The sequence below is a fragment of the Leptospira tipperaryensis genome (genome assembly GCF_001729245.1).
In the GTDB taxonomy this organism is placed as follows: domain Bacteria; phylum Spirochaetota; class Leptospiria; order Leptospirales; family Leptospiraceae; genus Leptospira; species Leptospira tipperaryensis.
In genome coordinates, this window is sequence record NZ_CP015217.1 from 367,501 (window position 1) to 425,171 (window position 57,671).

Genomic DNA, 57,671 nt, shown 5'->3' on the forward strand with positions numbered 1-57,671 from the left:
TCTTCCGCATCATTCCCTTTATACACGTCCTTTTATAAGAGAAATTTTAGAATCCATGGGTGAAAGTTCTTTGTATGAACATTTTACGGGAGGCGAATATGAGAAACGTGCTTAAGGTTTTTTCTCCTGAGAAAAAGGGAAAAGAAAAAATTTCCGTAGTTACCTGTTACGATTATAGTTTCGCAAAGATTCTCAATGAAACCGAAGTGGATTCGATCCTCGTCGGAGATTCTTTGGGAATGGTTTTTCAGGGAAATACGAGCACTCTTCCCGTAACCCTGGAAGAAATGATCTATCATACCAAAGCGGTTCGAAGGGGCGCTCCTGAAAAATTCATCGTCGCTGATCTTCCGTTCTTGAGTTATCAGACTTCGATTGAAGACGGGATTCGCTCCGCCGGAAAAATGATGAAAGAAACCGACTGCGACGCAGTCAAAATAGAAGGTGGATCCGATTTTATTTGCGAGTTAGTCGCCATCCTGAAACAAATCGGGATTCCCGTGATGGGCCATCTGGGTTTGACTCCGCAGAGCGTTCACGTTTTCGGAGGTCATAAGATTCAGGGAAAGGGAGAAGAATCGAGTACGAAACTTCTGAAGGAAGCCGAAGCGCTTTCTTCATCCGGTGCCTTTTCTATGGTCTTGGAAATGATTCCGGCGGAATTGGGAAAAAAAGTCAGTGAATCCATCGTAGCTCCGACCATCGGGATCGGTGCAGGCCCTGATTGCGACGGACAAGTACTTGTCTTGAACGATTTGCTCGGAACGGATGCAAGTTTTCAGCCCAAGTTTTTAAAGAAGTTTTCCAATCTACATTCGATCGTAAAGGACGCAGTGGGAAATTATCATAGAGAAGTAAAATCCGGAGAGTTTCCGGGGAAAGATCACAGTTTCTGATGAATTCTTGACGATAATCGGAACAATAGAAGCTTGTATAACAAAGGGAGAAGATCCCGTTCGGAGTGAAGTGTGGACATAGTTGAGTTAGAAAAAGGTCATCCAGAAACAGAGGCCATCATCAAAGAACTGGCAAAAGAATGCGGGAATCAAACCGAGATCATTCGTGGCGCGGCGGTATCGGACACGATTCATTTCATAGGAGACACACGCAAAGTTTCCGAAAAAGAAGGCTATGTCAAAGAACTCCCCGGGGTCGCAAAAATCTGGAACGTGTCCATTCCATATAAAAACATCGCAAAGACCGCGGCCGGCAAAAACGGAGAAGTGGTTCACAGAGAAACAAGAATCGTAGAAGTCAAAGGTCCGGATGGACTAGTTCGTAAGTTCGGAACCGGAAAACATATCTTTATCGTAGGACCGGATTCTCCACAAACCTATGAACAGACTCTGACGATCGCCAAACAAGCCGTAGAGCTTGGTAAAAAATACAACATCTTAGATAGAATCATCTTTAGAGGCGGAGCTTTTAAACCTCGTACTCGTCCGACCGACTGGAGAGGACTTGGTTGGGAAGGAATCGCGATGATGGATAAGGTGAAGGCTGAAACAGGTCTTCCTTATGTAACCGAAGTGATGGATCATACGATGGCCGAAGAAGTTGCAAAACACGCGGACATGATTCAGATCGGAACTAGAAACGCGCAGGACTTTGAACTTTTGGAAGCGGTGGGAAGAACTGGAAAACCTGTGATTCTCAAACGCGGCTTTGGAAACGAAGCTGTGGAATGGTTCTCGGCTGCGGAATACATCGCTAATCAAGGAAATTTGAATATAGTTCTTTGTGAAAGAGGAGTCAAAACTCTTTTTATCAAGGAAGGATATTGCAGAAATACTCCGGACTTGAACGTGATCACCCACGTAAAAAATCAGACGATTCTTCCGGTCATCTACGATCCTTCTCATGTTGCGGGAGACGATAAGATCGTGATTTCCAATCTTCTGGCTTCTCTTCCGTTCAATCCGGACGGATCCATTACGGAAACCCTTCACGTGGAAGAATTTAGAAAGGAACAGATGTGCGACGCGGCGCAGGCGCTTCTCATGAGCATCTATGAGAAAGCCGTACAATCGATTTTAAAATACGAAGAAACGATTCGTCCGATTACGGATGACGTGGATTCATATTTTATAAAAAGAAAATCCGGAAAGTAAGTAAAAAACGATCTTACAAAGACCGCAAAATTTTTACTTATTAGAAAGGCGATCTTGGAATCTTCCAGGTCGCCTTTTTTATTGAGACTTCGCAGATCGAATTCTCAGGGCATTCTTCTTTGGGCGTGCCTCTTCGCTTTCGCTCGAGTCGCGTGTCTACAGGCTCGCGGATTCCCGCTCGTCCTCTTCGAGGACGCTTACGCGCCTTTCGACCCGCTCACGCATTCGAATATTAGAATATTTTTATTTAATCGGAGCGACCGGTTTTGTGTCTTTGAGTCTTTTGATATACCAGTGCATCATATTTTGATCGTTGTCGGTCCAATGGAATTCGCTATAATGTGAAAACGCTCTTTCGGCCGTACAAAAGGTCAGCTGGGAAAAACGAGAGGGATTGTTCGTGACAGCTTCCGCGATGTTTCTATCCATTTTTGTCGTAGATTTACAGATTTTGTGAAGATACGTATCGTGAACGGTTGTATCGGTTTTTACCGAGTTAAAGTCGAAATCTTTCGCATCGGCGGCAACAAGTAATTTTAGAATTTTTTCGGATTCATTCGGTTTCGACTTTTGAATAAGATTTATCGCATTCAAATGAAGATTTTTTCCTTCTTTTGTGAATAAGTTTACGTTTGCGCCGTGGGCTATTAGATATTCTACGATATCCGGAAGCCCTTTGATAATAGCTTTGTATAATGGGGAATTCCCATCTATATCTAAAATATTCGGGTCGGCTCCGGCTTCCATTAGAGCTTTTGTGCTTTCTAAGTTTTTTGAATAAGCAAGAGCTGTGTCTCTTCCAATCGGAAACTTGCCGATATGAGGTAATCTTCTAACACATTCGTAATTTCGCACATTCGGATTGGAGCCGCTGGAAAGAAGAAGTTCTATGAGCTCCATATTATCATCAAAAACCGCGATACTTAAAGCGTTGTAACATTCGCCGACGGCGTTGACGTTTTCGCCTTTTGCAATCAAGGATTTTACTTTTTCTACGTTCTTCTCTTTCGTTGCCTGAATGATTTTTGTATCGAGACTACAATTGTAAAAAGCGATCAGAACAAAACTTAACAAAATTATGTTTTTCATAAATTTTTCACGTACTCAAATGGAATGCATCTTTGATAAAAGATTCTTATGGAAAAGTAATCGTAATCATTATAGAATCAAATTCTTAAATGATTGAGAATCTATCAGTGAAGTGTGTTTTAGGTGATTCCAAACTTCTTCTTTAATTCTTCTTTTGTTGATTCCCAAGTCGCCGGAGTTTTGAGACTTAAGTCAAAAGAAGAGCCGGAATCTCCGGATTTTAATTTTTGTTCGGCATCCGTTACAAGGGCTCTCAGGTCTTCCAATCCAAAGTTAGCGGAAACACCTTTGGTTTGATGTAGTTCGGCCTGAAGATCGGATTCTTTTTTTTCTTCCGTAAAACGAACGATGTTCTTAATACGAATTTCCATGTTGGAAAGTAAGGATTCCACCATTTCTTTGAGCCAAGCGGCTTCTTCTTCGTCGTCTCCCTGTTTCAGAGAATCCAGTCTGTTCCAGTCTACAAGCATGGTTACAACCTCGTTCCAAATATCCGATTTTTTTAAGATTCGGCAAGCTACTTTTCAACAAAAGATTCATCAGTTCAAGGCATCTTTTAAAAGCTTGAATAAAAAAGCCGAGTCGATTTTTGTATTTTAGAACCGAAGTGAGGTCTAAATGAAAATTCATCCGACTGCGATTATCGACTCGAGAGCGGAATTACACGAATCCGTAGAGGTCGGTCCTTATTCCATCATAGAAGGACATGTTTCCATCCAAGAAGGAACCGTGATTGAAAATCACGTTAAAATTTGTGCCGGTAGTGAAATCGGAAAATTCAACCGTTTTCATCAAGGAGCGGTCATCGGAGTGATGCCGCAGGATCTGGGTTTCAATCAACAGCTCCTGACAAAAACAATCATAGGCGATCACAACATATTTAGAGAATATGCAAACATTCACAAAGGAACTAAGGAAGATTCTCCAACCGTAATCGGTAACAAAAATTATTTTATGGGGAATTCTCACGTCGGTCATGATTGTATTTTAGGCGATAGTAATATTCTTACCCATGGCTGCGTGTTGGCCGGGCACGTTACTCTTGGAAGTTTTGCTTTTATCTCCGGTTTAGCGGCCGTGCATCAGTTTTGTTTCGTAGGCGATTATGCGATGGTCGCGGGTCTGGCAAAAGTGGTTCAGGACGTTCCTCCGTATTCTACAGTGGATGGAAATCCGAGCACGGTCGTCGGATTGAATAGTGTAGGAATGAAACGCGCCGGTTTTTCTCCGGAAGTTAGAAATGCGATCAAACACGCCTACAAAGTGATTTATCATTCGAAGCTCACGACCAAGAAGGCTCTGGAGGAGTTGGAAGCTTCCGGAAATCTTATCGAACCAGTTAAGTATATTATAAAGTTCTTTAAAGATAGCGATCGGGGAGTTACGGATCACAGGTGAGAATTTTAGTCACGGGCGGTGCCGGATATATCGGAAGTCACGTAGTAGCGCTTCTTCTCGAAAAGAAGCATGATCTTTTGATCGTAGACAATTTAGAAAAGGGAAACAAGGCAAACTTGTTTCCCGGCGTTGAACTGATTCAAGGAAATGTTCAAGACGAGAATGTTTTGGAAAAGGCATTTTCCAAACCGGTCGACGCGGTTTTTCACTTTGCGGCCTGGAAGGCGGCAGGGGAATCCATGACCGATCCTTCCAAATACGCTCTGAACAATATAAACGGAACGATAAAACTTCTTACGTTTATGGAAAAGGCGGGGACAAAGAAATTTATTTTTTCTTCCTCGGCGGCAGTTTACGGAGCTCCGAAATATCTTCCTATCGATGAAAAACATCCTCTTCATCCGGAAAATTACTACGGTTATACGAAATTAGCGATCGAAGAAAATCTGAAGTGGTTTGATTCTTTAAAAGGATTTAAGTTTGCAGCATTACGTTATTTTAATGCAGCCGGTTACGATCCAAAGGGAAGAGTGCGGGGATTGGAAAGAACTCCTGCAAATCTTCTTCCGATCATTATGGAAGCCGCTTCCGGAATGAGAAAAGATTTCGAGGTTTTCGGAACCGATTATGAAACACCGGATGGAAGTTGTATACGAGATTATATTCACGTGAGTGATCTTGCGAAAGCTCACGTTTTGAGTCTTGAATATTTGGATTCTGAAAAGAAATCTCTTACGGTCAATTTAGGATCTGAAAACGGATATTCCGTTTTAGAAATGATTCGTCTCGCGGAAGAAGTGGTCGGAAGACCGATCGCTCATAGAATTTCAGGAAGAAGAGCGGGGGATCCGGCGGAGTTGTTGGCTTCTTCCGGCGTCGCAAAACAATTATTAAAGTGGATTCCTGAATACAGCGACGCGAAAACTCTTCTCAAAACGATGTGGGACGTTTATCAAAATCCGGCTTGATTACCGGATCGATCTACATTCTGAATTGACGGATGTTACGTATTCCAAGGGGAGAGTTTCTAAAAATTCTCCTCCTGAAAATTTTCCTTTAAACTGAATTTTCCCTTCTTTGAAGAGACGAACCCATTCTTCTTGGAGTTTGTTTGAAATCGGTGCGTAAGACCAATGCCATTTTTCTTCGTTATAACCTTTGTTTCCACGAGAATTTTTGGATGAATAAGGTTGGCAAAATCCGAAACGTTTTGCGTTCTTTTGCATCCAGATATAAAACTTTTCTCCCTTTCCACCTTTTTCAAAATAAGAATTTTCTAATGCGTTCAGATCTATGTCGGTCCCCCAGTGATGTCTGGAAGTTCCGGGGGCGCTGGAGAATTCTAAGATTAGAGAAATGATTTCTTTCGGAGTTTTCCCTTGAATCGACGCCCTCATTTTTCTCTTGCCTGTATATTTTTCTTCCCAGATTCCTTTTTGATCTTTGAAAGAACGAAAGGCGGATACAAGAAATGGTTTTTGCTTTTCTTCCGGATTTTCCCTTTGATACGATTGAAAGAGTTCTAAGAGTTTTTCTAAGGCTTCTTTTCTCAGATAATGAATTCGAGATTCTCCCGGATTGGAATAGGCGACCAGGGCGGATTCCGGTTTAAAGTCTCCAAGGACATAGGATTCGTTGGAAACACCCGGAAGATTTCCCGTTTGAGAAAACAAAGGACTCTGTAAAACCAAGATTGCAAAGATGGAAATCAGAATTTTCATAGCTGGTGTCAGAATGAAAAATTTGGACTTCTCTGCAATGGGTTTTTAAAGGGAAAGGAAGGCAAAATCCGGCCTTGAAGTTACGGATTTGTCGTGGATCTTCGGCGGAGTTCCGTCCAGATTTTGCAAGTCTGACTCTCGTTCTTTGGAATCCGAACTTTTTATGTAGGAACTCCTATGGATTGAGCTTCTCTTGAGTTCTGTTTGGAACCTCCTTGATTTTCATTTTTAAAAACTGAAGCTCGTTTCGCCGGGGTTCCGACCAAAAACTTTGTCAGTTTCCCCATTGTCCTTTCGATTTGTCGGTTGTTCATTCTGGAAAACGCTATGCTTATAAGTTAGGACATGGTTTTTAGGAAAAAAAATTCAGGGAGAATCTTTCCAATGAAAAAGTGGTTCATCACTTCCTTGATTCCGTTTCTGCTGCTTACGAATTGTTACCTTTTTGATACGATCGGCTTTACCATTCCGGATACGATTTCCGGAAGCGAAGCAAAGAATCAAATTCTTACGAGTGCGTTGATTGGCGCGGTTGCGGTTCCGGATTCTACTGCAGTCATCGCGATTATCGCTCCTCAGTTGGCAAAAGTGGACGAGGATCGTTACTACAAAAAGGTGGACGTAGATAATTGTGCAAGCTCTGCACTTTTGATAAACGTTCTGACCATCAATGTCGGTGGATTCAATTGTAACTTAGAACCGAGAGAGTATGTTCTCTGGTATGTTTACTAAAAGTAAATTTTTTTATGACAGGCGATCTCAGATCGTCTGTCATACATTAGTTTGAAAATAACAATCTTCCTTCGCTGAACCTACCACGAATTTCTTCCTTTTCCAAGTCTCCGGGATTTCCAAATAAAGTAGCGTCTTCTCTTGTGAGTTCTATAAGTTTAGAATCTTCTCTGAGATCTGCGATTCTAAAATCGGGAAGACCGCTTTGACGAACTCCCAGTAATTCTCCGGGGCCGCGCAGTTGAAGGTCGATTTCGGATAACGCGAATCCGTCCGATAAGTTTACCATCGCGTCGAGTCTCACTCTCGCATCGTCAGTAACTTTAGAATCCGTCATCAGAATACAAAAACTTTCCTGATCACCGCGTCCGACGCGGCCTCTGAGCTGATGAAGTTGCGAGATCCCGAATCGATCGGCGTGTTCGATCATCATTACGGTAGAATTCGGAACGTCGATTCCAACTTCGATAACGGTTGTGGATACGAGGATCTGGATTCTATTTTTAGAGAATTCTTTCATCACTCGATCTTTTTCCTCCGTATCCATCTTACCGTGAACGAGTCCTACTTGAAAATCGGGAAAAATTTCGTGTTTGAGTTGTTCGTAGGCTTCGATACAGGACTTGAGATCTACTTTTTCCGATTCTTCCACGAGCGGATAAACGATATAACACTGTCTTCCGGAGGAAACGTATTTGCGAATGGATTTGTAAACGCCGTCTCTTCTATCTTCTTGAAACCATTTTGTCTGAATCGGCATTCTTCCCTTCGGTTTGGATTTGATCGTAAGTAAATCTAAATCGCCGTAAAGAGTGAGGCAAAGAGTTCGAGGAATCGGAGTCGCTGTCATCGCGAGAATGTCCGGATTCTTTCCTTTGGAGCGAAGCGCTTCTCTTTGGTCCACGCCGAATTTGTGTTGTTCGTCTATGATTACAAGACCGAGATCTAAGAATTCTACGTCTTCCGAAAAAACGCTGTGGGTTCCAATGACAAATAACGTGTCCCCCTTTTTGATTCGATAAAGTTTTTCATAACGATTTTTCTTGGGTTCCTTTCCGACAAGAAGTTCGATTCCGAGAAAAGGCATGTTTCCTAAAAATCCGAGAATGGTCTGATAGTGTTGTCTCGCGAGAATTTCAGTAGGCGCGACCATACAAACTTGAATCTGATTGTCCAGATAACGAAGAGCGGTCAAAAGAGCGACTAACGTTTTCCCGGAACCGACGTCTCCTTGTAACAAGACCGCCGCCGGCTGTTCCTTTACTGTTAATTCAAGAATTTTTTGAATTGCAGTTTCTTGATCTTCGGTCAGCTGAAACGGAAGATTTTTACGAACGGTTAATGCCGTTTTTGAATTCGGCAGAGGCCAGAGAACTCGTTTGATCTTCTCTCGTTCCTTTTTTTTGTGTTCGATAAGAAGATTGAAATAAAACAATTCTTCGTATTTGAGTCTGTATCTAGCTTTCTCTAAAGCGCTTTCGTCGGTTGGAAAATGAATTTCCCGATAAGCTTCTTCCCTTGGGACAAGATCTCTTTTTTGAACGATTTGTTTGGGAAGAATTTCCGGAATTCTATCTTTCAATTTTTCTAATGCAAGATATAGAATTTTTCGGAATCCTCTCGAATCCAATCCTTCCGATTTTAAGGCTTCTCCGGAAGGATACAAAGGAATAATACGACCCGCGTGAATCATTTCGGGAAGTTCTTCCGGTTCTTCTTCCGCTTCCTTTGGGACCTCTTTCTTTTTGGAAGATGAAGAGCTTACCGTATAAGTCGGTTTGATCGCGCTTGTTAGAATTTCGTAATCCGGATGAATGAGTTGAAAACCTCGGAAGAATTCCAACTTTCCCGTCGCTACGAGTGTAGTTCCCGGTTGAAAAATTCTTTGAAAGAAATTGACTCCGCGGAAAAAAACCAAAGAGATCCTTTCGTTGTTTCTGGTCTTAGCGCCGACGACAAGTCTGGATTTTTTTCCGTGCGCGAGATAGGCATCTACAACTTCCAAAATGAGAGTAACACTTTCTCCCGCTTTTAAAAGTACGTTGTCCGTAAGATTTCTATCCAGATATCTTCTCGGAAAAAAATTCAATAAATCTTGAAGAGTAAAAATGCCTATGGACGCGAGGGCGCCCGCCTTCGAAGGTCCGATTCCTTTGATCACGGTTACCGGGGAAAGAAGCGCCGATGTTCCGTTTGTATTTTCCGATTTAGAGACCGAGTTCTTCATCCTTTATTTGTGTCGGAGTCCACTCCGGGTCTTGAATTTGAGAATCCGTGTTCTGTTTTTCTTCAGGCGTTTCTTCGCTTAAGCCGAGATAACAATATCTGCAACCGTAGATTCGAGCGTGTCTTTTGATTCCGGGAGAAGGAGGTTCGGAAATGATGGCGTATAAATATTCAGTTTTTTGCAAGTATTTACCACAGACAGGACAAATTCTCGGTTTGGGAAGATTCGGATCCCAATTTTTTCCGTAGACTTTTTTCGGATCTCCGTATTCTCTTGAAACTCCGTTTTCCTGATCCCGCTTTTTCTCCGCTTTGTCGATTCGTTTTGTATCCACGGAATAGAGAAGATGAAAAAAAATCGCGGCGACTCCCAAACAGAGCATAACGGTCAAAAAGCCTGTCATTGTTTTAAGTAATCCTTAATTTTCGCCGCCATTCCCGGAGGAAGGCCGATTCCTTTATCCTGCAATCGATGCGAATATTTATGAAACGAATATGTGTGTTGAGAGGTTTGGACTATTCCGTTAAAACAGTTTTCGATCGACTCGGCAAGGGATTCGCTGAGAGGAATATTTTCTCCGATTTCTTTTTCATACGCTCTTAAAAGTTTTCGATTTACGCCCCTGCAAATAGAACGATAAAAACAAAATCGTATTACCAATTCAGAATCCGATTTTCCGGCTCGAATGTCGGCTTCCAGTTGATTGAGATTGATACAATCCACGATTTCCAATTTATAAGCGTTCGTATTGTGTTCGTACGTCACAAGATTCATAAATAAATGTTTGAACAACGCGATCTTATAACAGTCCTCCATTCCACACTCGCCCATCTTTGCATTTTCGCATCGAGTGTACATCACAATATCAGTATCCGATTCCGCGGTAGCCTGACCGAAGTTAAGCGAACCTAAGATATCAAAGGCGACGATGTCTCCTCCATAATTGATTAACTTGGAGAATTTTTTAAAGTCTTCGATTCTTTCTCTGGAGATATGTGTTTCGTGAGAACGGAAATACCGTTTGAGGCCGGTAAATTTTTGAATGGTGGGATAATTTTTAAAAGCTGGGATTGTCATGTTTAGATTCTCACAAAATCTTCCGCCGACACCTCCGAATCCTGACTTACAAACTTAACCGCGGGAGAATTCCCTCTACAATCTACTTCCATTAACAGGCGAATTTTGTGGTCCACCAGTCTATTCAATTTAACGGTTTCTACAAGCCCATTTTCTAAAAATATTTCCGAGTAAAATCCCCCCGGTTGAAAACCGAAGACCGAATCAACGGCTCCAAAATTGGAAGGATTTAAGAATACGGTTTTTCCTTTTTTTACGATGCCTTGGTCTTCGTGAACGTGACCGGAAACAACCAGAGCAGGAGAATAGTCGTCGAGATATCTTCTTATTCCTTGAGAACCAACATTACCGTAATTCGGAATCTTATCCAAAAAGCCGTAAGGAGGGTTGTGGATCACAACGACGTCCGGTTGTTCTTCTTTGAAAAAATCTTCGGGTTCGCTGTAGCTTTTTCCGTTTCGATTGTATTCGTGAAATTTTACGGCTAATTTTTCAGGAATTCCCGAAGTAAGAATCGGGGCTCCACCGTAACCTGCAAATTTATAACCGTCTTGTTCGAACGTCTTTCTATGAATGTCTCTTTCATAAAGCGCGCTGTACTGGAGATCGATATCGTAATTACCGGGAAGGACTCTGACCGGAGCCGTGGAATATTTTTGAATGATGATTTCGATGAGTTCGTATTTTTCTTTCATCGTCTTTGCGGCTTGATGAAAGAGAGTTCTGTATTCTTTGGATTTTTCTACGATGGCCGCCGGATATTTTTCGGGAAAACGGATCGCTCGTGTAGCATAATCGTAAGCATTGATCTCTTCTTTTTGATCCTTAGAGATACGATACATCTCTTCTTGAATCGTACAGAATTCTATGATTCTATCCGTACTAAAAAAAGCTTTGTAGATGATGTCTCCGGAGAAGAGATATAGATCGGCGGTTGTTTGCTGAAGAATTTCCTTCAAGCCGCGAAGACCGTCGTGGATATCTGTCAGGTAAATGATTTTCATTTCTATCGATCCAGAGATTGTACCGTCTCTTTTTCGCTACAGTCTCTTAACAAAAAGAGAACCCGGTACACTCAGTTTAGGAACAGGTTGTGAAATGTCCAACCTTTCTAATGATTAGTCTCTCCACAGGAGAAGAAGGGAATCCTCATTTTCGGAAATAGGTTCGATTCGTATGTATTCGGGACCAAAAAAATCCAAAAGCGGTTTAAGAATCGTTCCTGACTTAACAAACAAGAAGACGTTACCCTTTTCGGGTATGACCTTTTGGATCGTAATTTTTCCCGCGAGGTCCGGAATTTCGGAAAGGAAGGTATCCATGTTGACCGTGATTATGTTACGAACGCCTGTGACTCTAAGAATCTCCGGAATTTCTTCTACGATCGTTTCTAAAATCAGTCTTCTATGAAACTGAAAAATTTTCGAAAAGATCCGAATCGGATCGAGCTTTCGAGGAGTATGGCTAAAGAGGCGAAAGGATTGAATCTGAAGACGGACTTGATTCTGAACGACACGAACGGGAGTGAGAGTAACGTTGTAGTCGACGGAATCCGTTTTTAAGAATTTCGACCAGAACAATCCTTTGATCGAAAAGTGTCCGGTTAAAATGAGAACTCCGTTTCCGGAATCGAATTCAAGGGATTCCAGTTGATCTTGGGATTCTAAGATTTTCTTTTTTAAAATTTTATTCAGAGAATGGAGTTTGAGCGTAATTTTATAATTGCTCTTTTGGCTTTCTTTTTCCAAAGAAAATCCGGTAAAAAGATCGAGAGGGTTGAAGCCTATGAGTTTCCTCAAATTGAGCATGGGAGATCAAAAATAGTTTGCGGGTAAAGAAGAGTAAACTAAATTATTGATTCCAAGTCGGGAATGATTCTTTAGAACCAATCGGAGAAAGAATTTTTTTCTACTTGATATTCTCATTGAGGAGCTTTCATGAAAATCGGAGTCATCGGATCGGGAAGTTTTGGTACTGCCTTAGGAAGTTTACTGGCTGATAAAGGTTACGATGTCACACTCTGGTGTAGAAGCGATTCTCAGGTTGAAAGTATCAACCGCGATCATATCAATAACAAACACCTTCCGACGTTTGTTCTTCCCGAAAAATTAGTAGCGAGTAAGGATCTTAAAGCGGTCGTTCAAGGAAAAGATATGATCGTATCTTCTCCGCCTTCGCACGCTCTTACGGAAATTTTACGCGAAATTAAAGAATATCTTCCGGAAAAAGTTCCTATCGTTTCCGCGAGTAAGGGAATCGAAAACGGAACCTTGCGTCTTGTTTCGGAGATTTTCGAATCGGAACTGCCAGGTAAATATCACGCCTATCTTTCTTATCTTTCAGGGCCTTCTTTCGCGAAAGAAATCATACAAAAAGTTCCAACGATCGTGAGCATCGCTTCCAAGAACGAAGCGACCGCGCGAAAAGTTCAGGAAATATTTAGCTTCTTATATTTTAGAACCTATTGGACTCCGGACGTCGTCGGTGTTGAGGTCGGAGGTTCTTTGAAAAACGTAATCGCTTTGGCCGCGGGAGTGAGCGACGGTCTTGGCTTTGGACAAAACACTCGAGCCGCGTTGATCACGAGAGGTTTGAACGAGATCACAAAGATCGGCTTGAAACTGGGAGCGGATCCGATGACTTTTCTCGGACCTTCGGGAATGGGAGATTTGATTCTCACTTGTTGCGGAGAACAATCTCGAAATCGGACGGTTGGTTTTCGTTTAGGAAAAGGAGAAACGTTGGAACAAATTCTTTCCAGCATGAACGAAGTCGCTGAAGGAGTAAAGACCACTCAGAGCGCCTATGAACTTTCTCAGAAGTTAGGCATAGAAATGGCGATCACGAACGAAGTCTATAAAATGCTTTACGAAGGTAAGAATCCGAAAGAAGTTGTGAAAGACCTTATGAAGCGCGATTTAAAAAGAGAAGGCGTTTCAGTCTGATTTACATTGAAGCTTCTTTTTTCTAAATTCTGTATTTGTTTTGTTTTAAGTTTTGGCGCCTTTCATTCGATAGCGGCTCAAGCAAAACAGGAATTCGGATGGGCAAAAAGTTCTGAGGGCTTTTCTTTTAATCTCAACGGACGAACTGTCTTTCAGTCCAACTCTGAAATTACTTCCTTCCCTGATAGTCTAAGTCTATTAGAAAAAACTGATTTTCTTTTTTACGCTGGAGAATACTATATTCTCAACAAAGACGTTAGACGCTATGAGTCGATCCTGAAACTATCCGCAAATGCGGAACCCGAATTGGTTCTCGGCGGAATTCTATTAAGAATCTTAAAAGAATTAAACTTCAATTCGAAAGAATCTTCTCGAAATATTCTTACACAATTTGCAAAGAACGAAAAAAATTCTTACCTCAAAGAATTGGCGGAAGGATTTGATTCTTCCATTTTTGAAAAAAAATCTCCGGAAAATCTAAAGTGTTCTCGTAAGAATGTATTCTATTCTCTTTGCAAAACTCTGCGTTTGAAAAAATATCTCGAGGATTTTAAGGCGGACGCAAAGTCTCACGAAAGAGAATATCTGAATCTAAACAGAACTCTGGCTCCGTTTTTGGAAGATCCGGAGTTGAAATACATTCCTTTTTTAAGCAATTTTATCTTTAATATCGCGGATCAACTGGCGGAACTCGGGCTTTCCAGAGAAGCGGTTCACTTTCAAAAAATTCTTATCATCTCCGAAAACTTGAGCGGAAGAATTATCGGATATTCCTATGAGAAGCTCGCTTATTACTATTTGATCGGAGGAGATTTTGTTTCGGCGGAAAAGGTTTTGGATTACATTCTAAAATATCATCCCGATTTAAGAACTCCTTATAAAAATCATCTCTACTTAAAGTTAGGCACCATTGCTTATCTCAATCAAGATTATAAGAAGTCTTTGGATTATTATCTCAATTTGGATTTTTTAGAATGGTCTTCTACGATTCTCAATCCGTTTTTGGGAGAACCGATTTCCATCAATAGCGCAAGAGATTTGATTTCGATGGCGATCTGGAGAACTAAGAGCTCTTTCAAAGCGGTGGACGCGCTCAAATCCGTTTCTACTCCTAAAAATTTAACCGAGGACGATTTGTTTACTCGTCTGAGAATCATCCAGATTCTTATGAACGATGAGCCGGAAGTCGCGGGAAAGATGGCGACGGAGATTACGTTTCTTGCTCAGAGCAAAGGATGGAAGAGGGTAGAATATTCCTCCACGCTCTTAAACGGTTTTATTCATTATAAGAAGAACGATCTTAGAAAGGCGATCATAGAGTTTACAAAGGCCTATGGGATTCTAAAATCCGCAGATCCAGTTTACACAGAAGAATGGATCCGTTTGACCGGATTATTTTATTCTCATAAAGAATCCAGATCTTTAAAAACGGTCAAAGGCGCGTTGGATCAAGCCATCGCGATTACGATTCAGAGAAGACCGGACGATATGCTCCTGCAATTGAAAAATTATCTTCCCGCCGTTTACGGAGTGAGAGAATTTACGGACGCGGCCATCAATTACTACATCACTCACGGTCATACAACCGAACTCTTGGGATTCTTATCCAGATTGGAACAAAAGGAAGTGATGGCGAATACGGCGTATCCGAACACGTTAGTCTCCATCATTGATACGAGCAGAAGAATTTCCTCCTTTAGGGGTTTTTATCCCGGACCCAAAGAACACCTAACGTCGAGTCGTTCCGAAATTCGAAAAGTGGAACTGGCTCGCTTATTGGAAGAATTCGATCCTTTTCGAAATCAAGAGATCAAAAGATCGCAGATCCCGGTCTTGAGCGTTTTTGTAAGGGACAAAAGGACATACATATTTTGGAAACCCGCCGATTCGCAAGAATTGGAACTCAAAGAAATTCCTTCCGAGTCGGCTTCTTCTTTCACCGTACAAACGATGTTGAAGACCTTGGTTGAATCCTCTTCCAAGAACGATAGTATGCAAATCTATCTCAACGTCGCGGGAATGGAATCGTTCGATTATCTCAAAAAAGAATTTCCGGACATCGACTTTCGATTGTTTACTAAATTCAGTAAAAAAGAAGACAGTTCTAAAATTGAAAGGGTTTATATCGGGGATTGTAAGATCGGAGATTCTTCCGTTAAACCGAACTTCGAAAAGATCGGCTCCGCACATTTCGAAGGGAATAAACTTTTAACCGGAAGTCATTCGATGATGGTCTGGAATTTGAAAGTCGAAAACAATTCTCCTGGAAGCTTAAACGAATACGCGTGGAATTGTGGAGAAGATCAGATTCGTTTTTCGAGATTACATAGACGTTACGATTTTCGAAATACTCCGGAGAGATTGCTCTTTACGAGAGATTCTTTAAGCGGAAACGGTTGGAAAGGAAGATCGGAAGACTTTTTGGATTGGGTTTCTTTTTGGATCAATTCCGGAGTACACCGAATGTATTATATCAAATCCTTAGATTTGAATTCAGAATCGGACATAAACCTTTTGGAAAAACTTTCGCAAGAAACGAACGAGCCGGAAGCTTCTTTTCGAGGAATTCGGATTCGAAAACACATAGAATAAATTCAGTGAACTTGTTTTATCGCTTTTTATAAACGTTGATTATAAAAAAAATCTACGGTTTTTTTTCTTTTAAACGATCGACATTTTTCGCCAATCTAAGGACTCTATCCAGTAAACTCACATGGACCCCGAAGGTAGTCAGTTCTACATTCCAACATTTTCAACTTTCCGTTCTTTTTCCCTCAAAACACGGCTCATTCTAAAATCAAATAACCTTAGACTTGCTCTAATTTCTATTCTCCAAATATGGAACTAATCGGCTTTTTCATCATCGTTTTCTTAATATTTGCAAACGGATTTTTTGTATCCGCAGAGTTTGCTTTGGTTTCAATTCGCCCTTCTCGTCTGGAAGAATTGATCAAGGAAAACCGTCCTCTCGCGCTCATTACGAAAAGAGCCGCTCAAAAGCTAAACGATATGTTGTCCGTCTGTCAGGTCGGAATTACGGTCGCCAGTCTTCTGTTAGGTTGGGTCGGAGAAGGTTACGTTTCGAGATGGCTCACGATCGTTTTGGATATGTTTGGATATTCCACGAGCGAAGCGACTATTCACGGTTTGGCGATCACCGTTTCGTTTACGATCATCACTTTTCTTCATATTCTTTTGGGAGAACTTCTTCCTAAGACGATTGCGATTCAGAATACGGAAAAGATCGCACTTTTTATCAGTATTCCGTTATTCTTTTTTTATTACGCATTTTATCCGATTACGTTTTTCTTAAACGCTCTTACTTCTCTTCTTTTGAAATGGATGGGAATTCAAGAGAATAAAAGTAGAATGATGCATTCTCCCGAAGAGTTGATGATCATCATCGAAGAACAGAACAAACAGGGAAAGATCGATCAGGAAGAATTTCAGATCATTCAAAACACGTTTCAGTTCTCGGAACATCAGGCGAAGGACGTAATGACTCATCGTCTGAGCATCATCGGAATTCCTCACGAAACGACGATGGATTCTTTGATCTCGATCATAGCGGAACATCACTTTTCAAGATATCCTATCTACGAAGGAAACACGGATAAGATCATCGGAATCATTCACGTTCAGACTTATCTTACTTGGCTTTCCAATTCCAAAAAGGGAAGAAAAGAAAAAGTCACCGCGATTATGCAGCCTCCGATCTTTGTTCCGGAAGGACTTTCGATCGAAAAGGTGATGCAGAAACTTAGAGAAAACAAACAGCACATGGCGATCGTCATCGACGAATACGGCGGCGTTTCCGGTTTGTTGACTTTGGAAGATATCATTGAAGAAATTTTCGGACAGATCAGAGACGAGACCGACGATCACGAGACCGATCCGTTTCCGGCTCAACATTCCGATAGCTTTACGATCGACGGGGAAGCCGAGTTGGATGATCTTAAAGAGATTCTCGTCGGAGTTCAGGACGAGGAAATCAGCGATATCCGAACGATTGCGGGTTTTATTCTCGGAAGATTGGAGGATATGCCTCAAGAAGGATCCACAATTTCTCTTCAATCCGGAACTCTTACCGTAGAAAAAATGGAAGGGAATAAAATTCTATTGGTACGTTTTACGAGAGGCAGTTTGAGCAATAAGGCTCAGTCTAAGAAATAATAACGGGACCATTCTATGCCTAATCCTGGAAAAGAAATACTCATTGCAGTTTCCGGAAGTATCGCCGCTTACAAAACGTGTGAGCTTGTTAGGAACCTAACTAAAGAAGGTTTTCCTGTGACGGTCATTATGACTTCTCATGCTACCGAATTTATAGGCCCGATCACCTTTGAAGCCTTAACGGGTAAAAAGGTTAGGATCGATGAGTATGAAGAAGGAATGGCTCATATCGACGCTAAGAATTCCGCTTCCGTGATGGCTATTGTTCCCGCTACCGCTAACATCATAGGGAAGATTGCGAATGGAATTGCAGACGATCTTGTAACCTCGACCTATCTCGCTGCGAATTGTCCGGTGATCGTCGCTCCTGCGATGAATCCTTTTATGTATGCTCATCCTTCCGTTCAGAGAAATTTAAAACGTCTTTCGGAAGACGGAGTTATTTTGGCCGATCCAACACACGGTGTCGTCGTATGCGGTGACGAAGGGTATGGAAAGTTAGCCGAAATCTCGATCATTCAGAAGATGATCATTGATGAGTATAGAAAAAATTCTTAGATAAAGAAAGAGAAATCAAAGAGTGGGATTTTCGAAAGCCATCATTACTTCGGGCCCGACCAGAGAATGGATCGATCCAGTCCGTTATATTTCAAACGCATCTTCAGGAAAGATGGGATTTCATATTGCCGAAGAGATTGGCAGGTGGATTCCGGAAGTCATCTATATACATGGACAGGTTCTTGAAGATTACAGATGTCCCTCGGGTTCGAAAAGAATTTCCGTTGAAACTACTTCTGAAATGAAGGACGCGGTTCTTTCTGAGATGATGGGAGATACGATTTTGATCATGGCTGCCGCTCCGGCGGACTTCCGACCAGCGGAGAGTAAGGAATCGAAAATCAAGAAAGAGGACGGAAGCGAAATTCTTCTTTTGGAGTTAGTGAAGAATCCGGATATTCTCAAGGCGGTAAGTTCTGAAATTTCGGAGAGGGAGATTTCCGGTTGTTGCTTGGTTGGTTTTGCGGCCGAAACGGATTTTTTGGAAGAACACGCATTGGGTAAGTTAAAGAGCAAGAATCTGGACTATATCGTGGGAAACTACGTAGGGAAAAATGAAAAAGGCTTTGGAGAAGTGGAGACGAGCATTGTCATCTATTCTTCTCGGGGAAAAGTGGCCGAGATTGGCCCACTTTCTAAAGAGGCCATTTCAAAGAAAATCGTTGAATTCTTAAAAACAGATACATCGAACGCTTTTGTTCGGTCCTAGATCTTGCCTGAAGGTCGGAAGACCGGTGAAAACGCGACTTCGAAAAGATTCAATTTCCTTCTAGACTAAGCCAGCCAATTTTTCCTGATCCTGGGCGAGGAGAATTACTGATTCGCAATAGGTTTCCCAGTCGGTTCTTCCAGAAGCAAAATCTAAATAAATGGATTCAAGTAAGAGAAAAAACATAAGCCACCTCTCCTTATTAGGATCGAATCAAACCTATAAATTCCTTGAGTTCTTTTTCTTGCAGAAGATAGTAGGGAAAGATCTTTTGAGTATTAAAGTATGTCCGTAGCCTTTTCCGAATCCCGGATCCGGAATCTAAAAGAGTTTTTAGAATCCTCGAAAATACCATTTAGGTCGGAAGTCCGGCTCTCCATCTTATCCTCTTTTAAAATCGGGGGAATATGTCCGGTCGTAGTAGAACCCGAAAACTCGGAACAAGTCTTAGAAGTCCTTTCTATCTTTAAAAAATTAGAACTCCCCTGGAAAATTCTCGGAGGGGGTTCGAACCTCTTAATTTCAGATCATCCGGATAACTTTGTTACACTCCGCCTTTCCGGAAAATTTAAGGAATTTGATTCTTTTGGGGAAGGAAAATTCAGAATCGGAGCCGCTACAAATACTACACCGACCTTCCGACAAATTTCTCAGACTGGTTTTACGGGTGCGGAATTTTTGAGTACAATTCCTGGTTGGACCGGAGGCGCCGTGATTCAAAACGCGGGCTGTTATGGAGGAGAACTCTTTGATCTAATTCAAACTGTAGAATTCTTAAAGAATGACGAAGTTCTCATCAGAAAGCCGAGTGAGATCGAGCATGGCTATCGATTCACGGAATTCTTAAATCGAAAAGATTCCATCATTCTGGGAATCGAAATTCTTCTAAAGGAAGGGAATGTAGAGGAAATTGAAGAATCTTTAAGAGATAAGAGAGAGAGGAGGAATTCTTCTCAACCGGAAAATAAAAGGAGCGCTGGCTCGGTCTTTAAGAATCCTAAAATTTACGGAGAAGATGGAAAGGAAATTAAAGCCTGGGAGCTAATTGATCGAGCGGGTTTGAGAGGAGTCGTGAAGGGCGGTGCCCAGATCTCCCCTGAACACTGTAATTTTATCGTGAATGTCGGAACTGCAACCGCTTCCGATGTGAACTATCTGGTTGATCTTGTCTTGGATAAAGTTTTTCAGCAAAGTGGGATTCTCTTAAAGAGGGAGATTGAGTATTTCGGCGATATTCCGTGACGAATGTTCTCCGGAATTCCGACCAAAAAACCTCCCACAACAAAACTTCAGTCCTTCGAAGCATACATAGAAAGATCAGCCTCGTGGATAAGATCTTCTAATTTTTGAAGTGAACCAACTGACATTCCCCAAGTAAAATGAAAAGGAGGATTGTTTTCCTTACATTTTTTTAAGAGAATCGTCATTGCTTCACGAAATCTCTCTTGAGTCTGAAGAATTTTTTCGCGGTTTTCGTGTTGAACGAGAACTAAGAATTCATCGCCTCCGATTCTAAAAATCTTATCCGTTCCTCGAATGACATAACGGAGAATATTTGCAAAACGACAAAGAACCTGATCTCCTGTTTTATGCCCGTAAGTGTCATTGATGATTTTAAAATCGTTGAGATCGAGTAATGCAACGAGAGCGAGCTGGTCTTCCATTCTTCTTCCTGACCATTCTTCTTTTAGATGATTGAGCTTGTTTCTATTGAAAACGCCAGTAAGAGCGTCTCTAAACGCGAGAGTTTTTGTTTCTTCATATTGATTCGAATGGACCAATGAAATTGCCGTAAAATCCGCAATTGTTTGAAGAATCATTAAATCTTCTTGCGTAAAGGAAGAACCATCGAACCGATTTACAAGCTCTATCACTCCATGAACTTGACCTCTAAAAATCATAGGAACTGCTATGATCGTCTTTGTTTCAAATCCGGTTCTATCATCAACTTTTGAGGAGAATCTTGGATCGTTCCTTGCGTTTTCTACAAAGACCGGGCTTTTGGTTTCTACTACGGATCCTGCGATTCCCTCACCAAATTTTAAACGGATGTTCTTAATTCTATCCAGCTCAAGACCTTCGGCGATAAGAAAAAATAATTCTTCCGAGCTCTCGTCGTATCTCATAAGACTCCAGTTTTCAGGACTGAAGAATAATCGAACTTCTTCCATCACGGCGTCTAAAATTTCCTGTTGCTCTAGAGAAGAAGTAATGATTTTCCCTATAGAAGAATATAACTTTATGAGTTCAGGCTTTGGGTCTTTTAAAGGCATAATCAATTTTTTCTCTTTCAACGAAATGAGGAATTTTCTGTCTTTTGAATGTGAGTTTCTATTTTACGTGATGAAACCCGTTTTTATCAAGATATTTCCTTTCACTCATAGATTTTTATTCTTTTACCAATCGACAATCAATTCAAAGGTTATTTGATCTCTTTTAGGGGAGAATTTTTGAATTAGACTCTGAATTCTATATTTAACTTTTTCTCTCTTTTTCGGGGAATTTTCCGTTTCATCGTTTCTCTCTAATTCCAAAAGGAGAACGAAGGTTTTACACATTGATATCCCTAAATATCTAGCTATTGATCGGAGTTCCGCCCAGTCTTTTTCTTTCGGGCGAAAGGAGACCCTTTTCAGATCCTGCGCTTTTCTCTGGTAAGACGTCCTTTCTAAAGAATGCGGTTTTTGTTCCTGAAACAGTTGCGCTTTATATTCATTTAGAAGAATTTCCAGGTATCTACTTAGACTCTTATTCTTCTTAATCTTTGATAGAGTGTAAGAATAGAGTTGATATGGAACATAAAGATCGGCAGTAAACGCACCAGATCGTCTTATTTCCCTTAGCTTTCTTTCATGTGAGAATTTACTTATTTTTATATTTTTCCCGCTCATGCCCGAAACGGTTCCGAGAAGTTTTCGGAGAGAGCTGAAAAGTGAATTTTTTTGTGAAATTGATTCGGAGTTCCGACTCAATTTCACAAAAAATATCCCCTCTGGAGAAAACGGGTTTTGCCGGTAGGACTTTTCCCCCGTAGTTCCGACCCCTAAATTCCCAGAATCAACTCAATCCGATCCTCAAGACCGCGAACTCGATCCAAATACAAAGCCTCCACGGAACAGGCCAAAACTAAACTATGTAAAAGATCAACGCAGAGGGAAAGTTTCTCTTCTTTTCTCTGAATCAATTCGTTTCTCTCAAAAGCGACTTCAAGCAATCTTCTATACTGACTTCCGTATCTTTCCGTATATTCATTTTGTAAATTAACCGGAGCGGAGTAGATCAAGCTAAAAGGGAGTCTTGCTTTATCAGGATATTCTTTTGCAGTCAAGGCAATCGCTCTAAAAATGGAAATTACTTCCGTGTGAAGGCCTTGATCTCTAACAACTCTTCTTCGAATCTCATTGAGAATAAGTAGATGAGTTGCAATGAGAGCCTTTCTAAAAAGATTTTCTTTTGAATGAAAATGATGATAGATACTGGGTTGTTCCAAACCGCATTCTTTACTGATTTCACGTAAAGAGGTTCCATGAAATCCTTTTTTAGAAAACGCAATCGCCGCACCTTCTAAAATTCTTTCTCGAGAATTTTTATAGTCCCTATTTAACGGATAAAGGGGACTTCCGTCTTTTCTTAACACTTGCTTCGTATCTCCGGTTTTAGAGATCTTTCTTTATATATTGATCCTAAAACGTTTTTTCAAATATCTTAATATTCGCGCACTCAAACGTCAAAATTCTTTTTTAAAAACCTCGAAATAATTCCTAGTATCGTTAGGCAAAATTGAAGGAGAAGGTCCGAATCCTGGATTGTTTTGATTCGGGTTATACTGACCTTTGTTTTCCTTCTTGTTTCCGTTTCCTTGATAGCTGATAAGCGTGCTAAACAGAAGTTCAAAATTAGCCACATTCAAAGTAGAATCTTCTAAAGTGATTTCCACTAAGAAATGGTTTCCGGAACTCGTGTAGTCAAACTCGTAAAAAAAGACAGGGTCGGCGTAAGCGGAAAATATCGGAGCAATCTTCTTATCTTTTTTATCACTTCTATAAATTTGAACAAGGAAAGAATGCGCAGCATCGTCGTGCGCCAAACCGATTCCTAATTTGTATTTTTGTGTTCCTTCTTCTTGAATAGAAGGAAGATGAATCTTATAAATAACCGAGTTCCCTTTAAAAACGGCCCCATTGAATTGGTGTTTTTTTTCGACGCTGTATCCGGAATCTCGTAAGTTTCTTCTGACCTCTTCTAAAAACGCTCTGAGCTCTCTTTTTTCTTCACTCGATTTTCCGGTGACAGAAGTGCCCGCAGGAGTCTTATCTTGAGAATGGAGGAAGTAGGGTATGTAAAAAGCGACTAAAAGTGATATTAGGGGGATAATTTCGCGTATTTTAGAAATAGGTCCGTTCATTTTATTCTCTTCTTATGTAGTTTAGTCGAGGATGTACACGATGAAAAGATTTTTTTATTCATTCATATGCCCCTTTTGTTTTTTTCGATCCGGCCGACATTGATAGAAGGTATTATTGGGATGGAATTCTATGCAATTTAAGACTCTTCTTACGCTCATTTTTTTTGTTTCTTTTGGGAACTGTGTCTCGAACTCAAAATACGATTCTCTTTTAAAGGCTTACGAGGATTCTAAGCTCGAAAATCAGAGGATTGTAAGTGAAAAAGAAGGTCTCTTTAATTCCTTAGAAGAGTTAAAACGAATTCAGGAAGAATCTGATAAGAGAATTCGCGAATACAAGGGGCTCATGGCGACCTTTCAATCCATGATCGATTCCGGTAAACTTAAGATTAAGATCATAGACGGAAGAATGGTGGTTGTTCTTTCATCCGATATACTTTTCCCGGTAGGGTCCGCGTTTCTTTCTCCGTCCGGAACCGCCGCGATTCGAGAAGTTACAACTCTTCTTGCTTCCCTGGAAGGAAAACGTTTTCAAATCGAAGGTCATACGGACGATACTCCGACCGGAATCAAAGGTTATACGAATTGGGAATTGGCTTCTTCACGAGCGTTGAACGTTTTGCATACGATGGTAAAAGCGGGAATGCCCGAGATACGAATCAGTGCGGCGTCCATGGGAGCTTCCAGACCGGCTCTCCCGAATACTTCTCCTGAAAATCGATCAGCAAATCGAAGAATCGAAATCGTAATCGTGCCGGATCTTTCCAATCTTCCGGGTATGGAAGAATTGAAGAAATATTCGAATTAGTACATTATAAAAAATTAATTTTATACGAAAGTGTAAGCCCAGTAGATCAAAACGAGTTGTAAGGGAAGCCTCAGGAGAAGGGTCCACTTCGGAGGATCCGTTTTCCTCCTGGATTGATAGTGATATAAATTTGCGGGAAAGACGGCTATCAAAAGCAGAATTACTCCCCAAGCTCCGATCGATCTTGTATCCGGAAACAAAAGTAGTAAACCGAGTCCGATTTCGATAAGGCCGCTGATCCAGACCACAAACTTCGGATACGGAATGTAGGGAGGCATGATTCTCAAATAAAATTTCGGCAATACAAAATGAAGTATTCCCGCAATGATATAGAGAACGGCCATCGTATAAAGGCTTAAAACGATTGTATCAGGCATAATTCTTTCCTTTCAAAGAGTAAAAGATTATACCAGAAGCAGCCGGGATTGGATTTTAAAAAAATCAAATCGTTCTTTTTTCTCGGCCTCGATACTGGTTTCTTTGTTTCCGAACTTTCATTTGAAAAACTCCGACTCGAAGAGAGCTGATCTGCTTTTGACGAAATTCTTCCTTACGATATAAGTCTTTCTTTTGGAGGAACCGATTCGAATTTAAATTCATAGGCAAAACGCTCCTTGCCTTGGAATTACTCGGTCATCATAGGAAAATTCGATAAAGTACAAGAAAAAAAATATACTTTAAGATTTTTTTTTCCGTTTTGTTACTCAGGTTAGACGGTACACTTGAAATCTTCTTTTACCGTATTTTCGTCTAATCAATTCATTAGCTATGGATTTAAACAAACCTCTTAAGCAGGTCATGACAACGAGAATTATAACCGTGAACCTGGACGATACTGTTTCCAGAATCGGTAAAATTTTCGACAATTTGGAATTTCATCATCTACTCGTAATCGACGATCAGAAAAAACTCATCGGTGTGATATCGGATCGGGATTATTTAAAAGCGATCAGTCCTTTCGTCGGTACGAGATTGGAAAGGGTTCAAGACGATCTTACAAAGAAAAAAACGGCGTCTCAACTGATGAGCTCATTTCTAATCACCGCTTCGATGGATCAGACCATTCGATACGCGATCGAACTCATGATGCGCTATAAAATCTCTTGTCTTCCTGTGATGGACGATCGTGGAGAAATTGCGGGGATAGTAACTTCCAGAGACATTCTTAAAGAATCCCTGGTTCTTCCTCAAGGTTCAAATTCTTGATTCTGCGATTTTCAAAGAAGCAAGGCTCGTTTGCGCCGTCCTCCTTTTGTGAATTAGAGAAATTGAATATTCGGAATAGATACTTTCCAAAGATTCTGCAACTTTGTTCCAACTACAATCAAGCGCCTTTTTTCGAGCCTTGACGGCCATTTTTTTTCTAAGAACCGTTTGATTGGAAAGGAAGCAGGACATATCGATGAATTCCTGTTCTTTCCCGAAGGCCGGTAAAAATGCGGAAGAACCGTGTTCTAAATAAGAACCGGCGGCTGCGTATTGATAAGCGACCAAGGCGATTCCGCTCGCCATCGCTTCGAGAACGACGTTGCCGAATGTTTCAGTCATACTCGGAAAAAGGAAAAGATCTCCGGAAGCAAAGTATTTCGCCAATTCTTCTCCCTTCTTTAAACCAGCAAAAATCAAATCCGGATTCTTTTTTTGCAATGATTCTTTGAGAGGTCCTTCTCCGACTAAAACCATCTTAGCATTTGAATTGTTTTCTTGGATCTTTCGAAACGCTTGGATACTCAGTTCGATATTTTTTTCGGCTGCGATTCGGCCCACGTACAAAACTACGAGTTGGTCTTTGGAAACATCCCATTCTTTGCGAAGAATTGGATCTCTTTTGGAAGGATGAAAAAGTTCGGCGTCGATTCCTCTGGAAACAACTTGAACGTTATCATAACCTTGTTTTATAAGTTTTTCAACGACGTCTTGTGAAGGTGTGAGAGTGATTTTTGTTTTGTTGTGTAAGTTGCGGAGATATTTTTCCACAATCTTTCCTGCAAAACCTACCTTATAGTATTGAGCGTAAGAGTGAAAGTTGGTTCTGAAATCGCTTACAACAGGAATTCCTAATTCTTTTGCGGCTCTGACAGCGGACCAACCGAGAGGCCCTTCGGTTACGACGTGGACTACGTCCGGTTTTTCTTTTTTGAAATGTCGCTTTAAAATTCTTTTTGCCGGAAATCCAAAGCGCATATCGGAATACATCGGAATTCTACATCCCGCCATAAGAACTTCACGATATCTTTCTCTCGTGTTATTTTGATCTCTAAGTCCTTGCCTCGGACGAAAAAGAAGAACGTCATTCCCTCTGTCTACGAGGTCGTTTACCATTCTATAGAGAGTTTTTGCAACTCCGTTGATTTCCGGATGATAAGTTTCGGTGACAAAGGCGATTCGGAAATTTCTTTTGGGAGCGATTGGAGAAGAAGAAACTTCGATCGATTTAAAATTAGATCTCATACCCAGTATGGTACTGGGATGAGGTTGTGATTCCATTAAGGAATGATTAAATTTCGGTTACAGAACGGATTCTTTAATATGAAAGCAACTTCGGGATCCGTAAGAAGTCTTTAAATCCAACCCCAGTTATAATTATTTTTTCTTATTCTTCGGAGCCTTTGCGGGCTCGTTCTTCTTTTTGGAAATTTCTTCCCATTTTCCTTTGAGCCATACCGCGGATTCTATCGTTTTACCGTCCGCGAATTTTACTAAATAAGGTTTTCCGGTAACGCTGGATTTAGAGCCGATATATTCGATAAAGCTCGGGATCGTTTGAATTTTACCGTCCGTTGCTTTCAGCTTTCGCTCCATGTGTTCTCTTGCTTCTTTGGGATCGTGTTCGGCTCCGTTCCGGATGAATTTACATTCACAAGATTCTAGAGAGTTCATCAATAGATTCAAATCGTTTTGAAAATTGGAAGCGTCTTCGGCTCCGATGGAAAACGATAAGAGGGAAACAAATAACCAAATTAATTTTTTTTTCATCTTCACTGTTCCTGAATGTTATTCTTTGCGATATATTTCTATACTTCGATTTAGAAAAGAATAGAATACGATTTAGATCTTTCTTTTTTCTATCGGGTTCGTTTTTTTAAACCGAATTCTAAACTTTAGAATTCGATCGGCGTAAAGAGCGCCAAGTGAAACGTTCTGAATTCATAAGTATAACCGTTGTCTTTGAACAAAGGACCTCCAAACGCCAATCTAAATTTAAAATAACCGATCTTTGGCGTTTCAAAATAGAACATAAATGAGAAAACCTGTTGTTTGCTAAAATTCACCTGCGATCTTGAAAGGCTGCCTAACGTAAGGGCTTCCAAAGGGGAATAGGTTCCGGGGTGTGCAAAGTAAGCATACAGCGCCAACGGATCGGGGCGAAGCAACCCCTTGGATGCATAATAGTATCCGAGCATTTCTAAATTCTTACCCGTAGAAAGATTACCCAAAAGATAACTTACCAGAGGATCTCCACTTGCCGGATTGATGTTTCCCGTTAAAAACTGAAGCGCTGAAAGATTATTTAAGAATGTAGTTCGGTTGGTCGTATCTAATAAAAGATAACCTAAGCTCAATGCAGGATCTTGAAAGTCTACGGAGCCTGTCATTTTTACGTTCGCTGGTCCGGCTCCAAAGCCAAAACGAAAAGAATCTGAACCCTCCTTTCCGGCGTAAAGAATCGGAATCGCCATAGAATAAATTCCTTCCACTCGGGTATTCACGTCTTGTTTCGTGCGGTCACTGGAAGAAGCCGAAGAAGAAGATCCACTGCCGGAAGAGGAACCTGAAGAAGAACTCGAAGGAGTATCGATCGGTTTCGGCATAAATTGATTGTCTAAGAAAAAACTAGAGTTATGAAGAAGAAGGTGAACTCCAATATATTCAGAAATTTGAAAGTCTCTTGATTTTACGTCCAACATCCAAGTCGCTTTTCCCGGACCTTCTTGTGTCATCGTTGCGTCGTTCCCTTTTCCTCGGATGTCCACTGTGACACTTTCCAAAGTAACACCGGGATTGATCGAAAACCATTTCGGTCCTTTTTTATCGGTATTTGGTTTTGCTTTGTCGTCGATCGGTTGTACTACGGGTTTGTCATTTAAAGGATCTGGTTCTTCCGGAGGGGATTGGACTAAGAATTTAGGGCCAAGATAAAACTCGGATGGGAAGAAATTCTTTTTGGATTCTCCAAAGAGAGAGTTTAAAGAAATGAATGATATTACGAAATAGAATGTGAGAGTATTCTTCATAGCTTTAATATTCTAATGTATGTTCCGAAACCCGAAATGGAACGGAACTCAAGATGAATACGATTTGAAAAAACGATCCTATCTCTTCAACTCTAAAACGACTTCGCCTATCTCCTCAATTCTTCCAGAGCATCTTCAAGTCGATCGTCTCCCCAGAAGAGCTCGTCGCCCACAAGAAAACTGGGAGCTCCGAAAATTCCGAGTTGCTTGGCTCTTTCCGTTTGTTTTCGAAGAAGAATTTTTACTTCTTCATCGGATGTGTTTTTTAGAATTCCATCCGGATCAGCGCCGACTTTTTTTAAAATCGGAATCAATACTTCCGGCCGAGAGATGTCTTGGTCTTTGACAAAATTGGCTTGAAAGGTTTCTCGGATAAAAGAAGAGATCCAAGGTTGGTTTTCGTTTGCGATCGCGATTCTGGAAGCCAGAAGTCCGTTCCTGGGAAATACGCTCGGAATCAAAAAATCGGCCCCGTATTTTCGGGCTCTTCTTTGCATATCCTTCCACATGTATTTTCCTTTCGCCGGATAAACATTGAATGGAGAATCGTTCCATCCTTGTTCTTTAAAAATAGGACCGAGCAAAAACGGTCTCCAGACGATTTCGATCTTGGAGTTTTGGATCAACTCTTCGATTCTCATGACTGACAGATAAGAATAGGTGCTTGCAAATTCAAAAAAAAATTCAATTTTTTGCATATACTAAGTTTCCTTGTGCGGTTATTTTCCCGATTCGGGTTCTAACTTCGATTTAAAAAAAGACCAGATTTCTTCCGTCGGATCCATTTCATACGTCGGGGTTCCCATCTTAATAAATGGAACCTTTCTGTTGACTCCGGGCCAGTTATGACCTCCGTCGATGATCTTATAGAGTCGAACTGAAGTTTTGACCTTGCATTGATCGTAAGAACGGATTTCTACGCTCGTTCCGTCTTCCTTGTCGTCTTTTTTTTTGATTTCGGGTTCTTTGAGACAAGAATTCCACTGAAGCCATCGATCTACGGAATCTTCGACGCTCAAAATTTCCCCGCCGTCTCTCACATAACCGCCGTAATACGGAACAATTCCGTCTTTTGTTCCGTTGATAAACGCCACGGATACGTTTGCGGCTGGTTCAAAGTTTCTGAGAATAAATTCTGAAATCTGGGAAGATACGCTTACGCCGGCTCGGAATCGTTTCGTTTTTTCGATCAACATCCTCTGGGTCATAAAGCCGCCGTTGGAATGTCCAAAGATAAAAATCTTTTCCTTAGCGATCGGATAAATTTCTGAAATATGGTCTATGAGTTTTTCTAAAAATCGAACATCGTCGATTTTTTGTTTATCGGCCGGAGTCGCTCCTCTTCCATCGGCCCAACTTCTATCGATCCCGTCAGGATAGACTACGATGAAACCTTCGCGGTCGGAAACAAGATTGAATTTAGAATCTTCCATGATGTTCTTTCCGTTTCCGAGTCTTCCGTGAAGTCCAAGAACTAAGGGAAGTTTGTCGGCTGTGGAAAGTTTTTTCTCGGGGAGATGGATCCAATACGTTCTTTCGATTCCGTCTACGTTCAGTTTCTCCAGTCGAGATCCGTCTTGCGCGACTGAACGGAAGTTGCGTAAAAGCCTGCACTGTGTTGTAACAAACAAGATGAAAAATAAGAATATTATAAATATGCAATTTGTTTTGTGTTTCATTTTTGTTTTTCAAATTCCTCCAGAGAGTTGATCAGAGATTTTTCAAACGAAGAGGAAGGCCAATAAAAAGGGGAGAATGGAATTAAAATCCAGCCTCTCCACTGATCCAAAAGTAATTCGTGAACCGATTCTTTCGAAGGTTTTCCGGATTCGGAAACTCGATACATAAGAATATGTTCGCTTCGAATATGATATGGAACGACGCCGAGGGTTAAAAAACTTGCAAGAAGGTTGAGAAAATGAAGTCCTCGGTGTTCGTATTCCGCTTCCTTTTCCTCGAGAATGATTTCCAGAAGAACATCGGATTTTTCGTCTTCTCGATATCCTTTTTCTTGAAGATTCTTTTTGATATGATTCATTTCCGAGGTATAAAATGTAAATCCGGTAAATTCCAGTCGTAGAGGTTTTCCTTTAGGAATAGAAATCGAATCTCGAATGATCTCCGGAGGATTTACGATTCCAACGCAGGAAGAAAGAAGAACAACGCCGAAGAATATAAGAATTTTCTGTTTCATTTAATAAACCGACCTCGAATCGAAGAGGAATTTTTTCCCATAACTCGCATAGATAAATTCGATTTGATTCCTATCGTCGAAAGGCATCAGTAAAAGAGGAATCCAACCGATCGCCATAACGTTTTCAACGGAATAAGAATATTCCGCGACCTTCTGATTTCGTTTCCATATTTTGAACAAAACGCGATCCGACGATTTTTGAATGATTGGAAAAATAAGAAAAGTTCTGTAGGCGGCGATTCGATTGAGAAGATAGAGCGAAAATTTTCCGGGTTCTTTTTCGAGCATCCAAGAAAGAGGTTGAGAATGTTCTCCGAAGAACAGAGAAAAACGAGGGGCCTTTTCTAAAATAATTTGAATATTGATTTCCGAATCCGTTTTTGTATGCACCGAAAGTTTTTTGAATCTTCCGGAAAGATGAAACGTTCTTAAAATCTCCGAAGCGAGTTTTTTACTGGAATCTTCTTTCCATCCGATCAATTCGTAAGTGACTTCCTTGTCCACATTGGTTTCCAATTTTGAAACAACGGGCGGATCGCCGATGAGAAACGTGGAACAGGATTGAAAGAAAAGAAAACTCAAAGAAAGAATTAATTTTCTCAACATTGAGAATAAAGTGAAAGGCTTCCTTTTAAGATCAAGCCCTAATTCGTAAGTTGCTTCGAAGGAAATATGCCGTTAATTCTATACCGAAGTAGTACCGAGTTTTTTTGTAAGTTTTGTATTTTAGAAAATTCTCAAAGAGGATTTCCCCAAGCGTCGATTTGATGATCCACCGCATACAAGCCGGGAGCTAAGACTTTTCCGTTTTTAAATTGATCCGCCATTCCTAACGCGGCGGAAGCGAGTTGTCCGATGATCGCGTCCATTCCCTCGGTCGGAACTCCGTAGAAAAGAAAGTTGATCGGGCTCAAGTCGCTTAATAAAAAGAAGGTTTTTTCGATTTCCTTTCCGTCTTTTGATAAGCAGAAAATTACCTTTCCACCTTGATCGATTCCCGATTGAGGATCCAGGATACGATCAAATTCCAATCTTACCGGATAACCTCCGATTTTCTTTTCGTCCGAAAATGAAAGGTCGTTGATCCACTGGATCAGATCTGTATATTCCGCGGTCTTTGTGGATCCTGAAGAAATGAGAACCTTCGATTTGGTTCCGTTGAGAATCAAGTCCTCGAAATGTTCTTTTTTGAGAATGGAATTTCCGATCACTCCCAAGATCAGATCTCTGGAATACAATTCTTCCTTTGGAATTTCGTCTATCGTTCTGTAGTTTCGATTTCCAGGCTTTTCGACTTTGAGATCGACTTGAATCAATTCTTGGTTGGTTTCGTGCATTCTGGATTCGAGATATTTGCACAAGAAAGTTCCGATGTTTCCTTTCGCGCCGAGGATCAAAATTTTTCTGGAAGAAAGAATCAAACCTTGTCCGTTCAAGATCGTTTCGATCGCGTTTAGAATGGAATACGCGACTTCTTTGGATTCTTCTTTTACCTTTTGATCGGAGATCGCGATGGAGAATGCGGGTAAAAAAAGCTTTTTATTTTTATCCTGAACGCTCTTGAGACGATCGTATCCGTTTCTTGTATGCTCGACGGTGCCGACTAACGTTTGAGTCAAAAGTTCCGCGACTGAGATTTTAGGCGCTTCGCTGGGAACGGAATATTCTTTACAAAGAAACGAAACGTCTTTTCCGTTCAGCGCGAACTCGTTAAAAAACGGTGCGATATAACCTCCGTCTTCCACTAAGATTACTTTTTCTTTTTTCTTATAAGAATCCAAAAGTAGGCTGAGAAACAGATGACCCGAGAGCAATTTCATCGCATCAAAAAATCCGAGTTTTTCTTCCTCCAAACGTTCAAAGAGAGGTTTGAGTTTGGAAGAATCGCTGTAGAGAGGTGAAATCGAATAGTAGATCTTATTCTTCGCTCCAACTTTGAGTTGTAAACCGGACATATAAAAATGATCGGTGGGAACGTCCAGAAGAACGTCCAGATACGCCGCGGGAACAACTCCGCCGTATTTGACAAAGGAGACCGTGAGATTCTGCGCGCCGAGTCTTCGAAACGCTTCGATCAAGGCTACGATCTCGGAAGTGATATGGTGAATTAGAAAAACATTAAATCCGTTTAAATCGAAGTTATGATTTTCGCAGTTGGCGATCCTTTCCAGAATCGGCATTCGTTTTAGATAGTGATTGAGATCCAAGGTGGTTCTTTTTGCGTTGAAGCTGAAGTTCAAGACCCGATCCAATCGAGAAAGATCGATGTAAACGTTGGTTTCTTCGGAAAGTTGAACCTTTACGATAAAACCTTCTTTTAGGTGTTTTGTAATTTCATGATCTTCTAATATTAGAAAAATCTTTTTAAATAAGGGTAGGGTTTCGTTCGGATCCGTTTTTGCGATCGATTCCGAAAAGGCCTTGTCCCAAAAAAGACTGATTTGATCCAATTTGCCGAGAGGGGTTTTTTCGATTTGCTCGAAGACTCGAGAAAAAGAACGATTTTCTTCCACATAGGACTTTTCCCCTCTTTGCGCTGCGGAGAGAATTCCGTTGTTGATCGCTTCAGCGATCTTTGTACTTCCGGCGATAAAAATTCTAGAACCGATATCGTCTACGATCACGTGAGGGACCGCGGTTAAATCGATGTTGGCTCGATCGTAGTTCTCCACAGTGAGTCGAAAGAAAAATTCTCCCGGTTCTTTTTGATTGGGAACTCTTTCGAGAATGAATTGATAGTCTATGTTTTCGTTCGGGCTTGCGTGATGAAACGGAAAGACAAGCGCAAAGATTCCGGAGCTTTTTAGATCTTCTCCGTAAAACTCAGGATGAATCTTTTTCGCCCAGACCTGTCTCTGAAACGTTCCAAAGACAGTTCTTAAATGATCCTGAAATTCTTCTTTAAAAAGGAGGATGTCTTTTAATACTCCGGCTCGCGCGTAGATCTGAATGTAGCCGATGTTCATCTTCAGGAGTTCGCTGTTGATGTTCGGATTGATTTTGTAAAAGATCGTTACGTCGCCGATTCCGTTTTGCACTTGTTCGAAAACTTCTTCTCCGAGAGTTCGGGAAAGAATGGAAAGGCCCGTAAAAATTCTAAGATTGCGGAGATCCAAATCCCAGATCCCGTCTTTTCCTTCTTTGAGGACGGAACCAAGAGACGTTTCCGATTCTCTGAGTTTGGAAGAATTAGGCATGTGTAATGACTACTTTGATCGCTTCGGGAGTATGCGCGGTCGTAAACGCTTCGGAAAGTTTTTCGGGAGAATAAGAATGTGTGATCATATTCTTTTCGAGCGCATCGGTTACTTTTTTATTTTCCTGAAGAAGTTTGATCGCGAGGTGAAAATCCCCACAACGGGAAGTGTGGATCGATTTTCCTAAATTCAAAAATTCTAATAGAGAATTTCCTTTGGATTCTCCTTTGAAAAGGATCGCGCTTCGAGGACGAATCAAAGAATTCTCGTGTTTTGAATTGGGTCGAATCAAAAGATCGATTTCTTCCGCAGTTCCCGCGATTCCAAGATCGAATCTAGGAACGTGTCCTTGGAAATCTTTCGAAAGAAGAATGGTTTCGGCTTCTTCAATGCTTCCGTAATATACTTTGAAATGAGATGGAAGAGAAATTTTTCCCACGCTCGGAGCTACGTAGACGGTTTGATTGGAACGATTTTCCTTTTCCCAGTGAAAGTTTAGATTCTCATCGCTGAATTTCAAAAGAGAGAGTTCGTCTACCACGAGTTCTGTGAGTTTTTTGACTCCGAAAACTTCCTGTCCGTTCGTGGTTTTCAGATGTAATTCTCGTTTGGAAAGTCGGATCGCGCTTTCAAATCCGGAAGTTGTGCTCGTCGTGTCGTAGACGATCGCAAAACGTTCTTTCAGAGATTCTAAACTTTCCTTTCTGAGATCGATCGCTTCGTCCGCTCCAAGATTGAGGGAAAGTTTTAAGAGATGATCGTGTCTTGCGAGCGCTGAAATTTTAAAATCGATTTTGGAAGAAGTTCGATAAGCGGCTAACGCGGCTATGACGAGACTTCCCAATCTTCTCGGACCGAGGACCGCTACGTTATCTCCTTTCTTTGGTGGAGAAGCGATGACAGCTTGCAGAGAAGCTGCAAAGGGTTCGATGAGAACCGCGGTCTTATCGGGAATATTTGCGAACGGTATCGCTGCATTCTGCGGAGCTAAGATATAAGGACCGAATCCGCCGGGGAGTCTGTCGATTCCAAGAACCTTTCTTTCCGGGCTGTGCGTAGGAATTCCTTCTTCGCAGAATTCGTCTACGGGATCGTCCCCTCTGGCTTCGAAGGTGTCGTTGATCTCGACAACGTATTTTTGTTTGATTCCGTTGTGTTGTTCTAAGTCTTCTGCGATGACCTCGTGTCCGATCACTTGAGGCAAGGGAAAAGGAAGAAAACGTCGGGAGAGATCGGTGGAACAAACTCCGCAGAGTTTGGATTTCAGAAGTTTGTATCCCGGTCCAAGATGAAGGTATTCCTTTCCGTTTCTGGAAATGTCCCAGCCCGTTTCGAGGCTTCCTTCGAACTGATACTTTGCAGTTTCGAAAGAATCGTCCGAACGATAGTCCATAGCGTCAAATTGGATTTTCATACATCACCCTTGTTTAGACAAAGAATCTAAGAATTACGGTCAGTATAGAATGGCGCGGGATTCCGACAAATCCATTCTCAAGAGTTGGAGAATACAATCCTTCCCTTTCTCCAGACTTGAAATTCTCCCGGAGAACAAGGATTCCATTGTTCGTTGGAAGTGAGCGGTTGGGTCGCGATGACCGTGACTATGTCGCCCGGTCGGGTCACTTTTCGAAAGTCCACGCTGAGGTCCGCGTCCAGAAGTCGGGCCTTTCCAAAGGGAGATTTTCTCGTGATCCAAGAAAGTTTGGTCGAGCAAAAGGAATAGAGGTTTTTGGAATCGCTGAAAAGGAGGTTGGATACTCCTTTTGTCTGGAGTTCCGTCACAAGTTTTAAGATAGCCCGGAAAAGTTTGGTTTCGTCTTTGGGAAGTTCTTTGAATTTTTTCTTCAACTTTCCCAGGAGCCAGCAAAACGCGTATTCGGAGTCCGTAGTTCCGACCGGCTTGAAATCACCGAGGGATTCTTCTTTGATCTTCTTAAATTGTCCATTGTGGGCAAAGGTCCAGTAGGAACCCAAAAATTCTCGGACGAAGGGGTGAGTGTTTTTCAGTTCCACTTTTCCCCGGTTTGCCTTTCGGATATGACTGATGACGGTTTCGCTCTTGATCGGAAGTTTTCGGACGAACTCGGCGATTTTGGATTCTACCCCAGGGGTTGGGTCGTGAAAGACGCGAAGGGCCTTTCCCTCGTAGAAGGCGATTCCCCAGCCGTCTTTGTGAGGGCCCGTTTTTCCGCCTCTCTGGACAAGACCTGTAAGGCTGAAGCTGATGTCTGTCGGGACATTAGCGCTCATTCCGAGGAGTTCACACATTCTTCTTCCTTTTCCTAAGATCGTTTAATATATTAGAATAATTATCGTAAAAACAGATCGGCTCTGTTCAGCGATTTTTTCAAGGATTCCTTGCAGAAATGAGCACGCAACTGGAAACTGAGCGGGTGATTTTGCATATAGATACAGAAACCGGCTGGAGAGGAGGAGAAAGACAACTTCTCCTTTTGGCGGAAGGCCTAAAGAAAAAAAAGATTCCTCAACTCATCCTGGGCAAACCGGGATCCGCTTTGGAAAGCCGTTGTTCCGACCATGGACTTCCTTTTGAAGCGCTGGCGATGAAAGGAGAATGGGATCTCGCCTCCGTGAAGGCGATACGAGCGATCGTCGAAGAAAGAAAAATTCGACTCATCCACACTCACACAGCAAAGGCACACACACTCGCCCTCTTTGCAAAATCAAAACTTCCGACAACAAAGCTCGTCGTTTCCAGACGCGTTGATTTTAGTATTCGGAAGAATCTATTCTCCATCTGGAAATACAAATCCAAACGCAACGATCTCTTTCTCACTGTTTCCAATAAAATTCGGGAAATTCTTCTGAGAGACGGAGTCGATCCTGCAAAGACGGTTACCGTTCACAGTGGAATCGATTTCTCTTTTACAAAAAAATTACCGGACCCGGCGCGTTATAAAAAAGAATTCTCTATTAAAAAAGATACAATCGTGATCGGAAACGTGGCCGCGCTCGTAGATCACAAAGATCAAAAAACTCTTCTTCACGCGGTGGCAAAGATCGATCCTTCTAAAAATTTCAAACTTCTCATTCTTGGAGAAGGGGAACTCAGGAAAGAATTGGAAGACCTAACTGCTTCATTAGGAATTTCTGATAGAGTTATTTTTACGGGTTATAGACAGGACGTTCCGGACATTCTTTCCCTTTTTGATATTTTTACTCTGACATCCAAAGAAGAAGGACTCGGAACTTCGATTCTCGACGCGATGGCGGTCGGTCTTCCGGTCGTTGCAACCAAAGGAGGAGGAATCGGGGAAATGCTTACTCACGAAAAAGGCGCTTTTCTCGCCGAAGTCGGAGATTCCGATGCTCTTGCAAAATATTATGAAATTCTTATAGATGATTTGAAACTCAGAAAAAATTTCGGAACGTTTAACAAGGAATCCGTAAAAAGATTCTCCATCAAAAACACGATCCGAAAAACGGAACTCGCATACTATTCCTTTTTAGGGGAAGCACTTTTCGGAGCAACAGAATGAAACGTCTTCTCATCATCGACGGACACGCCTTCGTATTTCGGGCCTATTACGCGTTCGGCGCTTCCAACCTTACCAATTCCAAAACCGGAAAACCCAGCGGGGCTACATTCGGTTTTTTTAAAATGCTTTTTAAACTTCTTCAGGACTACGCGCCGACTCACGTAGCGATGACCTTTGATCCCGGCGGACCTCTCGAAAGGGGCAAAACCTTCGAAGAATACAAAGCAAATCGAAAGCCGATGCCGGAAGATCTCCGTCCTCAAATCAAAGAAGTGATGGAAACCCTTTCCAATATCGGATTTAGAGTCCTCAAAATGGACGGACACGAAGCCGACGATATCATCGGAACTCTTTGTGAAAACTACAAGGCCACTGCAAAAGAGATTCTGATTTTCTCTGGCGATAAGGATCTTTATCAACTATTAGAAAAGAAGAATATAAAGATGCTCCGAGGCAAAAAGGGAGTCACCGAATTCGTAGAAATCGACGCGGGTTGGGTCAAGGAAGAATTGGGAGTCGACGTAAAACAAATTCCGGATTATATGGGAATCGTCGGAGATACTTCGGATAATATTCCCGGAGTAAAAGGAATCGGAGACAAAGGCGCTTCCAAACTCCTTCAGGATTACAAAACCCTCGACGGTATTTATAAGAATATCGACAAGATTAAAAATCCTTCGATGAAGACAAAACTCTCGGAGCAAAAAGAAAACGCATATCTTTCCAAGGCTCTCGCGACGATCAAACGAGATCTTGATTTAGAAATCACCGAAAAAGATATCGAGACCCCGGATTACAAATCGGATCAGGCGATTCTTTATTTTAAATCGCAGGGATACAACGCGCTTTCCAAGGACCTCGCGAAGTCTGCAGGAAAAGAAGTTCCTAAGGACGTAGAAGTTTCCGAAACAAAAGACGAAACTTCCGTTGTTCCTGCGGGAGAAAAAGGAAATTATAAATTCATCACAACCGTGGACGAACTTTCGAAAGTTTGCAGAGGACTTTTGAAATCTAGAATTCTCGCGGTTGATACGGAGACAACTTCCCCCAATCCGGCGATGGCGGACCTTTTGGGAATTTCTTTTTCCAACCAGGAAAAGACCGGATTCTATGTTTCGGTTAAGAATTCAGCGTCTTTGTTTCAGGAAAAATCTTTGACTTTGGAAGAAGTCAAGGAACACCTCGGACCGGTTCTTGCGAGCGAGGTCCCGAAGGTAGGACAGAATATAAAGTACGATTTGATCGTATTAGAAAATCATGGTTTTGTGTTAAACAACATTCAGTTTGATACGATGTTGGCTTCTTACGTTCTTCAGCCGGAAGGAAGGCGTCACAATATGGACGCTCTCGCAAAGGATCTTCTGAACTACGATACGATCACTTACGACGATCTCGTGGGGACCGGAAAGAAAAAGAAAGAACTGACCGATATCGATCCGGAACAAGTCGCGGAATACGCAGCCGAAGACGCGGACATTACATTTCGACTTTATCAGGTTCTCAGAAAATCGATCAAGGATTCCGGAGTGGAACCGATTCTTCGGGACATAGAACTTCCTCTGGTTCCTGTTTTGGCCGAGATGGAAAAGCACGGGATCGCGTTGGACGTTCCTTACTTTGAAGAACTTGCAAGGGATTTTGATCGCGAGATTCGCCACTTGGAAAGTGAAATTCACAAACAAGCGGGTGCTCCGTTTAACATCGCTTCTACGAAGGAACTTCAAAAAATTCTTTTCGATCAACTCAAACTTCGAACCGTAAAAAAAACTCAGACCGGTTATTCTACCGATCACGAGGTTTTGGAAGAATTGGTGGGTGAACATCCGATCATTGAAAAACTTTTGGAATATAGAAAATATACGAAACTCAAGTCCACGTATGTAGACGCGCTTCCTAAAATGGTCAATCCCAAGACGGGAAGAATTCATACGAGCTACAATCAGACGATCGCTGCGACTGGAAGATTGTCTTCCACGGATCCGAATTTACAAAACATTCCGATTCGAGATCGAGAAGGACGTTTGCTTCGCAAGGGATTTGTTCCCGGTTCGAGCGATTATGAAATTCTCAGCTTGGATTATTCTCAGATCGAACTTAGGATCATGGCCCACGTTTCCAAGGATCCGGCGATGCTCGACGCCTACAACCACGGCCTTGACATTCACAGAAGAACCGCGTCGGCGCTTTACGGAGTTCCGGAAAAAGAAGTCAGCCCCGAAATGAGAGATAAGGCGAAGGTCGTCAACTTCTCCGTAATCTACGGAGTCACTCCTTACGGTCTGAGCCGCAATCTTAGAATTTCTCGAGACGAAGCGAAGTCTTTTATTGAACGTTATATGACACAGTACCCTGGCGTAAAAAGTTATATGGACGAGATGGTTGCCTTTGCGGAAACAAACGGTTATGTTCAGACTCTTACGGGAAGACGTCGTCCTGTCGCTGATATTCATAGCACTCATAAGTCCGCAAAGGAAGCGGCTAAAAGAATCGCGATCAACAGTCCGATTCAAGGAACGAGCGCCGATATGATCAAGATTGCGATGATCTCGATTCATAAAGAGATACAAAGCCAGAAATTAAAATCGAAACTGCTCCTGCAAGTTCACGACGAATTGGTTTTTGAAGTTCACAAAAAGGAAAAGGATGACTTCAAGGCTTCCATGAAAAAGCACATGGAGACAGCGATGCCTTTGGACGTTCCGATTCTTGTGGAAGGCAAATTCGGAGTCAATTGGGACGAGGCTCACTAAACCTTTATTTTCAAGAGGATCTATTCCTAATATCGGTAGTTCATTCCCATTTCTTACTTCCGACTTGCGAAGAGAATTCGTTGATAGCCCGCTGAGAGCATGATCAATCGACTTGCTCTTTCTTATGGATTAGAGATAAGAGGAACTTTCGTTTTTCTGCGGCTAATTCTTTTCTGTGCAATTTTTTCTTTCTTATTTTTTTCCTGTACGGTTTGGCCCGTTCTTACCGTTGCCGCGACTAAGAATTCTGAAAGATCGGATTCTTCGGCTTCCGTTGCGTTTCTTGCTTTGGTTCAAGGCGGAGATTCTTCCGTAGGTTCCACTAACACTTCTTCGACGCCCGTTGAGACTTCGAACACGTGCGCAGCCACCGGCTGTTCCATATTTTTAACTGTGGCGTTTACAGGAAATATGGGAGGAATCGTCGGAGCTGATTCGAGTTGTGCTACGGCGGCTTCCGGAAGATCGGCGCCGGGGAATACTTCCGGATATAAGGCGCTTCTCATGACCGATGACGGGACTCGGGACTTAACCAATTCTTGGGTTCTCTATCCGAATACGACGTATCAAAGTTTAGATAATAGTAACTTACCGATCGGAACAACCAATGGCGCGGGTCAACTTCCAACAACATTAGCCAACGAAATCACGGGCTCCGGAGGAAACTTAGTTTACACCGGAATGAACACAACCGGCCCAAGTTGGGCTCCAAAGACTGGCACAAATTGTCTTAACTGGACGACCGCTTCCAATTCGGTTTCCGGCTGGTTCGGAAGTAGCAATGCTCCGAATTCGGAATTTGATGCCGGAGGCGCTCGAACTTGCGACGTCTTTCTTGCGCTTTATTGCGTGCAACGATAAACAATTCCTAACGTGAATTGGAAAATATTTATTTCCAACTGATTTGAAAATTGTTTCTCGGATCCCAAATGCGATTTTCCTATCGAAGAAAATGAAATCAAGAAATGGAAACCGAATGGAATGGAAATTTTCCTTTTTTAGAGTTCGATTTTTATAAGAAAAGAAATCCGGATCCACGAGGACGAATTTAATAGAGAGTTATTTACATTTATAAAAAATATTATCTAATTACAAATTCCTATTCATTGGTTGTTTGTTCTCTTTTGCGGAATCGACCTTGATGTAGGAATGAGCGCCTAACTGTTAGGTATTATGAATTGGACCGGTTATTTCTTTTCGAGAAGAAATGCAGGATTTCTAACTCGATTCGTATATTCGATGTTAGTTGTCTTGTTCCCTTTGATCTCTTGTACGGTCTGGCCGATTCTTACCACCGCCGTAGTCCCGACGTCCGAACCTGCAAATTCGTCCTCTTCCCTTGCCCTACTTTTATTGGCAGGAGGGAATTCTTCACCTACTACAACTGGATCGGCGATTCCGACTTCCGGCGCGAGTACCTGTGCGACCTCGGGATGTTCTCTTTTTCTAACTTCCGTGCCCAATGGAAATTTTGGAGGAGTCGCCGGAGCTGACGCGAGTTGTGCTGCTCAAGCCGCCGTGATCGGAGCTCCTGGAAACGCAGCGGGTTACAAGGCGATCCTCATGGCTGAGGACGGAACGAGAACTCTAACCACATCTTGGGTCTTGTATCCCAACACGAATTATTTTAGTCTCGATAACAGTAATTTATTGGTCTCTGCCACCGATGCGAACGGTCAATTTGCAGCGACTCTAACAAACGAAATTACGCCTTCTCCTTCGTTAGCTTATACCGGCATCGATACGAGCGGTGCTACTTGGATTCCGAGATCAGGACAAAGTTGCGTTAACGCGGGCGCTTCTTGGACGAGCGTGAGCGGCTCGGTAACCGGTTGGGTGGCGAATCCCAATTCGGCCGGTATAGAAATGGGAGGGGCCGGAACTCTCACCTGTGCTACGGCCGCGATGATATATTGTGTACAGAGATAAATAAAAAGGAAGGGACCACTTGAAATTAAATTATATATTTATAATATTATTCTCCGTCTCGATTTCTTTTTGCCAACACGCCAGAGTCGAACTCGCTCCTATCGTAAAGCAGAAAGGGAAATTTGAAACAAAGAGAGAACCGATTCTTCTAAAACAAAATTATTACTTAATGGGCTTGTTACCAAGAAAGATAGAATACGACGAATCGAATGTTTGTCCGGAAAGAGGAATCAAAGAAATCCATCAGTATTCTTCTCTTACGAACGTACTGCTCGAACAAATAACGTTAGGAATCTATTCTCCTCGTTCTTTGGAAATTTTTTGTTATTAATACGGTGATGAGAATGTATCAAAAAAACGGGAACTATCTTTTTGCGTGGGGATTTTGTATCGGTATCTTCTCCTTGATTTTGAATTGTCACCAGACGATCATTATTCCATCCAAGTCGCCGCGTCTTGGAGAATCTATCAAAGGAGTGAAGTCCACTTCCAGAAGTTACGTTCTCGGATATTTCGAAGGAAGTCATTCGAAAGCCGAATGTTCAGAAGGAGTCGAAAATTTTAGAATCTTTCGAAGTTTCTCCGACTTCGTGATCCATATTTTTATCGGAGGCATCTACAATACTCGAAGTGTAGAAATAGAATGTGTACGTCCAAAATTGGATTTTGCTGCGATACAAAAATCGGGTTCCATGATTTTAAAAGGAGTTCATTTTAATTCGAACTCGGATCAGCTTCTAAACGAATCGATTATCATTTTGGACGAGTTGTCAAGATATCTAAGAGCCAATTCCGATCTAAGAATTTTGATCGTTGGACATACCGATCTCAATGGAAATCAAAAAAGAAACGAGGTCCTTTCTTTGGAAAGAGCTTCCGCGACAAAGACGTTTCTGATTTCCAAAGGAATCGATTCTCCTCGTATGGAAATCAAAGGACTTGGATCCAAGAGACCGATACTCCGAAGTTTGGACGAACGCGCTTCCTCTCTCAATCGAAGAATTGAAATTCAAGTTTTGAGAGAACGTGAGGACGATAGCCTCGCGAACAAACGGATTGAAACCGAGGACGACTCGGACAAAAAGTATTCTACGAAAGTGATCTTTAGAGACGGAACTACGTTAAAAGGAAATATTACAAATCAAACGGCGAACGCTATCCAATTTGAAAGAAACGGAGAAGTTCAGGAAATTCTAAAAAGTAGAATTAGAAAAATAGAATACATCCGCCGTTAAAATCAATTCTTGATCCTTGAATTTTAGTTTTCCGATTTGAAAGTTCAATCCTTTATGAAAGGATTGAACTATGAAGCCGATTTCCCGCTCTCATTTTCTAAAACGTACGGCCGCTACGTTATTCTCCGCAGGCCTCTCCTTTCCCTTTTCTAAATTATTTTCCAAAGAAGGTTCCGATATGTTGACGAGAACGATTCAAAAGACGGGTGAAAAAATTCCGGCGATCGGTCTGGGAACCTGGCAAACAATGGATATCTCCGTTGATTCTTCGGAGCTCAAAACCCTACGAGAGGTTTGGAAAGAATTTCTAAACCAGGGTGGAACCGTTGTGGATTCTTCTCCGATGTATGGAAGATCGGAAGAGATTGTCGGGGTTTTAGCGGCGGAATTACCGGAAGAATCCAGAAAGAAAGTTTTTTATGCGACAAAGGTTTGGACCAGAGGAGAAGCAGCGGGGAAAACACAGATCGTAGATTCATTTCAAAAATTTAAAACGGACCAAATTGATCTATTCCAAATTCATAATTTAGTAGATACTCAAATTCATCTCAAAACGTTACGTTCTCTCAAAGAAAAAGGAAAGATTCGTTATATCGGTCTTACACATTACGTTTCATCCGCTTTTTCGGAAATGGAACGAATTGCAAAATCGGAAAGTATAGATTTTTTACAAATTCCTTATTCGATCGTAACTCGGGAAGCGGAGGAAAGGATTCTTCCCTTTGCGGAAGCTAACGGAATTTCCGTTTTGATCAATCGGCCTTTTGAGGAAGGAGAATTGTTTCGAAGAGTTCGTGGGAAAATTCTTCCGGACTATTTTAAAGAGTGGGATTGTGATTCGTTTGGGCAGGCTTTTTTAAAGTTCATTCTTTCCAATACCGCGGTCACTTGTGCGATTCCTGCGACCTCCAAACTCTCGCATTTGAAAGACAATATAGGGGCCGCTCATGGAAGACTTCCTACGGGAACGGATCGGGAAGAATTTAAAAAGCGACTCTTGCAAATTTTATAATTTTATAATTTGAAGAAAGAATTATGATTTTAGAATTCTGAGAATTCTTTGCTCCCCGATTTCCTTGTCATCCATTCAAGAATTTTTTCGTTCGAGAATTTGTCCCGACAAACTGATTCTTCCGAAAAATAGCTCCGGAGTGGTCGGAACTCCGGACAAAATTCTATCAAAACAAAAACCCTCATCCAATAAATTCTAAAAACATACACTCTGAGCGCGAAGGTTTTCCACTTTTCATCCAGTTTTTCGTAAACTCGTCCTCTCAAAAAGCAAAGAGGAACAAACAAAGATTCGTGGCAAAGATTTCTGTGGAGTAATTTTTCTTTCTCTTTCGTAATTATTCGAAACGAGCATATTTACGAATCCCATATTCTAGTTTAGAATCATACTCCATTCTCCTTACTTTCAAAAGGTTCGGTAAGGAAAACGATCTACTCTCGAGTTTGAATTTCATCACTTCCAAATTCAAAAGGGAAAGAAAATTCATTCTATGTTTTCAGAATTCCGAATTATAAAAAGCTGACAAAAGAACCATTTAGGGAGTTTTCATGAATCGCAGTAGTCTTAAGTTTATTCTTCTGATTTTCGGAATTTCTATTTTATTTGCTCTTACTGGAATCGTATCCGGAACCGCGTATTGGATCGGGAGAAAGAAAATCACAGAAACCCATATCAGCCAGATGAAAGGGGTGATAGCGGTTGTTGGTCTTGAATTCGATTCTTTCTTAACGACTCACGAAAATCTGGCTTGGACTTTAGCCGAAGATCCGAGAACCCTGCAGTCCCTAAAATCAGGCACGCCGATTGCTGCGGAATATTATAAAAGCATAATGGATAGATTTGCGGTTTATGAAAACGTATTTATCTGCTCCTTGGATTCCAACGCAAAAGTTATAGTGGACGGAATCGGAGGCAAGAGTATCGGTTTTAAGATCGAAGGCGCAGGAATCGAGAAAAGTTTACTCGCGACAAAAGAAGGTAAGTCTTATCTTGCGAAGGCTACAAAATCCCCGATCACCGGAAAACCAGTCGCCTTACTTTCGGTTCCGATCATGGAAGGAAATCGCGCGATCGGGCTTCTCGGTATCGCGCTCTCTTTCGATTCTATCTCCGAAAAAATTCTAAAAGAAATTAAAATCGGGGAACAAGGTTATGTTTCCGCGATGAATCAAGACGGAATCGTCATCGCACATCCTAAAAAGGAACTGATCTTGAATTTGGACGTATCGAAAGAATCTTACGGTCAACAGATGTTGAATTTAAAAACCGGAGAAGTGATGGAATTTACTTTTCGCGGAGCCGATCGATTTTCCACAGTCTTTCGATTGGATCACTGGGGAATTTCAATCGTTGCGATCCAACCAAAATCGGAAGTGAGAGAAGCGTTAGTCGCTCTTTTGGTTCTAATCGTTCTTGCCGGAGTTTTCACCGCGTCGATATCGGCTTATCTTCTCTACGTTCTTCTAAAGAAACGATTGAATCCTCTTGAAAACGCGAGCGCCCTCTTTAAGGATATGGCCGAGGGAAACCTGACTTCGGACATTCAGATCGTCTACGACGACGAAATCGGTTCTATGAGCCGAGATATGAATTCGTTTATCAAAAGTTTGCGCAATTCTTTAAAAGAGATTCAAACCATTTCCTCGGAATTGGTTGTTTCCTCCGAAGAGTTGACAGCTTCTTCCGATTCTTTCGCCGCCGGCGCTCAAGCGACAGCGGCCTCCACTGAAGAAATGTCGGCAACGGTGGAAGAGTTATCTGCGGGAATGGATAACATATCATCGGGAACCGATCGACAGTATAAGAATATAGTAGAATTTCATAATAATATAAAAACCCTTTCTTCCAGCGTAAGAGAGATCGGAATGGAAATCAATCACGCCCTCCAGTTAACGCAAGGCATTTCTACGCAAGCCGTCAAAGGAGAAGAATCTCTAGGACAGATGAAGACGATGGTTCAGAACATCATCAAGTCCTCCGGAGAAATGTCAGCTATCATCGGGATTATCAATGATATTTCCGATCAGACTTCTCTTCTCGCTTTGAACGCGGCTATTGAAGCGGCGAGAGCCGGAGAAGCGGGAAAAGGTTTCGCTGTGGTCGCGGAAGAAATTTCCAAACTTTCGGAAAAAACCGCGGCGTCCATCAAATCGATCAGCGCGATGATTATGAGAAACAATCAAGAATTGGATTCCGGTGCGAGCGGCATTCAATCTTCTTCCGAAGTGATTCACGAGATCATATTGAGTACGGATATCGTTTCGAAGGCGATGCTAAAGTTGCACGGAATTACGAGTTCTCAAGAAGGAATCAACGTGCAAGTCGCGGAGAGGGCCGACAAAGTCGGGCAAGACGCTGAATTCGTAAAACGAGCGATGGATGAACAGAAACAGGCGTTTCACGAAATCACGCAGGTGATCGTGCAGATCAACGATCATACGATTTCGACCGCTTCGGGATCCGAAGAAATTTCGGCCTCCGCAAAAGGATTAGAACTATCCGCGGAAAATCTGAGAAGAATCACGGATCGTTTCACTCTCTGATTTTTGATTTTTTCGAAAACAACGGATTTTACAATCCGTTGTTTAAACTATGATAATTTTATATTTGTTCCTGCTTACTTTCGGCTTCACAAATCCGAACAATCCATTACAGTCGTTCACAAAATAGGTGTTAGCATGACTCTTCAAGAATGGAAACAAACGGGCTCTTACTATTCGTATCAGAACTGGAAGATATTTTTTAAAGAGGAAGGGAAGGGGGAACATCTTCTTCTGATTCATGGATTTCCCACGGCTTCTCTTGACTGGGAAAAAATTTGGAAACCTCTCTCAAAAAAATACAGACTGATCGCTTCGGATTTACTCGGATTCGGATTCTCTTCTAAACCTTCGATAGATTACAGTATTTTTTTACAAGCCGATATCATTGAATCATTGTTAGCTGAGAAAGGAATTCAGGAAGTAAATATTCTTGCACATGATCTGGGAGACACGGTTGCGCAGGAGTTGTTGGCAAGATTTATAGAAAGAAAAAAGTCCAAAAAGAAAGGGCTCAAGATCAAACGTATCATCCTGCTCAACGGTGGAATTTTTCCGGAATCGCATCGACCTCGTTTCATTCAAAAACTTCTACACAGTCCGATCGGATGGATTCTCTCTCGACTTATGAACCGTAAGTCTTTTCAAAAAAGTTTTTCCGCGGTCTTTGGAAAGAATACAAAACCTTCTCAAGAAGAATTGGACCAATTTTGGGATTTGGTTTTCTCCGATGGAGGAACTAAAATTGCCCATCTTCTAATTCGATATATTCAAGAGAGAAAACTTTATCGAGAACGATGGGTCGGGGCGATTCTCAACTCGCCGATTCCAATTCGAATGATCAACGGAGTCGATGATCCCGTGAGTGGCGCGCACTTGGTAGAACGTTACAGAGAATTATCTCCGAAGGCCGATATCATAGAATTGAAGGAGATTGGACATTATCCTCAAGTAGAAGCGCCAAATGCGGTATTGAAGGCGATTTTATAAATAAAACAACGCTCGTTCATTTATAAGAATGAGAATCATTCTTTCTTCTCAAAGGGATTCTCCTTGAAAAAAAGAGGTTCTAAAAGATCGTGATGGAATCAGGAAAAAGGGGATTGATTCCGAACGATCTTCTACTCTTTTCATGGCTAAATCGAGTTATAATAATCCCAGGTTTTTTGATTTTGTTTACGATGAATTCTTAGCGTCCGCTGTAGACGATCCCACTTCCACTTTTCAAGAAGGAATTCTTTTTCATTCTTTAACGAGCGAAAACATATTAGAATTATTAGATATAACCGGAATTCTTCCCGAGATTCGTAAGAAAGGATACGATAAGATTCAGCTTGAAATTTCAGGGATGGGTCAAGACTTTCAAAGACTCGTTTTGATTTCAGAAAAAGAAATTCTTCTCCACCTTCGATTGAGTATTCAAGAATATAGATTGGAGATTAACGATTACTTCTTTAAGGAAAAATATTTAATTATCAATTGGTTGCAAACACGTCATCCGAAATCGCCATCCACGGATAAACTTAGATTGTATCCGGGACAGGACGTTCCCGGTTTGGGGATCTTTCACCAGATATCCGATTTTATCGGCTTTTTGATTCTTTCGCTTCGATTGAATGGCGCGGTCATTCGTCCGGAGTATTTTCATGACGCCGTTTTGTTTTCTAAGAAATTTCACTTTCTTACTCCGGAAGCTCATGCGCTTTTTCTCGCGCTGAGAAGGGACTTTAAAAACGAATCGATTCGTGGGATTTCAACCTATCTTCATTCCGGTAAGATTCAGGATCATAAGACGGTTGTGCAGTGGAAGGCGGTGGAGATGATTCTCTTTCTGGAGAAAACTCTACATCCTTTTGTATTTAACAAAAAGTTCGATAAAAAGGTAAGTAAGATCTTGGATTCGATCAAACTCAGCATTGTAGAATCTTGATCGGAATTATTTCCCCCGAAAATTACCAAATCGGAATTTCCTGAAGTCCTTGAATAGGTCGGAACAACGGCAATTTCCGACTTCGAATGAATCCGAATTCTATTCGAAAGATTTTCAATAATCCTTTTTGCCTAATTTTAGTTTTTATTGATACTTTGTTATGGGTCTTTCCAGAAAGAATCTGAGAGCAGACCTCGAGAATTCCTCCCTTTTCCCTTTTTATAGAAGCTTTCGTTTTATAAAAAGCTTCAAAAAAAACTTGTAATTCAGTTCTGTTGATTTCAAAATCTGACTTCGTCGAATTAAGGTATGGAAGCGAGAGTCAGCATGGATCATAGAAAATTTCCTAGAGTGTTTCCGGCGGCAAACGAGGTCATCGAAGTTCAATTGATGGGCCTTAATTTTTTGGACATTCTCAGTGCAAAGGATATCAGCATCGGCGGGGTCGCTGTAGAAGTCCCTCACCTTTTCGAAGGTTGCGACTTAAATTCTCCGATTGAGATGATTCTTACACTTCCTGGTCGTAATCCCCTCAAGTTAAAGGGCAAAGTCAAACGTAAGGTTTCGGCTTCCGAAACTTCGATTTTTGGAGTCGAGTTCGGTTCTTTGGACGCAAAGGCAAAATACTTGATAGAATCTTATATTCAATCTCGCGTTCAGATGGCTTCTTAATTTCTCAAAGACGGATCGCTTCTACTAAAAATTAAAGTCGTCTTGGATTCTTCTTATAATTCTTAAGTTAAGAATTTTGTCTTTTTGTATCCAATGGATTTGTGTTTGTAAGAGCCGAATCGTTTCGGCGAATCTGCGTTCGAAATAAAAAAACACTTTGATACGTTCCTCTTCTTCCAACTTTTCTTTATCTTCACTTATCTTTTTAGAATCCGCTCAAGGCTCAGCTCAAAGCAAAATCGACTCTTATTCTTAAATTTTGTTTGAAATCATTTGCAAACGTGAAAGATAAGATCTTCCGGAAATCTCTATTTTCTTTTCTTTTTATAAGAATTCTTTAAATATGTTTAAAAATCGAATTCACCCTTTTTCCGCTTTTGAGTCATCGGAATTTATTTCCTCTGTAATTTGTACGTAACGAGAACGAATATGATAGGGGACAATCTAAGACCGAAGGATGCTTCTATGGGAACTGGTTTCGTAGATAACAAAATCAAGACAGAACGAAAATTGGAAGTTCGCATCGCCGAAAACCAATTGGAGATTGAGAGAACCTTAGCGCTTCGTTATGAAGTTTTTAACCTCGAATTGGGGGAAGGACTTCCGCAATCGGCGGCCACACGCAAAGACAGAGACGAGTATGATCTCTTCTGCGATCATCTGATCGTTGTGGATAAAAATCGCGACGATAAGATCGTCGGAACCTATCGAATTCTTCGGAGAAGCGTTGCTAAGAAGAATATAGGTTTTTATTCCGATAACGAATTTGATATCACCAAAATTTATGAGCTCGATGCGGAAACGGCTGAGATCGGAAGAAGCTGTGTTCATCCCGACTACAGAGACGGCTCCGTAATTTCTATGCTCTGGGCTGGTTTAGGAATGTTTATGAAGAAGAACGATGTGCGTTATCTTTTTGGATGCGGCTCGATTCACCAAACCGACGCTCAGTCCGCAAATGAGGCTTACGCTTATTTAAAAGAAAAGAACGCACTCGCCGGAAAAGAATTCGACGTAAAACCTCTTCCGGGATTTGAAATTCCTGGTTTCGATCCGAACTACGTTGTGGAAGATATGAAGTCGGTTCAAAAAACGATTCCTGCGTTGATCAAAGGATATGTTCGAGTGGGAGCTCTCATCTGTGGAATTCCTTCTTGGGACAAGGTTTTTAAAACCATCGATTTTTTTATCCTCTTCGACGTTCGTGATATCGAATCCAAATACGGGAAACGTTTTCTCGATTAAAATCCTCTCTCAGACCATACCGGAACCCCCTTGACGGGAGTTCCGGCGTTTTATTAGTATCTTTTTAGGCGTTTGCCTAAAGATATCCTTCCGATGAAACAAAATGAAATAGATTTTCAGCATCCTAGTACACGGGATCAGATTCGATTCTATTCCTTGGTGGCAATTGCCGGAATCTTAATGGTCACAGCTTATAAGCTTGGATCACCGTCTTATTATTTGGGTTGGTTCGCATTTTTTATCAGCGCGTTTTCCGTCGCCGGAAACGATGCGGTGCAAACGGTAGGAACTTTTATAGAAAGTAAAAGGGCCGTTCACTGGATTCCAAAACTTGCGGTATTGGGCGGAACCATTGCGATCATTTTTTTGGGCGCCTGGGTTTTGAACGGTTCTCAGGTTCATTTTGGAAGATTGGAAAGTTTTCCCCAAGTCAGAGAATTCAATCTGATTCAACTTCTTGCCCCTCTTATCTTAGTCATTATCACTCGATTGAAATCTCCCATCTCGACTACCTTTTTGATCTTAGGTCTTTTTGGCGGAAGCAATATCGAAAAGATGCTGACCAAATCCTTTTTCGGTTATGGAATCGCGTTCGGAGTCGCCATTCTCGTTTGGGGAATCCTCGTCAAAGTGGATCCAAGAGAATACAAAGAAGACCACGTTCCCGATCCTCGGAGCGAAAAGCGTTGGGCTTTGTTTCAATGGGCTTCGACGATCTATCTTTGGATTGCTTGGCTTCGTCAAGACGCGGCTAATATCGTCATCTATCTTCCAAGACAACTTTCTATCTTAGAATTTGCCCTTGCGATTTCAATGCTCATCGTCGCTCTTGGAATCATTCTTTATACGAACGGCGGAACCATTCAGGAAATCGTTACTGAAAAATCGGACATTCAATGGTCTAAGGCCGCGACGATCGTGGATCTTGTTTATGGAACAATTCTGATCGTCTTTCATGAATGGAGCAAGATGCCGATGTCCACGACTTGGGTTTTTTTAGGAATGCTTGCAGGTCGCGAGATCATTCTTAACTTTATGACTTTTCGGGACTTACCCTATTTGGAGACGTTTCGCAAAGTAGGAAAGGATGTCTTGCTTGCATCGATGGGAATCGCAGTGAGCGTTTTTATTTTTATCTTAGCTTCTCAAATTTATCCCGAAACTACTTCGGGTTTCATGAAGTAGAATTCCGCAGCGACGTTACGGGCAGTAAATTAGAATTTTATAAAAATCTAACGTAATACAAATATCCAAATTGAGATTGGATGTCTCTTTCTGATTTTATTTCAATCGGACTTTAAGTCCGGTTTCAACCATTTTTCAAAAGAATCTATTTGCTGCTTCGAGAATGAAATGGATGTTTCTTTTCTTTCAACGCTTGGAGAAAAAATAGAGGCCTATCTAAAGATAGTTTTCAGCTCTTTATAAATTTGATTTAAAGATCCCAATGAAAATTCTTCTTCCGACAAATCAAACCCTTGGGAACGCCGTTTTCATTCGAGGCTCAGAGTAGGTTAAGAATTTTGCGTAAAGTCTTTGATCCAAGGATTCGATAGTAAAGGCGGGATTGTGCCGAGGAAGGTCGGAACTCCGGAAAGAAAATCGCACGATCTCATTTCCAGTTTCAAAACGGATTCTAAAATGCGAAAGTGGAACGAAAAGGGGCTTGTCTTGAACCAAAAAGGTCGGAACTCCGAGCAAAAAACTTACGGAAAATTCGCGACCTTGAAAATGAATCGAATTCTAAACTGAAATTCTCATTTAAAAAGGTTATAACGCAGAATACAATAGATCGCTCTGAAACCGTCTTTCCAACCGATCTTTTTGCCTTCCGCGTAGGTTCTTCCATAATAGGAAATTCCTACTTCAAAAATTCGAACGTCCGGAATCTTTGCGACCTTTGCGGTAATCTCCGGCTCAAACCCAAAACGATTTTCTTTGATATCGATCGACTGAATGATTTCTCTTCGGAATGCCTTGTAACAGGTTTCCATATCGGTGAGATTGATATTGGTGAACATATTGGAAAGAGTGGTGAGAACCATGTTTCCCAGACGATGCCAATAATACACGACTCTGTGAGGTCTTCCACCTAAGAATCGACTACCAAAAACGACGTCCGCCTTACCCTTGTAAATCGGATCGATCACTTCCGGAATTTCAAACGGATCGTATTCCAAGTCGGCGTCCTGAACGATCACGATATCTCCGGTTGCCGCTTTGAATCCGGTCCGAAGCGCGGCGCCCTTTCCCTGATTGACTTCATGAAAGATGATCTGATCCGCTAACTTTTTAAAAGGAGCGGTTTGCAAAAGATCTCTGGTTCCATCCTTGGAACAATCGTCAACGAGAATGATTTCCTTATTTTTGATCGGAACTTTTTTGACCGTTTCCAGAATATTGCGAATCGTATTTTTTTCGTTATAACAAGGAATGACGATGGAAACTTTCATATTTACCCCAGACCGGTGATCTCAGCCATCCGGAAATCCCGGATAATCGTTTCAGCTCTTACAATTATTTTTTCAAGAGCGATCCCGAAAACTAAATTCTGATACGATTCTGCGGCTTTCGGAAATTCTTTCTCATCGATTTTGATCGAGAGTGTTTCCGAAACGCGTTTTTTATCGATACATTCATGGATAGCAGTGTGGATCCCTTTGAGGGCGAGACAGGTTTCTTTCAAAATATTCTGCCCGTCCTTTTCCATCGCGCTCTGATTGCCATTGGCGTCCAGGAGTGCTTTCACATGTTCGTTGATCCGGTTGGAAGGCAAACCTCTTCGGCTAATCCCCATTCTTTCTAAGATCGTGATCGCGTCTTTAAACACTGAAAACTCGGGAGTACCTTTGAAAATATAAATCAACGCTGGAAGTTCGGTTTCTGCAAAGGAAAGAATCGCTCCGTAGAAATATCTGATTTCCGGTTTTGCGAGCGGGTGAAAATCGATTCTCTGGTATTTTTTGAGTCTGGCCTCTTGTTCTTCCAGGATCTTATTGATCGTGTCCCCTTTGGCGGCCTGCTTTTTGTCTTCCAGTTCTTTGTGTTTTGCTTTTAGAGTTTCTAAAAATTGGATCTCTTCCTTCAAGAACTGAGTCAAATTCCCTTTTTGCTGGAGAATCATCATCAATCTAGATTCGAAGGCTTTCAGATCGAAGGCCTTCGGATTCTTTTTGGAATTTTCGGAATATTCCGTTCTGAGTTTTTCTAAAACGGCTTTGATTTCGGCGCTTTGTAAAGGTTCCATAGGAGATTGCTCCTATTCAGTATCGACCCATCTCTCCAAGGAAATAAGCAAAGAAGATATATCTTCGGAACAATACAGGAGCGCGGTTCTCGAATCCCGGAACATCTGTTGCTGGTTGTAAGAGAGTTGTTTGATATGATTGTCGTTTTTTGTATTTAGAACGTTCAAAGTGTTGAGAACCATTTTTTTCAATTTTTGAATCAGGCCCAACATCATCTCTTGCATTTCCCAGAGAGTCACCAATTTGAGTTTTTCGCTGTCCAAGGTTTTGGATTGGAGAAGTTGTTTTCTGGAAGATTCGTACTTCGCGGTGTAGTAATTGACGGATCTTGGATAAGTCGTCAGCTCTTTGTGGTAGTTTAGAATTTTGTCCAGTTTCTGAAAGAATTCTATATCAAACTCACGATTTAGATTTCCGATGATGTTCTTGTTTTCGGAAGGATCACCGGTGATTTCAAAAATTTTAGAATTTTGAAGATTGTTTAGAACGGAATGAATTCTTTCTTTGATCTTAGTAAGATCTGAAATCCTTTTTTCTATGATATTGGTTTCGCCCGGAGAAGAAGAACCAAATTCAATCTTAAGCGGAGAATCCTTCGATTCCTTGTAAGAAGACGAGGATGAAGCAGAATGTTCCATGATATTCAGATCCATTCTTCCCAAATCGAGATTCGTGTTGTCCTTTGACTTGCTATGCTCCCAAGTAGGTTCTTGAAAGATGCTCTGTTGAACCGCACCTTCGTTGATCATCGAAGATTCGTTCGGTTTTGGAATCTTGACTGAAGCTTGCTGTTGTTGTGTTTTTGCGATGATCTCTTGAAGAGTGATTTTTCCCACACCGGGACTTAAGGATTTTGTAATCTGTTTTTTCTGAATTGGAACGGAAGCGGGTTTGTGACCGTGGATCTGGGTCGCTCCCTTTGTGGGAGATTCGAGGGTGATTCTTACAAACTCAGCCCTTCTCGTGTTACGATTGAATCTGAGGGCGAATCTATTTCCTTGTTTATCAATAAATTTCTGATTGAGTTGGTCAACGGAGAGAGCGTTAGGATCCACGGAAGAAATCGAATCCACGACGATATATTCGGATCTTTTTACCATAAGAATCTGCCCTCAGAGTTTCTTAAATTCTTACCATCCAAAGATTCTTCTTGTATGAATGAATTTGCGATTGGAACGGGTTGTAAGTAAAATTCCAAATATGTATTTTGTAGAATCTCTTCCATTACCATATAGATCGAACGGGATCTATTTAGACAATACTCAAAGATTTGTAAATAAGAAGTTTCTCGAATTATAAAAGAGGCAGAAACTTTCTTTCTTTCCGTCGTCAAAAAACACCTCCCAGAATCCTCAAAATCCTGCAGAAAACGAATTCCGAGTTCCGCAAGCTCTGAAAGATCGATGTCTTCTTTTTGAAGACGGGAAAAAAAGTCAGGATCCAAAGAGATTGTAAGAAAAATCTTTCCAAACCGATTTTGTAGCATTTTTGCACCTCTCTCTAACCGGTTCTTGAGTGTTTCCGGACGGATTTGAAAAGAGGTCGGAAGTACGGAATTTTACAGGAATTCATTTGACAGAGGGGAGGGTACAGAAAACCTGGAATCACTTATTCGATAGGAAGTATTAAGCCTTGGCTAATATTAAGTCTTCAGAAAAGGACATTCGCAGAACAAAACGTAGAAATGCGGCAAATTCTCAGAATCGGTCCAGGCTCAGAACTCAAGCAAAGAAAGTTCTGAAAGCCATCAAAGATAAAGACCAGAACGCGGCTACCGCTCTATACGTAGAGTACACCTCTCTTCTGGACAAAGCTGCAAAAACAAACCTGATTCACTTCAAAAACGCAGACAGAAAGAAAAGCAGAATGGCAATACGCCTGAATGCGGTTTCTGCTACAGCATAAAAAACGGAATTATAGAGGGCGATTAGCTCAGCTGGTAGAGCGCCTGCCTTACAAGCAGGATGTCGGCAGTTCGATCCTGTCATCGCCCAAATAGTTTTCTTCCGGAAAACACCCCAACCTCTATGAATACCAAATCTCCCGTATTCAATCATCCTGACCTGATGGTTTCTGTTTCGGGGATTCGCGGGATCATTCCAACCGGCCTTTCTCCTGAAGTTATTTTTGACGCTCTTCGCGCTTTCGGCACCTGGATCGAAGGATCTAAGATCGTAATTGGAAGAGATTCTCGGCCTTCCGGTCCTTATATTGAAAATATCGCACTTGGATTGATGCAAGCAATGGGGAAGGACGTCCTACAACTGGGAATCGTTCCTACTCCGACGGTCAAGGCTGTGGTCAATCTTTCGAAAGCGGGGGGCGGGATCATGATCAGCGCCTCTCACAATCCGATCATCTGGAATGCTTTTAAGTTTATCGGTCCCGGCGGATTCTTTACGGATGCGGTGGCTCTGGAGCAGATTTTAGATACCGTTCGCAATCATTCTTACAGGCCAATTCAGTACAAACCTTCTTCTAAAATCGTTTCCGGGAAAGAATGGTGTGAAAAACACATCGAATCCGTTCTCAAACGGGTGAACGTAAACGCAATTCGTAAGAAAAAATACAAGGTTCTCGTGGACGCTGTCAATGGAGCGGGGAGTTTTCTTGTTCCCGAACTTCTGGAAAGACTTGGTTGTAAGCCGATTCTTATGCACTGTAGTCCCGACGGAACGTTCCCTCGACCTCCCGAGCCGACCCCGGAAGCGCTCAAACAAACTTCTCGAAAGATGAAATCTTCGGGAGCCGATATCGGTTTTGCTTTGGATCCCGATGCGGATCGTTTGGTTGTTCTCACGCCTAAAAAAGGTGCGATCTCGGAAGAATACACTCTTCCTTTGAGTTTTCTTTCTCTCACTCTCGGCAAGTTTCCTAAGAAAGCAAACATGGTCGTCAATCTCTCGACGAGCTTTATCAACGAATTTGTCGCCGGTACTTATGGTGTTCCCGTGACTCGTTCTAAAGTGGGAGAAGCCAACGTTGTTTCCGATATGCTTCGCCACAAATCCGTGTTTGGCGGAGAGGGAAACGGCGGAGTGATCGATCCGGAGATCGCTTCCTTTGGAAGAGATTCTCTTTCCGGAATCGCGCATATCCTAAACGTGATGGCGGCAACGGGAAAGAAGATCGATTCTCTCTTGGAAGAAATGCCCGCGATTCATATGCAGAAGACCAGCTTTAAAATCGCCGGAAAAAATCTTCAAGATATCTATTCCAAATTCAGAGGAGAGTTTTCCTCTTATTCCGAAGAGACTTTGGACGGTTTGCGTCTTGCTTCGGAAGATTCTTGGATTCATATCCGACCTTCGAACACGGAACCGATTATCCGAGTGATAGGCGAGGCTCGAACCAAAAAAGACCTCAATTCTCTGCTGGACCGTGCGGGAAGACTTATGGAGAATGCCTGATATGTGTGGAATTGTCGGTTATGCCGGTAGTAAGAATGCGGAATCAGTACTTGTCGTCGGTCTGATCTGCCTAGAATACAGAGGATACGACTCGGCCGGGATTGCGGTCTTAGATCAGGGAGACATCCTGGTCAGAAAAGCGAAAGGAAAGATTAAGGATCTCGAGGCGCACCTCAGAGAGTTTCCAGCTCCTGGAAATGTCGGAATCGGTCATACTCGTTGGGCTACTCACGGAGAACCGAACCAGATCAACGCTCACCCGCATACGGATACGAATTCTACGATCGCGGTTGTGCATAACGGAATCATCGAAAATTATTTAGAACTCAAAAACGAACTCAAAAAGAAGGGACACGTTTTTCAAAGTTTAACGGATACGGAAGTTCTTCCTCATTTGTTGGAAGAAGGCAAGAAGAGCGGCAAATCCAATAAGGATTCTTTTCTCGAACTCTTTGGCAAAATTCATGGGAAATGGGCGATTTCGACGGTTTTTGAAACGGAACCGGATCGTATTTATTTTGGACAGGATGGAGCTCCTCTTCTCATCGGTAAAGGCAAGGATGAATTCTTCTTGGCTTCCGATATTTCCCCTCTTACCAGAAACTGCGAAGAAGTTTATTA

Annotated in this window: 58 protein-coding genes and 1 tRNA gene (2 of these 59 only partly in view); 31 read left to right on the forward strand and 28 right to left on the reverse strand. The window is 41.7% G+C overall.

What is annotated here, in order from left to right:
* From folK to A0128_RS01815, 3 genes are all read left to right on the forward strand, one after another.
* Window positions 1-115: the 3' portion of a 2-amino-4-hydroxy-6-hydroxymethyldihydropteridine diphosphokinase gene (gene folK, locus A0128_RS01805; protein WP_069605963.1), read on the forward strand. It extends 335 nt beyond the left edge of the window; 115 of the gene's 450 nt are visible here — the last part of the coding sequence; the start codon falls outside the window, past its left edge; the stop codon is at window positions 113-115.
* A complete protein-coding gene (gene panB / locus A0128_RS01810) occupies window positions 99-896 on the forward strand; it encodes a 3-methyl-2-oxobutanoate hydroxymethyltransferase (RefSeq protein WP_069605964.1) in 798 nt (265 codons plus the stop codon). Before folK ends, panB begins: the two co-directional genes overlap by 17 nt.
* Window positions 897-968: 72 nt before the next feature.
* Window positions 969-2,111 (forward strand): N-acetylneuraminate synthase family protein, encoded by a 1,143-nt coding sequence (locus A0128_RS01815; RefSeq protein ID WP_069605965.1) that lies wholly within the window; start codon window positions 969-971, stop codon window positions 2,109-2,111.
* Window positions 2,112-2,354: 243 nt separating this feature from the next.
* Here the strand turns inward: A0128_RS01815 and A0128_RS01820 are convergent, their stop codons facing one another.
* Both A0128_RS01820 and A0128_RS01825 read right to left on the reverse strand, forming a co-directional pair.
* Window positions 2,355-3,200, reverse strand: a complete 846-nt coding sequence (locus A0128_RS01820) for an ankyrin repeat domain-containing protein (protein WP_069605966.1) — start codon at window positions 3,198-3,200, stop codon at window positions 2,355-2,357.
* A gap of 119 nt (window positions 3,201-3,319) precedes the next feature.
* Window positions 3,320-3,670, reverse strand: coding sequence for an Hpt domain-containing protein (locus tag A0128_RS01825; RefSeq protein ID WP_069605967.1), 351 nt, complete (start codon window positions 3,668-3,670; stop codon window positions 3,320-3,322).
* Between the two features lie 148 nt (window positions 3,671-3,818).
* Between A0128_RS01825 and lpxA the strand changes: the two genes are divergently transcribed.
* Complete coding sequence (lpxA, locus tag A0128_RS01830) at window positions 3,819-4,598, forward strand: acyl-ACP--UDP-N-acetylglucosamine O-acyltransferase (protein WP_069605968.1); 780 nt, start codon at window positions 3,819-3,821, stop codon at window positions 4,596-4,598.
* Complete coding sequence (gene galE, locus A0128_RS01835) at window positions 4,595-5,566, forward strand: UDP-glucose 4-epimerase GalE (protein ID WP_069605969.1); 972 nt, start codon at window positions 4,595-4,597, stop codon at window positions 5,564-5,566. The genes lpxA and galE overlap by 4 nt, the downstream gene beginning before the upstream one ends.
* On the opposite strand, the gene A0128_RS01840 is transcribed toward galE, so the two are convergent.
* Window positions 5,567-6,319 (reverse strand): M15 family metallopeptidase, encoded by a 753-nt coding sequence (locus tag A0128_RS01840; RefSeq protein WP_069605970.1) that lies wholly within the window; start codon window positions 6,317-6,319, stop codon window positions 5,567-5,569.
* A 161-nt stretch (window positions 6,320-6,480) separates the two neighbouring features.
* Complete coding sequence (locus tag A0128_RS22415) at window positions 6,481-6,606, reverse strand: hypothetical protein (protein WP_282433210.1); 126 nt, start codon at window positions 6,604-6,606, stop codon at window positions 6,481-6,483.
* Window positions 6,607-6,703: 97 nt separating this feature from the next.
* On the opposite strand from A0128_RS22415, the gene A0128_RS01845 reads away from it, so the two are divergent.
* Window positions 6,704-7,051, forward strand: coding sequence for a TIGR04452 family lipoprotein (locus A0128_RS01845; protein ID WP_069609043.1), 348 nt, complete (start codon window positions 6,704-6,706; stop codon window positions 7,049-7,051).
* A 46-nt stretch (window positions 7,052-7,097) separates the two neighbouring features.
* On the opposite strand, the gene recG is transcribed toward A0128_RS01845, so the two are convergent.
* The 5 genes from recG to A0128_RS01870 all read right to left on the reverse strand — a co-directional run bounded on the left by recG (window position 7,098) and on the right by A0128_RS01870 (window position 12,163).
* Window positions 7,098-9,278, reverse strand: coding sequence for an ATP-dependent DNA helicase RecG (gene recG, locus A0128_RS01850; RefSeq protein WP_069605971.1), 2,181 nt, complete (start codon window positions 9,276-9,278; stop codon window positions 7,098-7,100).
* Entirely contained in the window at window positions 9,259-9,681 is a 423-nt protein-coding gene (locus tag A0128_RS01855; protein ID WP_069605972.1) for a hypothetical protein, read from the reverse strand. The genes recG and A0128_RS01855 overlap by 20 nt, the downstream gene beginning before the upstream one ends.
* Window positions 9,678-10,355: a hypothetical protein gene (locus tag A0128_RS01860; protein WP_069605973.1), complete on the reverse strand. Its 678-nt coding sequence runs from the start codon at window positions 10,353-10,355 to the stop codon at window positions 9,678-9,680. The genes A0128_RS01855 and A0128_RS01860 overlap by 4 nt, the downstream gene beginning before the upstream one ends.
* A 2-nt stretch (window positions 10,356-10,357) precedes the next feature.
* Window positions 10,358-11,359 (reverse strand): metallophosphoesterase family protein, encoded by a 1,002-nt coding sequence (locus A0128_RS01865; RefSeq protein ID WP_069605974.1) that lies wholly within the window; start codon window positions 11,357-11,359, stop codon window positions 10,358-10,360.
* A gap of 114 nt (window positions 11,360-11,473) precedes the next feature.
* A complete protein-coding gene (locus A0128_RS01870) occupies window positions 11,474-12,163 on the reverse strand; it encodes a hypothetical protein (RefSeq protein ID WP_069605975.1) in 690 nt (229 codons plus the stop codon).
* 129 nt (window positions 12,164-12,292) lie between these two features.
* Between A0128_RS01870 and A0128_RS01875 the strand changes: the two genes are divergently transcribed.
* From A0128_RS01875 to murB, 6 genes are all read left to right on the forward strand, one after another.
* Window positions 12,293-13,300: an NAD(P)H-dependent glycerol-3-phosphate dehydrogenase gene (locus A0128_RS01875; protein ID WP_069605976.1), complete on the forward strand. Its 1,008-nt coding sequence runs from the start codon at window positions 12,293-12,295 to the stop codon at window positions 13,298-13,300.
* A 6-nt stretch (window positions 13,301-13,306) separates the two neighbouring features.
* Window positions 13,307-15,892 (forward strand): tetratricopeptide repeat protein, encoded by a 2,586-nt coding sequence (locus A0128_RS01880; RefSeq protein ID WP_069605977.1) that lies wholly within the window; start codon window positions 13,307-13,309, stop codon window positions 15,890-15,892.
* 246 nt (window positions 15,893-16,138) lie between these two features.
* Window positions 16,139-17,473 carry a hemolysin family protein gene (locus A0128_RS01885; RefSeq protein WP_069605978.1) on the forward strand — a complete coding sequence of 445 codons (1,335 nt, stop codon included), beginning with the start codon at window positions 16,139-16,141 and terminating at the stop codon, window positions 17,471-17,473.
* Window positions 17,474-17,488: 15 nt separating this feature from the next.
* Window positions 17,489-18,031, forward strand: a complete 543-nt coding sequence (locus A0128_RS01890; protein ID WP_069605979.1) for a phosphopantothenoylcysteine decarboxylase — start codon at window positions 17,489-17,491, stop codon at window positions 18,029-18,031.
* A 22-nt stretch (window positions 18,032-18,053) separates the two neighbouring features.
* Window positions 18,054-18,740 (forward strand): phosphopantothenoylcysteine decarboxylase domain-containing protein, encoded by a 687-nt coding sequence (locus A0128_RS01895; protein ID WP_069605980.1) that lies wholly within the window; start codon window positions 18,054-18,056, stop codon window positions 18,738-18,740.
* Window positions 18,741-19,025: 285 nt separating this feature from the next.
* Window positions 19,026-19,982 (forward strand): UDP-N-acetylmuramate dehydrogenase, encoded by a 957-nt coding sequence (murB, locus tag A0128_RS01900; RefSeq protein WP_069605981.1) that lies wholly within the window; start codon window positions 19,026-19,028, stop codon window positions 19,980-19,982.
* 47 nt (window positions 19,983-20,029) lie between these two features.
* Here murB and A0128_RS01905 read toward each other — a convergent pair whose 3' ends face one another.
* The 4 genes from A0128_RS01905 to A0128_RS01920 form a co-directional block, all read right to left on the reverse strand.
* A complete protein-coding gene (locus A0128_RS01905; RefSeq protein ID WP_069609044.1) occupies window positions 20,030-21,013 on the reverse strand; it encodes a sensor domain-containing diguanylate cyclase in 984 nt (327 codons plus the stop codon).
* Between the two features lie 123 nt (window positions 21,014-21,136).
* The gene (locus A0128_RS01910; protein WP_069605982.1) at window positions 21,137-21,631 is read right to left on the reverse strand and encodes a DUF1564 family protein; all 495 of its coding nucleotides are present in this window, start codon (window positions 21,629-21,631) and stop codon (window positions 21,137-21,139) included.
* A gap of 152 nt (window positions 21,632-21,783) precedes the next feature.
* Window positions 21,784-22,377, reverse strand: a complete 594-nt coding sequence (locus A0128_RS01915; protein ID WP_069605983.1) for a TetR/AcrR family transcriptional regulator — start codon at window positions 22,375-22,377, stop codon at window positions 21,784-21,786.
* A 90-nt stretch (window positions 22,378-22,467) separates the two neighbouring features.
* Window positions 22,468-23,145: a hypothetical protein gene (locus A0128_RS01920; RefSeq protein WP_069605984.1), complete on the reverse strand. Its 678-nt coding sequence runs from the start codon at window positions 23,143-23,145 to the stop codon at window positions 22,468-22,470.
* 130 nt (window positions 23,146-23,275) lie between these two features.
* Between A0128_RS01920 and A0128_RS01925 the strand changes: the two genes are divergently transcribed.
* A complete protein-coding gene (locus tag A0128_RS01925) occupies window positions 23,276-23,953 on the forward strand; it encodes an OmpA/MotB family protein (protein WP_069605985.1) in 678 nt (225 codons plus the stop codon).
* Between the two features lie 20 nt (window positions 23,954-23,973).
* Here A0128_RS01925 and A0128_RS01930 read toward each other — a convergent pair whose 3' ends face one another.
* Window positions 23,974-24,330 (reverse strand): DoxX family protein, encoded by a 357-nt coding sequence (locus A0128_RS01930; protein WP_069605986.1) that lies wholly within the window; start codon window positions 24,328-24,330, stop codon window positions 23,974-23,976.
* Window positions 24,331-24,751: 421 nt separating this feature from the next.
* Between A0128_RS01930 and A0128_RS01935 the strand changes: the two genes are divergently transcribed.
* A complete protein-coding gene (locus A0128_RS01935; RefSeq protein ID WP_162274085.1) occupies window positions 24,752-25,159 on the forward strand; it encodes a CBS domain-containing protein in 408 nt (135 codons plus the stop codon).
* On the opposite strand, the gene A0128_RS01940 is transcribed toward A0128_RS01935, so the two are convergent.
* From A0128_RS01940 to A0128_RS01985, 10 genes are all read right to left on the reverse strand, one after another.
* Entirely contained in the window at window positions 25,148-26,404 is a 1,257-nt protein-coding gene (locus A0128_RS01940) for a glycosyltransferase family 4 protein (protein WP_069605988.1), read from the reverse strand. The two genes, A0128_RS01935 and A0128_RS01940, sit on opposite strands and share 12 nt — an antisense overlap.
* Window positions 26,405-26,536: 132 nt before the next feature.
* Window positions 26,537-26,929 carry a YfeK family protein gene (locus A0128_RS01945; RefSeq protein ID WP_069605989.1) on the reverse strand — a complete coding sequence of 131 codons (393 nt, stop codon included), beginning with the start codon at window positions 26,927-26,929 and terminating at the stop codon, window positions 26,537-26,539.
* Window positions 26,930-27,054: 125 nt separating this feature from the next.
* Window positions 27,055-28,188, reverse strand: a complete 1,134-nt coding sequence (locus A0128_RS01950; RefSeq protein ID WP_245667189.1) for a hypothetical protein — start codon at window positions 28,186-28,188, stop codon at window positions 27,055-27,057.
* Between the two features lie 107 nt (window positions 28,189-28,295).
* Window positions 28,296-28,886 carry a 2-hydroxychromene-2-carboxylate isomerase gene (locus A0128_RS01955; protein ID WP_069605990.1) on the reverse strand — a complete coding sequence of 197 codons (591 nt, stop codon included), beginning with the start codon at window positions 28,884-28,886 and terminating at the stop codon, window positions 28,296-28,298.
* Window positions 28,887-28,907: 21 nt separating this feature from the next.
* The gene (locus A0128_RS01960; protein WP_069605991.1) at window positions 28,908-29,867 is read right to left on the reverse strand and encodes a CE1 family esterase; all 960 of its coding nucleotides are present in this window, start codon (window positions 29,865-29,867) and stop codon (window positions 28,908-28,910) included.
* Window positions 29,864-30,382 carry a hypothetical protein gene (locus A0128_RS01965; RefSeq protein WP_069605992.1) on the reverse strand — a complete coding sequence of 173 codons (519 nt, stop codon included), beginning with the start codon at window positions 30,380-30,382 and terminating at the stop codon, window positions 29,864-29,866. Before A0128_RS01965 ends, A0128_RS01960 begins: the two co-directional genes overlap by 4 nt.
* The gene (locus A0128_RS01970) at window positions 30,383-30,964 is read right to left on the reverse strand and encodes a hypothetical protein (protein ID WP_156781750.1); all 582 of its coding nucleotides are present in this window, start codon (window positions 30,962-30,964) and stop codon (window positions 30,383-30,385) included.
* Window positions 30,965-31,119: 155 nt separating this feature from the next.
* Window positions 31,120-33,579, reverse strand: a complete 2,460-nt coding sequence (locus A0128_RS01975; protein WP_069605994.1) for a hypothetical protein — start codon at window positions 33,577-33,579, stop codon at window positions 31,120-31,122.
* Window positions 33,572-34,993, reverse strand: a complete 1,422-nt coding sequence (locus A0128_RS01980; protein ID WP_069605995.1) for an MDR/zinc-dependent alcohol dehydrogenase-like family protein — start codon at window positions 34,991-34,993, stop codon at window positions 33,572-33,574. Before A0128_RS01980 ends, A0128_RS01975 begins: the two co-directional genes overlap by 8 nt.
* Before the next feature lie 77 nt (window positions 34,994-35,070).
* On the reverse strand, window positions 35,071-35,847 hold the full coding sequence (locus A0128_RS01985) for a class II glutamine amidotransferase (protein ID WP_069605996.1): 777 nt from the start codon (window positions 35,845-35,847) through the stop codon (window positions 35,071-35,073).
* Window positions 35,848-35,972: 125 nt separating this feature from the next.
* On the opposite strand from A0128_RS01985, the gene A0128_RS01990 reads away from it, so the two are divergent.
* From A0128_RS01990 to A0128_RS02055, 13 genes are all read left to right on the forward strand, one after another.
* On the forward strand, window positions 35,973-37,079 hold the full coding sequence (locus tag A0128_RS01990; protein WP_069605997.1) for a glycosyltransferase: 1,107 nt from the start codon (window positions 35,973-35,975) through the stop codon (window positions 37,077-37,079).
* Window positions 37,076-39,829, forward strand: a complete 2,754-nt coding sequence (gene polA / locus A0128_RS01995) for a DNA polymerase I (protein ID WP_069605998.1) — start codon at window positions 37,076-37,078, stop codon at window positions 39,827-39,829. Before A0128_RS01990 ends, polA begins: the two co-directional genes overlap by 4 nt.
* A 99-nt stretch (window positions 39,830-39,928) precedes the next feature.
* A complete protein-coding gene (locus A0128_RS02000; protein WP_069605999.1) occupies window positions 39,929-40,690 on the forward strand; it encodes a DUF1554 domain-containing protein in 762 nt (253 codons plus the stop codon).
* A 378-nt stretch (window positions 40,691-41,068) separates the two neighbouring features.
* Window positions 41,069-41,758, forward strand: a complete 690-nt coding sequence (locus A0128_RS02005) for a DUF1554 domain-containing protein (RefSeq protein WP_162274086.1) — start codon at window positions 41,069-41,071, stop codon at window positions 41,756-41,758.
* Between the two features lie 19 nt (window positions 41,759-41,777).
* Entirely contained in the window at window positions 41,778-42,089 is a 312-nt protein-coding gene (locus A0128_RS02010) for a Bor/Iss family lipoprotein (RefSeq protein WP_069606001.1), read from the forward strand.
* Between the two features lie 13 nt (window positions 42,090-42,102).
* A complete protein-coding gene (locus A0128_RS02015) occupies window positions 42,103-42,993 on the forward strand; it encodes an OmpA family protein (protein ID WP_069606002.1) in 891 nt (296 codons plus the stop codon).
* 70 nt (window positions 42,994-43,063) lie between these two features.
* Window positions 43,064-44,005 carry an aldo/keto reductase gene (locus A0128_RS02020; protein WP_069606003.1) on the forward strand — a complete coding sequence of 314 codons (942 nt, stop codon included), beginning with the start codon at window positions 43,064-43,066 and terminating at the stop codon, window positions 44,003-44,005.
* A 548-nt stretch (window positions 44,006-44,553) separates the two neighbouring features.
* Complete coding sequence (locus tag A0128_RS02030; RefSeq protein WP_069606005.1) at window positions 44,554-46,548, forward strand: methyl-accepting chemotaxis protein; 1,995 nt, start codon at window positions 44,554-44,556, stop codon at window positions 46,546-46,548.
* Between the two features lie 135 nt (window positions 46,549-46,683).
* Window positions 46,684-47,535 (forward strand): alpha/beta fold hydrolase, encoded by an 852-nt coding sequence (locus tag A0128_RS02035; protein ID WP_069606006.1) that lies wholly within the window; start codon window positions 46,684-46,686, stop codon window positions 47,533-47,535.
* 142 nt (window positions 47,536-47,677) lie between these two features.
* Window positions 47,678-48,475 (forward strand): histone deacetylase, encoded by a 798-nt coding sequence (locus A0128_RS02040; RefSeq protein WP_069606007.1) that lies wholly within the window; start codon window positions 47,678-47,680, stop codon window positions 48,473-48,475.
* 327 nt (window positions 48,476-48,802) lie between these two features.
* Window positions 48,803-49,147, forward strand: a complete 345-nt coding sequence (locus A0128_RS02045) for a PilZ domain-containing protein (RefSeq protein ID WP_069609046.1) — start codon at window positions 48,803-48,805, stop codon at window positions 49,145-49,147.
* A gap of 465 nt (window positions 49,148-49,612) precedes the next feature.
* Entirely contained in the window at window positions 49,613-50,392 is a 780-nt protein-coding gene (locus A0128_RS02050) for a GNAT family N-acetyltransferase (protein ID WP_069609047.1), read from the forward strand.
* A gap of 93 nt (window positions 50,393-50,485) precedes the next feature.
* Entirely contained in the window at window positions 50,486-51,577 is a 1,092-nt protein-coding gene (locus A0128_RS02055) for a hypothetical protein (protein WP_069609048.1), read from the forward strand.
* Between the two features lie 572 nt (window positions 51,578-52,149).
* Here A0128_RS02055 and A0128_RS02065 read toward each other — a convergent pair.
* From A0128_RS02065 to A0128_RS22315, 4 genes are read right to left on the reverse strand one after another with little or no spacing between them, the layout of a single operon-like run.
* Window positions 52,150-52,845: a glycosyltransferase family 2 protein gene (locus A0128_RS02065; protein WP_069606009.1), complete on the reverse strand. Its 696-nt coding sequence runs from the start codon at window positions 52,843-52,845 to the stop codon at window positions 52,150-52,152.
* A 2-nt stretch (window positions 52,846-52,847) separates the two neighbouring features.
* Complete coding sequence (locus A0128_RS02070; RefSeq protein ID WP_069606010.1) at window positions 52,848-53,639, reverse strand: hypothetical protein; 792 nt, start codon at window positions 53,637-53,639, stop codon at window positions 52,848-52,850.
* Between the two features lie 12 nt (window positions 53,640-53,651).
* On the reverse strand, window positions 53,652-54,740 hold the full coding sequence (locus A0128_RS02075) for an LIC_10450 family protein (RefSeq protein ID WP_069606011.1): 1,089 nt from the start codon (window positions 54,738-54,740) through the stop codon (window positions 53,652-53,654).
* Window positions 54,734-55,126, reverse strand: coding sequence for a hypothetical protein (locus A0128_RS22315; protein ID WP_069606012.1), 393 nt, complete (start codon window positions 55,124-55,126; stop codon window positions 54,734-54,736). The genes A0128_RS02075 and A0128_RS22315 overlap by 7 nt, the downstream gene beginning before the upstream one ends.
* 146 nt (window positions 55,127-55,272) lie before the next feature.
* Between A0128_RS22315 and rpsT the strand changes: the two genes are divergently transcribed.
* The 4 genes from rpsT to glmS form a co-directional block, all read left to right on the forward strand.
* Complete coding sequence (gene rpsT, locus A0128_RS02085) at window positions 55,273-55,545, forward strand: 30S ribosomal protein S20 (RefSeq protein WP_069606013.1); 273 nt, start codon at window positions 55,273-55,275, stop codon at window positions 55,543-55,545.
* 16 nt (window positions 55,546-55,561) lie between these two features.
* Window positions 55,562-55,634 (forward strand) — tRNA-Val (locus A0128_RS02090).
* A 33-nt stretch (window positions 55,635-55,667) separates the two neighbouring features.
* Window positions 55,668-57,050 (forward strand): phosphoglucosamine mutase, encoded by a 1,383-nt coding sequence (gene glmM, locus A0128_RS02095; protein WP_069606014.1) that lies wholly within the window; start codon window positions 55,668-55,670, stop codon window positions 57,048-57,050.
* Window position 57,051: 1 nt separating this feature from the next.
* Window positions 57,052-57,671 carry the beginning of a glutamine--fructose-6-phosphate transaminase (isomerizing) gene (glmS, locus tag A0128_RS02100; protein WP_069606015.1) on the forward strand. It continues 1,213 nt past the right edge of the window, so the window shows 620 of its 1,833 coding nt (coding positions 1-620); the start codon lies at window positions 57,052-57,054; its stop codon lies off the right edge, out of view.

Excerpts from the sequence above, each read along its gene's own strand:
- panB (WP_069605964.1), top strand. The coding sequence starts at position 99 with ATGAGAAACGTGCTTAAGGTTTTTTCTCCTGAGAAAAAGGGAAAAGAA.
- A0128_RS01820 (WP_069605966.1), bottom strand. The coding sequence starts at position 3,200 with ATGAAAAACATAATTTTGTTAAGTTTTGTTCTGATCGCTTTTTACAAT.
- A0128_RS01825 (WP_069605967.1), bottom strand. The coding sequence starts at position 3,670 with ATGCTTGTAGACTGGAACAGACTGGATTCTCTGAAACAGGGAGACGAC.
- lpxA (WP_069605968.1), top strand. The coding sequence starts at position 3,819 with ATGAAAATTCATCCGACTGCGATTATCGACTCGAGAGCGGAATTACAC.
- A0128_RS01840 (WP_069605970.1), bottom strand. The coding sequence starts at position 6,319 with ATGAAAATTCTGATTTCCATCTTTGCAATCTTGGTTTTACAGAGTCCT.
- A0128_RS22415 (WP_282433210.1), bottom strand. The coding sequence starts at position 6,606 with ATGGGGAAACTGACAAAGTTTTTGGTCGGAACCCCGGCGAAACGAGCT.
- A0128_RS01845 (WP_069609043.1), top strand. The coding sequence starts at position 6,704 with ATGAAAAAGTGGTTCATCACTTCCTTGATTCCGTTTCTGCTGCTTACG.
- recG (WP_069605971.1), bottom strand. The coding sequence starts at position 9,278 with ATGAAGAACTCGGTCTCTAAATCGGAAAATACAAACGGAACATCGGCG.
- A0128_RS01855 (WP_069605972.1), bottom strand. The coding sequence starts at position 9,681 with ATGACAGGCTTTTTGACCGTTATGCTCTGTTTGGGAGTCGCCGCGATT.
- A0128_RS01860 (WP_069605973.1), bottom strand. The coding sequence starts at position 10,355 with ATGACAATCCCAGCTTTTAAAAATTATCCCACCATTCAAAAATTTACC.
- A0128_RS01865 (WP_069605974.1), bottom strand. The coding sequence starts at position 11,359 with ATGAAAATCATTTACCTGACAGATATCCACGACGGTCTTCGCGGCTTG.
- A0128_RS01870 (WP_069605975.1), bottom strand. The coding sequence starts at position 12,163 with ATGCTCAATTTGAGGAAACTCATAGGCTTCAACCCTCTCGATCTTTTT.
- A0128_RS01875 (WP_069605976.1), top strand. The coding sequence starts at position 12,293 with ATGAAAATCGGAGTCATCGGATCGGGAAGTTTTGGTACTGCCTTAGGA.
- A0128_RS01885 (WP_069605978.1), top strand. The coding sequence starts at position 16,139 with ATGGAACTAATCGGCTTTTTCATCATCGTTTTCTTAATATTTGCAAAC.
- A0128_RS01890 (WP_069605979.1), top strand. The coding sequence starts at position 17,489 with ATGCCTAATCCTGGAAAAGAAATACTCATTGCAGTTTCCGGAAGTATC.
- murB (WP_069605981.1), top strand. The coding sequence starts at position 19,026 with ATGTCCGTAGCCTTTTCCGAATCCCGGATCCGGAATCTAAAAGAGTTT.
- A0128_RS01905 (WP_069609044.1), bottom strand. The coding sequence starts at position 21,013 with ATGCCTTTAAAAGACCCAAAGCCTGAACTCATAAAGTTATATTCTTCT.
- A0128_RS01910 (WP_069605982.1), bottom strand. The coding sequence starts at position 21,631 with ATGAGCGGGAAAAATATAAAAATAAGTAAATTCTCACATGAAAGAAAG.
- A0128_RS01920 (WP_069605984.1), bottom strand. The coding sequence starts at position 23,145 with ATGAACGGACCTATTTCTAAAATACGCGAAATTATCCCCCTAATATCA.
- A0128_RS01925 (WP_069605985.1), top strand. The coding sequence starts at position 23,276 with ATGCAATTTAAGACTCTTCTTACGCTCATTTTTTTTGTTTCTTTTGGG.
- A0128_RS01930 (WP_069605986.1), bottom strand. The coding sequence starts at position 24,330 with ATGCCTGATACAATCGTTTTAAGCCTTTATACGATGGCCGTTCTCTAT.
- A0128_RS01935 (WP_162274085.1), top strand. The coding sequence starts at position 24,752 with ATGACAACGAGAATTATAACCGTGAACCTGGACGATACTGTTTCCAGA.
- A0128_RS01940 (WP_069605988.1), bottom strand. The coding sequence starts at position 26,404 with ATGAGATCTAATTTTAAATCGATCGAAGTTTCTTCTTCTCCAATCGCT.
- A0128_RS01945 (WP_069605989.1), bottom strand. The coding sequence starts at position 26,929 with ATGAAAAAAAAATTAATTTGGTTATTTGTTTCCCTCTTATCGTTTTCC.
- A0128_RS01950 (WP_245667189.1), bottom strand. The coding sequence starts at position 28,188 with ATGAAGAATACTCTCACATTCTATTTCGTAATATCATTCATTTCTTTA.
- A0128_RS01955 (WP_069605990.1), bottom strand. The coding sequence starts at position 28,886 with ATGCAAAAAATTGAATTTTTTTTTGAATTTGCAAGCACCTATTCTTAT.
- A0128_RS01960 (WP_069605991.1), bottom strand. The coding sequence starts at position 29,867 with ATGAAACACAAAACAAATTGCATATTTATAATATTCTTATTTTTCATC.
- A0128_RS01965 (WP_069605992.1), bottom strand. The coding sequence starts at position 30,382 with ATGAAACAGAAAATTCTTATATTCTTCGGCGTTGTTCTTCTTTCTTCC.
- A0128_RS01975 (WP_069605994.1), bottom strand. The coding sequence starts at position 33,579 with ATGCCTAATTCTTCCAAACTCAGAGAATCGGAAACGTCTCTTGGTTCC.
- A0128_RS01980 (WP_069605995.1), bottom strand. The coding sequence starts at position 34,993 with ATGAAAATCCAATTTGACGCTATGGACTATCGTTCGGACGATTCTTTC.
- A0128_RS01985 (WP_069605996.1), bottom strand. The coding sequence starts at position 35,847 with ATGTGTGAACTCCTCGGAATGAGCGCTAATGTCCCGACAGACATCAGC.
- polA (WP_069605998.1), top strand. The coding sequence starts at position 37,076 with ATGAAACGTCTTCTCATCATCGACGGACACGCCTTCGTATTTCGGGCC.
- A0128_RS02000 (WP_069605999.1), top strand. The coding sequence starts at position 39,929 with ATGATCAATCGACTTGCTCTTTCTTATGGATTAGAGATAAGAGGAACT.
- A0128_RS02005 (WP_162274086.1), top strand. The coding sequence starts at position 41,069 with ATGTTAGTTGTCTTGTTCCCTTTGATCTCTTGTACGGTCTGGCCGATT.
- A0128_RS02015 (WP_069606002.1), top strand. The coding sequence starts at position 42,103 with ATGTATCAAAAAAACGGGAACTATCTTTTTGCGTGGGGATTTTGTATC.
- A0128_RS02020 (WP_069606003.1), top strand. The coding sequence starts at position 43,064 with ATGAAGCCGATTTCCCGCTCTCATTTTCTAAAACGTACGGCCGCTACG.
- A0128_RS02030 (WP_069606005.1), top strand. The coding sequence starts at position 44,554 with ATGAATCGCAGTAGTCTTAAGTTTATTCTTCTGATTTTCGGAATTTCT.
- A0128_RS02035 (WP_069606006.1), top strand. The coding sequence starts at position 46,684 with ATGACTCTTCAAGAATGGAAACAAACGGGCTCTTACTATTCGTATCAG.
- A0128_RS02040 (WP_069606007.1), top strand. The coding sequence starts at position 47,678 with ATGGCTAAATCGAGTTATAATAATCCCAGGTTTTTTGATTTTGTTTAC.
- A0128_RS02045 (WP_069609046.1), top strand. The coding sequence starts at position 48,803 with ATGGATCATAGAAAATTTCCTAGAGTGTTTCCGGCGGCAAACGAGGTC.
- A0128_RS02050 (WP_069609047.1), top strand. The coding sequence starts at position 49,613 with ATGGGAACTGGTTTCGTAGATAACAAAATCAAGACAGAACGAAAATTG.
- A0128_RS02055 (WP_069609048.1), top strand. The coding sequence starts at position 50,486 with ATGAAACAAAATGAAATAGATTTTCAGCATCCTAGTACACGGGATCAG.
- A0128_RS02065 (WP_069606009.1), bottom strand. The coding sequence starts at position 52,845 with ATGAAAGTTTCCATCGTCATTCCTTGTTATAACGAAAAAAATACGATT.
- A0128_RS02070 (WP_069606010.1), bottom strand. The coding sequence starts at position 53,639 with ATGGAACCTTTACAAAGCGCCGAAATCAAAGCCGTTTTAGAAAAACTC.
- A0128_RS02075 (WP_069606011.1), bottom strand. The coding sequence starts at position 54,740 with ATGGTAAAAAGATCCGAATATATCGTCGTGGATTCGATTTCTTCCGTG.
- A0128_RS22315 (WP_069606012.1), bottom strand. The coding sequence starts at position 55,126 with ATGCTACAAAATCGGTTTGGAAAGATTTTTCTTACAATCTCTTTGGAT.
- glmM (WP_069606014.1), top strand. The coding sequence starts at position 55,668 with ATGAATACCAAATCTCCCGTATTCAATCATCCTGACCTGATGGTTTCT.